Raw genomic sequence first — 57,671 nt, 5'->3', positions numbered from 1 at the left:
AGCTTGTTAATCTGCGCCTGCAACTGCTGATTCCGCTGCTCGGAGGCCGCCAAGTTATCCTCGGCCGTCCGCAACCGCGTCCGCGTCTGGCTGTGGGCGTTGCGCTCGCTCTTCAAATCGGACAGGGCCTGATCCCGCTCCTTCTCGCCCTTCTCCGCCCGCTTGGTCTGCTTGATGCGCTCGGTGGTTTCCTCCACCAGGTTCTGCTGCAAACCTTCAATCTTGGGTTTCACCTGCGTGAAGCCAAGGATGACCGCCGCGATGCCGGCGAGGATCGCCAGGATTAAGAAAATTTTGACTAACATGCTGTAAAGCGTCTAGTTCGGCAAAAACTTAAGGGAGCGCCTGCCCCCTGTCAATCTTCCCGTGCGCCTTTTTTCCCCCAGGGCAACTCCTGCTACTGCCCCGTCAGCCCAAACCGCCCACCGCCCACCGCCCGCCGCCCCCCCGTGCCGCCACAACGGCCCCCCGCGGCCAGTCTCAGGGCATGACCGCCGGTTTCGGCTTCATTTGCCGGGGCGGTTAATGGCATCATGCGGGGGATGTTTGAATTGCTAAAAACCGATCCCGCCTCCAAGGCGCGGCTGGGGCGGCTGCATACCCCGCATGGCGTGGTGGATACCCCCGTCTTCATGCCGGTGGGCACCCAGGCCAGTGTCAAGGCCATTGACCCGCGTGAACTGGAGGAAATGGGCGCGCAAATCATCCTGGGCAACACCTATCATCTGTTCATCCGCCCCGGACTGGAAATCCTCGAGCAGGCCGGCGGCCTGCATCGGTTCATGAGCTGGGACAAACCCATTCTGACCGACAGCGGCGGTTTTCAGGGGTTCAGCCTGGCCAGCATCCGCAAAATCAAGGCGCACGGCGTGGAGTTTCGCTCCCATCTGGACGGCTCGCCGCTCTTCCTGGGGCCCAAAGAAGCCATGCACATCCAGCGGGTGCTCGGCTCGGACATCGCCATGGCCTTTGATGAATGCCCCCCTCACGACGCCCCCCCGCGCGAGCTGCGCGCCGCCGTGGACCGCACCCTCCGCTGGGCCTTGGAGTGCCGCGAGCAGCCCCGCGCGCCCGGCCAGCAGGTCTTTGGCATCGTTCAGGGCGGCTCCGTGGCCCATTTGCGCGAAGAATGCGCCAAAAAATTGGTGGCCATGGACTTCGACGGCTACGCCATCGGCGGCGTGAGCGTGGGCGAGCCGGAGCCGGAAATGATGAAGGCGGTGGAAATGACCGAGCCTTTTCTGCCGGCGCACAAAGCCCGCTACACCATGGGCCTCGGCACCCCCGCCCAAATGGTTGAGCTGGTGGCGCGGGGCGTGGACATGTTCGATTGCGTGCTGCCCACCCGCGTGGCCCGCAACGGCACCGCCTTCACCCGCCGCGGCACCTTCAGCATCAAAGGCGGGGCCTACAAGGCCGATTTCCGCCCCATCGAAGAGGGCTGTGATTGCTTTGCCTGCCGGCGATTCACCCGGGCCTACATCCGGCACCTGCTCAATGTGAACGAAATCCTGGGCCTGCGCCTGGTAAGCGTCCACAACAGCCACATGTACCTCCGCCTGATGCAGGACATCCGCGCCCACCTGCAGGCCGGCACCTTTGCCGAATTCCGGCGCGACTTTGTGGCCCACTACGTGCCCACCAGCCGCGTCCTGCAGGCCCGACGCCAGGGATTGGACGACGAGCGCTAGGCCGCCGCATCCTGCCACCACGGCACGAGCGCACGCCCTGAGTTTCAATCATGGGCCGGGGACAACAGGATTGCCCCCGCTCAAGAGCCTTTCTTCAACCGCTCCTCCAGCCGGTTCAGCAGGGGCACCTGCGTGATCTTGATCTTGCGCCGCGCCAGCTCAAACGGCATGAACTCAATCCGATCCACCTCCGGAAAAACCTGGATCTGCCCCGAGTCCGGCGGCCATTCCAATTCAAAGGTGGAGCTGGGCGGCGGATTCCGCGGCTCAATCTCCCCCAGCACCGCCCACGCATGCACCACCTTGCCGCCCTTCTGTTGAATCTGCCCCAGCGGCTCAAACTCCGCCGTGGCCGGCACGGCAATGCCCGTTTCCTCGTAAAACTCCCGGATCGCCGTGGCCAGCATGTCCTCCCCCTCCTCCACCTCCCCCTTGGGAATGCTCCAATAACCCCAGTCGCGCTGTTCAAAAAATGGCCCCCCCGGATGCGCCAGCAACACCTCCGGCCCGTCCGGCCGAAACCGGTACATCAACAGGCCGGCGCTGATGCGGGAACGTTTGGGCGGTTTGGGCATGGCAAATCCCGCAAACCCCGTCCCTACACCTGCTGCGGCTGCGGATGCACCCACGGCGCGCGGTAGGGACGCGCCAGCCGCCGGTTGGCCTCCTCATCGCCCACCACCTTGCCGGTGGCCGGGTCATAGACCAGGGCGCGGCCCAAGTCCATGGAAATGTTGGCCAGGATGCAGGCAATGGTGGAAGTCACGCCCTGCTCAATATCGGCCACGGGTTTCCCGCGGTTGGCGATGGCCTTGAGAAAGTCCTGCATGTGCCACCGGATGGCCGAGGCGCAATGCTGCTCCAAGTCTTTTTCCGTGCGGTCTTCGGGGTATTTCTCGTACTCGTACAACGGCTCCCCGCGCAGCTCCGGCTTGTCCTTGCCCTGCGGGAAAAACTCGTACTTGAACACACTGGCTTTGAGCGTGCCTTTCTCCCCATAGAAGGTGGCCGCCCAGGGATAATCCTTGTCCGGATTGTCCCCCCATGTCCGGTGATTCCACACCACCTGGAAGTCCCCATAGTCAAACACGGCGTGCTGGGTGTCGCTGATGTTGGCCTTGCTGGCCTTGTCCACCAAGATGCCGCCGCTCGAGTAAATCTTTTTGGGCCACCCCAAATCCAGCATCCAGCGCACCATGTCGAGCATGTGAATGCACATGTCGCCCACGATGCCGTTGCCATATTCCATAAACGCCCGCCAGCCCCGCGGATGCGTGAAGCGGCAGAAGGGCCGCATCGGCGCCGGGCCGGTCCACAGCTCGTAGTCCAGGTTTTCCGGCGGCGGCGTGTCCGGCGGATTGCCCCGGGCGCGCATGTGCCAGTAACAACAAATCTCCACGCGGCCAATCCTGCCCAGACGCCCCTCCTTGATGACCCGATCCCGGGCCTCGATGAGGTGCGGCGTGCTGCGGCGCTGCGTGCCCACCTGCACCACGCGCCCGTGTTTGCGCGCGGCGGCCAGCATGGCCTGGCTCTCCACCACGTCCACACTGGTGGGCTTTTGCACGTACACATCCGCCCCCGCCTGGATGGCCGCAATGGTTTGCAGCGCATGCCAGTGATCCGGCGTCCCAATTAGGACAATGTCCAGGTCCTTCTCCTTCAGCATCTCCCGGTAATCGGTGTACGTCCGCGGCCGCTTCTTGCTGAGCTGCCGCTGCGCCGCCATGTCGGCGGCCTCGGCGAGCATCTTCTGGTCCACATCGCACAGCGAGACAATCTCCACCGGCGCCACCTGCACCAGCCGCCACAAATCACATTTCCCATACCAGCCGGAGCCAATCAGCCCGACACGCTTTTTCATGTCGGCCAGCTCGGCGGCAAACAGGCGGTTGGCAGAAAGTACGGTGACAGCGGCTGTCGCGCCGCTGGCGGCGAGAAATTGACGGCGGTTCATGGCCGTGATGATGGCGAAAATCGCGAAAGTTTCAACCCCATTTGCAGCCGGGCCTCTCTTCGGCCCGGCAGTAACGATCCTCGGCAGGGGAAGGCGTGCGGCCCCGGCCCCGGCACGGGGGGCCGCTTACTTGGCCAGCTCCACGCAGCGGGTTTCCCGCAGCACCACCACCTTGATCTGGCCGGGATATTGCAGCTCCTCCTCGATCTGCCGGGCAATGTTGCGCGCCAGCACCAGCGCCTGCGCATCGTCCACCCGCTCCGGCTGCACCAGCACCCGCAGCTCGCGCCCGGCCTGCACCGCAAAACATTTGTCCACACCGGCAAACGAGCGCCCGATGCGCTCCAAATCCTCCACGCGCTTGAGGTAGGTGGTCATCGTCTCGATGCGCGCCCCGGGACGCGAGGCGCTGATGGCATCCGCCGCCGCCAGAATCGCGCTGATCGGCCCGTCCACCTCCACATCCCCATGATGCGCCGCCACCGCCTTCACCACCACCTCCGGCTCGCCATGACGCTTGATCAGCTCGGCCCCCACCAGCGCATGGGCCCCCTCCACTTCGTGGCTCACCGCCTTGCCGATGTCATGCAGCAATCCGGCGCGCTTGGACAACGCCACATCCACCCCCAGCTCGCCCGCCATCAACCCGGCCAGATGCGCCACTTCCACCGAATGCTCCAGGATGTTTTGCGAAAAACTGTGCCGGAAATGCAACCGCCCCAACACCTTGATGATCTCCGGATGCAGACTGTTCACCCCCGCCCGCAGGGCCGCCTGCTCGCCATAACGATAAATCGTTTCATCCATCTCCTGCGTGACCTTGGCCACCACCTCCTCGATGCGCGTGGGATGAATGCGCCCGTCCTGAATGAGCCGTTGCATCGCCTCCCGGGCTATCTCGCGCCGCACCGGATCAAAGCCGCTCAACACCACGGCGTTCGGCGTATCGTCAATCAACACCGTCACCCCCGTGGCGTTCTCAAAGGCGCGAATGTTGCGCCCCTCCCGCCCAATGATGCGCCCCTTGATTTCATCGCCCGGCAGGGCGATCGTGGCCGTCGTGGATTCAAAGGTCAAACTGCCGGAGTACCGCTGTATGGCCAGGCTCACGATGAAACGCGCCTTCTCATCCGCCGTGTGACGCGCCTCATCCAAAATGCGCCGCGCCAGGGCGGCGGCCTCCTGGGCCGACTCAGCCTCCACCTCCCGCAACAATTCCGCCCGGGCGGCCTCGGCGCTCAAGTGGGACAGGGACTCCAGCCGCTCCCGCTGCTGACGCATCAGGGCCGCCAAATCCTCCTGCTGCTGGGCCAGGGCCTCCGCCCGGCGTTGACATTCCAGTTTTTGGGTTTCCAGCGAAGCTTCGCGCTCAAGGGCGGCCTGGAGTTGCTGGGCCAGCAGGGCTTCGCGCTGGGTGAGCCGCTGCTCGGCCTCGGCCAGTTCACGGCGGCGGGCAGCGATCGCCTGCTCGTTCTCGGTGCGCAGCTTCATGGCCTCCTCGGCGGCGGCCAGGCGCGCTTCACGGGTGATGGCTTCGGCCTCCCGGCGGGCGTTTTGCAGGATTTGCTGCTCCTGCTGGGCCAGCGCCGTGCGGGCACATTTCTCCCGCCAGCGCGCCAGCAGCAAACCCAGCATCACACCCCCGGCCAGGGCTGCCAACCCGATCGGGGTTTCAATTCCGGCCAATAACATCATGTTGTACCCGCGGCCCCAAACATTTGGAGGCCCAACGGTGTGGCCACAGCCTCCATGGCCACGTCCTGCGGCTCGCCCGGAAATTCCAGGCCCACCTGCCAGGCATATCCCACGCCCCACTTGCGACCGGTAAAGCCTGCCAGCAACCGGTCATAATATCCAGCCCCGCGTCCCAAACGGACGCCATTCTGATTAAAACCTAGCGCAGGTACCATGGCCAAGTCCAGCAACTTTAACGAAATTTTTGGATTTTCCGGGCCTGGCTCCCGTATGCCATAACGGCCCGCCACCCAACCTTTCTCGAGATCCCACACCTCCCGCACCGCATACTGCCCGGCGCCGGCATCATACGCCGGCAGCCCCACCCGCTTGCCCTCGGCCAGGGCAGCCTGCAGCAGCGCGCTCAAGTCCAGCTCATCCGGCAGGGCCGAATACAGCAACACCCCCGCCGCCTGCCGCCAGCCCGCTTGCGCCCGCACCAGCTTCACCACCGCCGCCGAGGCCTCAAACCGCTCGGCCGCAGGCACTTGCCGCAATCGCTCCCGCATCTGCCGCCGCCATTGGGCTTTGATGTCCGCTGCGTTCATGTCATCCCATCCACCGCAAGCTGGCCCGCTCCCCTCCCGGCCCCCCGCCCAAGGCCGGCATTATGTCGGGGGCGGTTTGGACGGCGGGCCTGCCGCCGTGGTCCCGCCTTGCTTGGCCGCGTCCAACTGGGCCCGCCAATAATCCAGCCGTTCTTTGATCTTCTTCTCCGTCCCCAGCGTGCCGGGCTGGTAATAATGCCGCACCGCCCCCAAATAGTCCTGCGCCACAAAGTGCCCGGGATGATCATGGGCATACTCATAACCCTCGCCATGTCCCAGCCGGGCCGCCCCGGCGTAATGCGTGTCCTGCAACGCCTTCGGCACCGGCAGCGTGCGCCCGGAGCGCACATCCTCCAACGCCGCATCAATCGCCAGGTAGGCGCTGTTGCTTTTGTACGCCGTGGCCAGGTACACCGTGGCCTCGGCAATCGGAATGCGCGCCTCCGGCCACCCAATAAACTCCGCCGCCTGATGCGCCGCCACCGCCAGCACCAGCGCCATGGGATCGGCCAGCCCCACATCCTCCGCCGCCAGGATCATCAGCCGCCGCGTAATGAACCGCGGATCTTCCCCGGCATGGATCATCTTGGCCAGCCAGTACAAGGCCGCATCCGGATCGCTGCCCCGCACCGACTTGATGAACGCCGAAATCGTGTCGTAATGCGCGTCCCCGTCCCCGTCATAAACAATGGCCTTCTTCTGGATGCTCTGCTCGGCCACCGCCAGGGTGAGGTGGATGACACCATCGGGCCCGGCGGGGGTGGTCAGGGCGGCAATCTCCAGCGCATTCAACGCCTTGCGCGCATCGCCATCGGCCACCCGCGCCAGGTGGCGCAGCGCCTCCTCCTCCGCCCGCAACGGCATCCCCCCCAGCCCCCGCTCCCGATCCGCCAAAGCCCGCCGCAGCACCACCAGCAATTCCTCCTCGCTCAACGGCTGCAGCTCGAAAATCTGCGAGCGCGACACCAGCGGCGAATTCACAAAGAAAAACGGATTGTGCGTCGTGGCCCCAATGAGCCGGATCGCGCCGTTTTCCACCTCCGGCAGCAGCACATCCTGCTGCGCCTTGTTGAAGCGGTGAATCTCGTCCACAAACAGCACCGTCGGCTGGCCCGTCTGCTGCAGCCGGTAGGCCGCCGCCGCCAGCACCCGCCGCATGTCGGCCACATTCGACTCCACCCCGCTCAGGCGTTCAAAATGGCAGCGCGTGTGCCGGGCGATGATCCGCGCCAGCGTGGTTTTGCCCGTCCCCGGCGGCCCGTAGAAAATCAGCGATTGTATGCGATCCGACTCGATGGCCCGCCGCAACAATAGGCCGGGGGCCAGAAGGTGCTGCTGCCCAACAAATTCCTCCAGCGTCCTCGGCCGCATGCGCGCCGCCAGCGGGGCCGCGTGCATGGCGGCGCCCTCCCCGGCGGCCGACGCCGCCGGCGCACCCGATTCCGCCGCGGCAAACAAGTCGTCCTGCGCCATACCCTCAACTTACTCCCAAGCCGCCCGGCGCAAAAGCAAAACTCATCCCCCTCCCCCCCCGGGCCGGCCTCCCCGCCCGCCCGTGGTCTAAAAGTAACCGCTCTTGTGCAATTCCATCAGGGCGTTGAGCAGAAATTGGAAGGCAATGGCCGCCAGCAGCAGCCCCATGAGGCGGGTGGCAATTTTCATCGCAATCGGACTGATCCATTTCCCTCCCCGGGCCGCCACGCGCAAAATGACGTAACTGGCCACGCACACCACCACGATGCAGCCCAGCAGCGCAATCTTATGCGTGACCGTCGCGGCCTTGCTCTGCAGCAGCAACGTGGTGGAAATGGCCCCCGGCCCCGCCAGCAAAGGCACGGCCAGCGGCGTAATTGCAATATCCTCCTTGGCCGCCCCCGCCTCGGTTTCCTCCGGGCTTTCGCGGGTGGAGGTGGGTTTGGCCTGCAGCATGTCCAGCGCCACCAGCAGCAGCACCACACAGGCGGCCATCTGGAAGGCCGGCAGCGTGATGCCCAGAAACTTGAAAATCCACTGCCCCACCAGCGCAAAGGTGATCAGCACCCCCGCCGAAACCAGACAGGCCAGCCGCGCAAAATAAACGCGCCGCGCCGGTGAATCCTTCGGCGTCATGGCCAGAAACACCGGCACCAACGCAATGGGATCCATGATCACAAACAGCGAGCTGGTGGACAACAGGATGTATTCGCCCAAATTCATATCGCCCCCGGTGACAGCACGGCATCGGCCATGCCATGTATTATCTTTTTGTCCGCCGGACACAACGTCGCCAGAACACCCCCCAACCGGGCGCGCGCCTGCGGAAACTCGCCGCTGACAAAATAATAGGGACACAGCCGCACCCGGGCAGGCATCGTTACCGCACGCCGATGCCCAAAATCATAATACTCCGCCTCCACCCGCCGCGGAACCGTATAAACCTGCAGAATGTGGGGGGAGTGCGGAAACGCCGCCAGCGCCTCGTCCACCGCCCGGCTCCAGTCCGCCGCGGAAAGATCATGCCCCACATACACCCCCCGCGCCCCCCAGGCACGCTCCGAAAAGCCGGAAATCTTGATGACCAACTGCCGCTGGCGTTGCGAAAGGCGCTTAAGCTGCTCCCACGAGCTGAAGTCCAGGCGCGGGTAGGCCCCTTGCGGCGGCAGGGGCGTGGGATCCAACATCCACGTGTAGGGAAAATGCCGCTGCAGCCGCGTCTGAAAACCCTCCCCCAGCTCGCGCCGCCAATAGTCCTGCAAATGGGGATTCCAAAACAGCGCCAGCAGGCTCTTCTCCTCCAACGCCGGCTTGGGCGGCGGGGTGAGGGTGATTTCCCCCCCCGCCGCCAGCCCGAATACCCGCCGGGCACACGGCACGTTGGGCAAATCAAACAGCTCGAAAAACCGATACACGGCGTCGCCGGACTGGAATTGGGCAAACTCTGCGCCGTACACCTGGAAGCGCTCCGGCCCCAACATCCCCGCCAGCCATTCCATCTCAGGGCGGTAAGTCGCCGCCTCTTCCGACACCAGGATGCGCACCGGCGCGGAGGCCGGGAAAATGGTGGCAAACCCCTGGGCCATGCCCTGGGCGCCGCCCAGTATCTGAAACTCCTGCTGCCGGGCCAGGGGTGAGGCGGCATAGGTTTGCTGCAACCACGCCGTCAGCCCGATGCCGCCGGGCACACTGTCCAATTCCGTGATGCTGAAACCGTCCTCGGTGAGCAGCAAATCCGGCCGGATCACCCGCGGCACCTCCTTGCGGAAGGCGGGATGGTTTTGCCACTCCAACAATTCCGCCGGTTTGCCGGCGTCAAGCCATTGTGCAATCCAGGGCGGCATTTCACCCGCGCGGCTGCGCCGGTACAACAGATTGGCCGCCTGATAAAACTGCAGCAACACCCGCCCCAGCGTCTCCAGCTCGCGCGCCAGAGCCGGCCCCAGGGAAAACGGGCGCAGGGCCAGCCGCCAGCTCTGCCCCGCAAACAGGCCGCCCGGCGGCAGTTGGCGGCGCACAAACTCCGCCTGCGCCGCGCAGGCTTCTGCGTGTAGTTCCGAGGCCGGCGGGCTGGAGGAGGCGTGGCTCATGCCCGGCCAATCAGGTCCGCAACTGGCCGGAGCCGTAGCCCAGCCACTTGTAACTGGTCAGCTCCTCCAGCCCCATCGGGCCGCGCGCGCCCACCTTGTCCGTGCTGATGCCAATCTCCGCCCCCATGCCAAATTCGCCCCCGTCGGTAAAGCGGGTGGACGCATTCCAATACACCGCCGCGCTGTCCACCCCCGCCAGAAAGGCCTGCGCGGCCGCCTCGTCCTGCGTGACGATGGCATCGCTGTGCGCCGAGCCATATTGGGCGATGTGGGCGATGGCCTCCTGCACGCCGTTGACCACCCGCACGTTCAAAATCAAATCATTGTACTCGGTGTAAAAATCCTGCTCCGTGGCCGGGCGGATTTTCCACGCGCTGGTCTGCGCCGGGGGATGCTCCGAAAGAATCTGCCGGCTCTCGGCGTCGCAGCGCAGCTCCACCTTTTTGGCGGCCAGCACGGCGGCAATCCGCGGCAGAAACTTCTCCGCCAGCGGCCGGTCCACCAGCAGGGTCTCCATGGCGTTGCAGACGGCCGGACGCTGGCACTTGGCGTTGACGACAATCTTCTCCGCCATGTCCAAATCCGCCGCGCGCTCCACAAAGACATGGCACACGCCCTTGTAGTGTTTAATGACCGGCACTTTGCTGCACTCGGTCACGGCCCGGATGAGACCCTCGCCCCCGCGCGGCATGCACAAGTCCACGTATTGCGTGAGGGAAAGCAGCGCCGGGATGGCCTCGCGCTCGGGGGTGGCCACCACCTGAATGGCATGTTCGGGAAAAGCCGGCACCCGCGCCCGCGCCGCCTCCACCATGAGGCGGGCGATGAGTTGATTCGAGCGCATGGCCTCCTTGCCGCCGCGCAGAATGGTGGCGTTGCCGGACTTGAAGCAGAGTCCGGCGGCATCGGCGGTGACATTGGGGCGGGCCTCATAAATGATGACAATGACGCCGATGGGCGTGGAAACCTTGCGCAACCGCAGCCCGTTGGGCCGCACGCGCTCATCCAGCACCCGCCCCACCGGATCGGGCAGCGCGGCCACCTCGCGCAATCCCCGCGCCATCGCCGCTATGCGTTTCTCGTCCAGTTTCAAACGATCCAGCATCGCGGCGGACAAACCAGCCGCCTGCGCCGCCTGGCAATCTTCCGCATTAGCCGCCTGCAGCTCGCCGGCGTGCCGCTCCAGCGCCTCGGCCATGGCCAGCAGGCACTCGTTCTTCTGCGCCGTGCTCCATGTGGCCAGCTCCCGCGCGGCCGCCCGGGCCTGCCGCGCCAGTTGCGTCATCTGTTCCTGCAACGTCATCATATCCCAATAAATATCCTCATTTTAGTCCACCCCCGGAAAACTGTCATGAAAAATGACCGCCCGGCAAAACCCCGGCCTCCCCCCGGCCAGGGCGGCGGCCGCGCCTCCGGCCGCCACGGCGTCCCGGCTCAATGGGCTGCGGTTTCCCCGGCCGGCGGCTGTTCATCGGCCGGCTCGTGCAGGAATAAAGTGACGATCATCGGAGCCAGAAACAGCATCCCCACCGCCAGCAGCGTCACGCGAAAATCTGCCGTCGCGGTTTGCGCGCCAAATACAATGATGGCCCCCGCGCTGACCAGCCGGCCGATGTTGTAGCAAAAACCCGCCCCCGTGGTCCGCAGCAGGGTGGGAAACAACGGCGGCAAAAACATGGTGTACAACCCGAACAACCCGCTCCAAAAACCAATCGCCGGCAGCCAGAAACCCGTCAGCCAGCGGTAATCCCATTCCCGCCCAAAGGCCCCGATGAACGTGGCCACAAAGCCGGCGCTCATCAGCGCAATGGCCCGCCGGTAGCCCAGCCGCCGGGCCAGCGCGCCCGCCACAAAATTGCCCAGGATGGAAATGCCGATGATCCAGAAGAACGTTTGCGCCACCAGCCCGCGTTTGGCCTCCATCGTCCAGTCCCGCAACTGCGCCAGATTCATCACATGATGCTGCTGCCAGAACATGAAGGCCCACCACCCGGAAAGACCGGTGGCGCACACCACGATGGTCAGCAGCGTGACGCGCCGCACCCCGCCCCGAAACAAATCGCGCACCCCGGGCGTCCTTTCCTGCTGGGCCCGGGCGCTCTGGCGGGCAGATGCCCATTCCTCCGGCTCCGGCACATGGCGGCGTATCCACAACACAATAAACGCCGGCAACACCCCCACCAGAAACACCCACCGCGGATTCAGCCCCTTCATCAGAAAGGCCGTCAGGCACGCCAGCAACACCCCCAGATTCACCCCCGTCTGCAGCACCGCTGCAATCCACGGCCGCCAGCGTTTGGGCCATGTCTCCGCCAGCAGCGCCGAACCTACCGCCCATTCCCCCCCAATGCCCAGCGCCGAGATGAAGCGAAAAATCATCAGGTGCCACCACGTCTGCGCCACCGCCGAAAGGCCGGTGAACAGGGCATACGTCAGAATGGTCAGACACAGGGCGCGGCTGCGGCCCAGCAAATCGCCCACCCGCCCAAACAACCCCCCGCCCAGCGCCCAGCCCACCATGAAGGCCGCCTGAATGTACGAGCCTTTTTCCTTCACCTCCGGCACATCCGGCGTGGCAGCATGCACCAGGGCCATCACAAAGGGCGTGGCCACCAGCGTGAACAGGTGCATGTCCAGCCCGTCAAAAAACCACCCCAGCCATGCGGCAATGCCGCTCCGCCACTGCTGGGGCGAGAGATCCCGCAGCCGCCGCACTTCCCTGGAAGCCGGAGGATGCACCTGCGATTAATCGAGTTGCAGGGGCTTGAGGGTGATCTTCCGAAAGGCCACCGGGCCGTGATCCCCTTGCAGCATCAGCGGGCCTTTGGGCTGCTCCGGCACATGCTCAAACGTGGCCGCCCGCGTGGGGCCGGTCACCTCCACATTCTCATGCACCACCACCCCGTTGTGCACCACTTTGACAAAACGGGCGTTCTGCACCTTCTTGCCGGAGGCGTCAAAGCGCGGCGCCCGGAAAATCACCTCAAACGTCTGCCACTCCCCCGGCGGCTTGCTGGCGTTCACGCGTGGCGCATGGCCCTCGTAACCCCGGTTGTCCTTCCAACGCTCGTAAATGCCGCCGCAGTCCGAGTGCTTCGGCTCCTTCACGCCCCAACTGTCCAAAATCTGCACCTCGTACCGGCCCATGAAATAAACGCCGCTGTTGGAGTTCTTCGGCACGCAAAACTCAATGTGCGCCGCCACATCCCCATGCTCCATCACACTCAGCAGATCACTCGTGCGCTCGTTGCGGCCGTTGACCAGCACGTCCTCTCCTTCTTCAAAGACAAATTGTTTGGGATCCGTTGGCGACAGCTTGACCGCGCGCACCACCTGCCACCGCCCGCGCGGCTCGCGCCAGGTGGATAGATCGCGCCCGTTGAACACCTCCACCGCCTCCGGGCCGCAACCCATTAAAACCAGCAGGGCCGGCAGGCATAGCCAGCCGCCCCCCAGATGCCTCATGGCCGCCAGTAGCTTTTTCATCGTTGGATTCCGCGCTCTACCTTGCGTCAGCCCGGGCAACTTGGCAATCCTGCTTTTCGGCAGCCGGCCTGGATAAGGGCCATCCCAGACTCACAAGCCACCTCCCGCGCCTGCCCCGGCCCGGGAGCTTCACCCGCCGGCGGGCCGCAGGGCGATCCGCTTGGCAGGGGGCCGCGGAACCGCTAGACTCGCCGCCAGCCATGCAACATATATCCTTTGCAACGTTGGAGGATCGTTCGACCGGGCCTTCTCAAACTCCAGGCTGCCATGCCCGGCTGGCCCTCGCGTTCTGCGCCCTGATCGCCGCCGCGGTGTGCCTGCCCGGTTGCGGGCGCAGCTCCAGCGGTGAGGTGGTGGTCTATGCCGCCCAGGACCAGGTCTTTGCCGAACCCATCCTGCGGGACTTCACGCGGGAAACCGGCATCAAGGTGCGGACGGTCTTTGACAGCGAGGCCGTCAAAACCGTGGGACTGGCCAACCGGCTGCTCGCCGAGACCAACCGCCCGCAGGCCGATGTGTTCTGGGGCAACGAGGAGCTGCGCACGCGGCAACTGGCCGCGCGCGGCGTGTTTCGCGCCACCAACGGCTGGGCGGCCTTCGGCTTCCGCAGCCGCCGCCTGGTGGCCAACACCCGCCTGGCCCCGCAGCTCACCGTGACCAATGTGGTATTCTTGCGCGAGCTGACCAATCAGGTATGGCGCGGCAAAGTGGCGCTGGCCTATCCTCTCTTTGGCACCACCGCCACCCACTTCCACGCCCTCCGTCAGTACTGGGGCACCGCCGCCTGGGAGCAATGGTGCCGTGCGCTGCAGGCCAATAAACCCTTCCTGGTGGATGGCAACTCCGTGGTGGTGAATCTGGTGGGACGCGGCGAAGCCGCCCTCGGCCTCACCGACTCGGATGACATTGCCGCCGGCCAAAAACGTGGTTATCCCATCATCGCCCTGCCGCTCACCGAGGAAACCCTGCTCATTCCCAACACCGTGGCCGTGGTGAAAAACGGACCGCATCCCGCCGAGGCCGAAGCGTTGTTTCGTTATCTTCAAAGCCGGCCGGTGTTGGATGCCCTGTTGAATGCCGAAGCCCTGGAGGGTGCACAACCCGGCTTGCGCCCCCACCTGCGCGTCCGCTGGGATGAGCTGCTGCGGGACCTGGACGATACCAACGAGCGGTTGAAGCAAATCTTCCTCCGATGAACTGGCTTCTGCTGGCCCACAGTCTGGCGCTGGCTGCCCTGGTGACTGCGGGCGCCGTCCTGGCCGGCCTGCTGGCCGCGCTGGCCCTCCACGGCCTGCGCGGCGCCGCGCGCAACTTCGCCCTCGGCGGCACCATCATCGCACTGGCCCTGCCCTCGTTTGTGGTGGTGGATGGCTGGCTCGCCTGGCTGGGCGCCGGCGGCAGGCTGGCGCACCTCCTGCCCCCGGGATGCAAAATATATTCCCTCCCCGGCGCGGCGTGGGTGCTCACCCTGATGTATTGGCCCATCCCCTGCCTGGCGGCCTGGAGTGCTTGGCAGGCGTTGACCCGCGAGCATTACGAAGTCGAGCCGGCCCTGCAAAACTGGCTCTTGTGCCGCTGGCTGTTGTGGCCGGCCGCGCGGCAACGGCTCGCCCTGGCGGCCGGGCTGGTGGCCGTGCTGGCGCTCAATCAAATGGCGGTGCCGGCCATCTTGCAGGTGCGCGTGCTGCCGGCCGAGATGTGGGTGGCCTTCAACACCGAGTTGAATCCCCTGGCCGCGCTCCTGCGCGGACTGCCCTTGATGATCGCCGCGGCCGGCTTGTTGTGGGGGCTCAGCCGGCCGCGGGAATGGAGCTGGCCGCGCACAACCGGCGAGGCGCCCGCCGCCCTCTACCGCCAACGGCTGGGCAAAGCCGGCTATTATGGGGCGCTGACGGTGGGAGGCGTCCTGCTGGGCCTCTCGGTGCTGGCGCCGCTGGCCCGCCTGCTGCCAGCGGCCGGCTTGCAGACGCTGCTGCCGGTGGCCCTAAGTGACCAGGAGGCAATCCGCACTTCCCTGCTCAACGCCGTCATCACGGCCTCGACGGTGACAGCCGCCGGCCTCCTTGCCCATCGCACGGCGGCCGGTCAGCCCCGGCCCGTGCGCTGGTGGGAATGGGGGTTATGGGTGCCCTTTTTGGTGCCGGGGGTGTTGTTGGGGGTGCTCTGGATCACGTTGTTTAATCGGCCCGGCCTGCAAATAATCTACCAAAGCCACGCCATCATGTGGCTGGCCCTCACCGTGCGCTACCTGGCCGTGGGCTGGTTTGGCGCCCGCCTGGCCCTCGGCGCCCTGGACCGCACCCTGCTCGAAGCCGCACGCCTGGAGGGGGCGCATGGCTGGGCCTGGTTCCGCCACGCGGTGTGGCCGCAGGCCGGCCGGCCCCTGGTCGCCGTGTGGTACGTCGTTTATTTGCTGGCCCTGTGGGATGCCGAAACCATTTTGCTCGTGCAGCCGCCGGGCGGCGAGACCCTGGCCTTGCGCGTCTTCAACCTGCTGCATTACGGACATCATGGCCTGGTCAACACGCTCTGCCTCTGGCTCGTGCTGCTGGCCTTGCTGCCGCTGGCGCTCCATGGGCTGGCGCAACTACTCGCGCCCGTTGCCCGCCGGCGGAAAATGATCAGCGCCTGCCTGGGGCTGGCCCTGGCTTGCACGCCCGCCAACTCCCCCCGCTCCACCCCCCTCACCAGCCGGTTCTTTGAGCGCGTGGAAATCATCGGCGAGCGCGGCAGCGGCCTGGGCCAGTTCAGCAAGCCGCGCTCGGTGGCGGTGGATCGCGCCGGTAATGTCTATGCCGTGGACATGACCGGCCGGGTGCAAAAGTTCTCCCCCGACGGCAGGTTTCTGTTGTCGTGGCAAATGGAGGAAACCGCCCTGGGCAAGGCCAAGGGCATGAGCCTCGACGCCGAGGGCAACATCCTCGTCGTCGAGCCGCATTATCAACGGATCAATCATTTCTCCCCCGAAGGCCGCCTCCTGCGCCAATGGGGCCAGCGCGGCACCAATGCGGGCCAGCTCATCCTCCCCCGCGCCATCACCGTCAATGCCCAGGGCGACTTTTTCATTCCGGAATATACCGTCGTCGAGCGGGTGCAGGTATTTGCCGCGGCCGACCGCCGCCTGCTGGCCGCCTGGGGCCGCCCCGGCAGCGGTCCGGGCGAATTCAACCGCCCCGAAGGCGTGGCCGTGGACCGCCAGCATCGCGTGTACGTGGCCGACTCCTGCAATCACCGCATTCAAATCTTTGACGCCAACGGCCAATTCCTGCGGATGCACGGCAAGCCCGGCAAACAGCCCGGTGAGTTCAGTTATCCCTATGACATCAAAGTGGACGCCGAGGGCTATCAGTATGTTTGCGAGTTTGGCAACAGCCGCATCCAAATCCTCGATGCCCAGGATCGGCCGGTGGAAATCATCGGCGGTCCCGGCGCCCGCCCCGGCGAGTTCAACATTCCTGGGCCATCGCGCTGGATGCCGACGGCAACCTGTACGTGGCCGACGGCAACAACCACCGCCTGCAGAAATTGGTGCGCCGCAAGGGAACAGCGAAATAGGCCGGCCCCCTTCCGCCACCGCGGGTTTACTCCGCCCCCTCCTCCGGAATCAGCGGCTGCCAGCCAGGCAGCTCCTCGGCCAGCGCCTCCCGGCCGTCCATGGCCCGGGCGCGCCAGCCGGACGGGCTGAAGGTGATTTGCACCGCCCCACATTCGCGCGTGCACCACAAGGCCACCCGCTGGCGGGCCAGCCGTTGCCCCAGTGATCTCGGCGCGCGCCGATCCGCAGGAAACAGACTGTCGGCCACAATCACCAGCCGCGGTTGCACCAACCGCAGAAAACCATCGGCCAGCGGCTCCCCCTGCTCCGGCAAACCGCAAATCAATATGTCGGCCCGCAGTTGTCCGGCCCCGGCGCGCTGGGCCAGTTGGTGTTGGCCGGCACGGCTTAAATCGGACAGCAGCAGGCAGCCGCCGCCCGCCCTGGCGCGCCGCCACACCAGCACCGTGTCATCGGCGGCCCCGAGCGGCTCCTCCCCCGTGGGATGCAACAACTGCCAGCCTGCCAATTGAAAACCGGCCGATACCACCTGTCCCAGGCCGATGGCTTCAACGTGCTGCCGCCAGTCCCGATACGCCGCCGAACGATGCCACAGCGGCCCATACACAATGCGGCCGGGCCGAAACTCCGCGGCTAGGCTGGACGCGCCGCCCATCTGGCCCAAATCACCGTGGGTGATGACGAGCGCATCCAGGCGCGACACGCCCTGCGCGTGCAGAAAAGGAATCACCTGCCGCCGCGCCGGCTCGGCCCGGCCGGTATCCACCAGGGCCGCCCAGCCCCGCTCGCGCAGCAGCAGCGAGCAGCCGTCCTCCAGGGGCAGCACCGTCACCGACTCGGCCTGCTGCATGCGGGCCAACGGCGCCCAGGCCAGCACCATGGCCGCCATCAGCCCCCCCAGCCCGGCGCGCCATCGCGTCGCCAGCAACGGCAGGGACACCCCCACCCCCAGCGCCGCGTAGAGCATCAACCATCCCCAAGGCGGTTGGGCGGCGGGCCAGTGGCCCAACGGCATTTGCGCAAAACCCTGGCTGCACATGACCAGGGCCTGCATAAGCGCCCAGGCGCTGTGATTGAATATTTCACCCAGCGCCGGCCACCAGGCCACCGTCAACAGGCTGCCCGCCCCGGCCGCCACCGTCAGGCCGCCCAACGGCACCATGAGCAGATTGGCCAACAGACAAACCGGCGTAACCCAATGGAAATGCCACAGCACCAGCGGCGCCGAGGCCAGCCAGGCCACCACCGAAACCGCCAGCCCCTGGGCCAGCCAGCGCCACCCCGCCCGGAGCGCCAGGATCATTGGCGCGGTTTCGGGCGGCGCCAACGGATCAGGCTGCCCCCACGACTCCAGCCATCGCGCCAGCGGCGGCGCCCACAACACCAGCGCCAGCACCACCGCAAAACTGAGCTGAAAACCCGCTTGAAACAACTGGCGCGGCTCCCACAACAATATCAGCACCGCCGCGGCGCAGACGGTGTTCAGCGGTTGCGGCGGACGCCGCAGCAGCCCCCCGCCCCACCACACGCTGAGCATGATCCCCGCGCGCACGGCGGAAGCCGGCCCGCCCGTGGCGGCGATGTAAAACCACAACAACGGCAGCGCCACCAGGCGCGCGGACAACGGCGTCAAGCCCACCGCACGTGCCACAGCCACCAGCACCAACGCCAGCAATCCAATGTGCAGGCCGCTGATGGCAAACAAATGCATCGTGCCGGATTGCAGAAACGGCGCCGTCATCTCCTCGGTCAACCCGCCGCGCCAGCCCAACAGCATCCCCCAAAGCAGCCGCACCGCTTCCCCCTCCTCCTCCGGCAGGCCCCGCGCCAGCGCCGTCCGCGCCCACACTTGAAAGCGCGCCGGCAACGGCGGACGCGCCGCGCCGCCGCCCTCAAGCTGCCAGTCTGCCGCGCTGCGCGTGCGCACCACATAATCAATGCCGCGGTGCGCCAGATGCGCCCGGTAATCAAAGCCCCCCGGCAGCCGCGCCGCCGGCGGCCGTTGCAAGAGGCCCCGCAGCCGCACGCGCTGCCCGGCAAAAAAGGCATCGCCCAGCATTTCCGGCACGGTGACCATGACCCGCCCTGCCGCCGGCTCGGGCGCCTGACGCTCGCGCTGGAGCCATTCCACCTCCACCATCGCCGCACTATAAAGTTCCGTCCCCTGACCGCCCGCAAAAGGCTTCTGCAGCGGCGCTTCAAGCAGCCTGCCCGCCATCTCCACCTCCAGGATTTCGTCGCCCACCACCCGCCGCAAATCATGGGGACTCCACGGAAAACTCCAGCAAACCACGTGACACCACCCGGCCAGAAACACCATGAGCCAGAGCCAGGCCGGACCCCACCGCGCATGCGCCAGCGCGGCCAGCGCGGTGGCGGCCACGGCCGCCAAAAGGATCCCCGGCGGCGCTTCAAAATACCGTCCCGCCAGCACCCCCAGCGCCAGCAGGCCGCCCACGGCCAGCATGGGGCAGCGTCTCATGAGCGGGACAGCGCGGCTGGCAGCGCCGGGGACGCGGGCCGTTGCCGGGCGGCGGCGCGCCGCGTGCTCCACCAGGCCACGCCCAACCCCGCCGCCGCGCCCAAAGCGTCAATGGCTACATCCATCACCTGGCCCTGCCGGGAAGGCTCGAAGTACTGATGCACTTCATCCGTGATGGCGTAGGCCGTGGCAAAGCCCAAGGCAAAGGCGGCCTCCTTCCACTGCCAGTGGCCGGGCGGCACGTCCCGCCCCTGCCGCCGGGCGCGCCACACCAGCAGCGCCAGCACCCAATACTCCGCGGCATGCGCGGCCTTGCGAAATACCCATTGCGCCTGCGCGATGGTCCCGGGTTGAATGTCGGGAAAGAAAAAACGCAGCACCGGGCCGATGACCCGCGAGGTGTTGTCGGCCGACAACGCGCCGGTGGAAGCGATAAAGATGACCAGCATCCATAATCCCACCGGCAGCCAGCGGCGAAACCAGGTTGGCCGGGCGCGCATGGGGAGATGAAAGAGAAGGCCGTGGCCCGTGGCAAGTTTGAAGTGGCCCGGCGGCCCGGCCCCGCCTCATCCCTGGCGGAAACTCAGCCGCTGGATTTTCTCCCGCCCAAAACCATGCTGCAGTCGCTCCAATATCTCCTTCTGGCGGTACTGCACAATTTCCGCCAGCCACACCGAGCTGTCCACCGTCACAAACAAGGTGCCCCGCACCAGATTCACCGGCTGGGCGTGCGCGGTGATCTGGGGATCCAGCACCTGATTCCACACCTGCCGAATCTGGCTCTCCTGCACCCGCTGCTCAAACCGCCGCCGCTCCCACACCCGCGCCAGCACCTGCCCCAGCGGCTTGGCCACGTTGGCCCGCGCCTTTTCCAGCGGGCCGTAGTCCATGCCCCGCCACTGGGCCAGCACCTCCTCCTGCGCGCTCAGCGGCGGAGGTCCTTTGGCCGGGAGCTTTTGCCTGGGACGCCATGCCATGCCCTGATTCTGAACCTCTCCAGGCCGCCTGGGAAAGCGGAAAAAACTGCCCCGGCAACCGCCCGCCCCGCGCCGCTGGCCCGCCAATTTCTTTTGGCCCCCGGATGTAATCCGTGCTATCTCCTTAACCTATGAGAGTCGGCAAATTACTGCACACGCGCTACCGGGTGAATGACCTGGAAAAAACCGTGCGTTTTTACAAGGACATCCTCGGACTAGAGGAGGTGCGCCGCCACAAATCGCCGCGCGGCTCGGAGCTGGTCTTTCTCAAGGCCCCGGGCAGCGAGGAGCAGATTGAGATTTGTTATTACCCCGCCAGCGGGCCGGTGCAGGTGCAGCCGGATTTGACCCATCTGGCCTTCGAGGTGGACAGCCTGGAAGCCTTTGCGGAGCATCTGGCACGCCATGGCCTCAAGTATTCGGACGGCCCCATCCTCAAGCCCGACGGCGGCGGTTTTGCCTTCATTGACGCCCCGGAGGGTTACGAGATCGAGCTGATCCAACGTCCCAAATCCGGAGCCTCTGCCGGCTATTAATCGCCCGCCGCCCCCAGGATGAGTCCGGGCAGGCTGAACCGGGAAAAAGGCAGAAAAAACTGCGTGATTTTTCCGGCGCGGCTTCCTTAAATGGGGGCATGATCATCTGGATTCTGGCGTTGGTGCTGGTGCTGGCCTCCGCGGCCCTGGGCTACACCTGGGGGGCGGTGCGCACCGGCATAACCATGGTGGGTTTGCTGCTGGCCTCGGCGCTGGCCACGCCGCTGGCGCCGTTATTGTACCCCATTTTTGACAAACTGAACCTGGGCACCAAGTTTCACGGCTTCTTCATCGCGCCGCTCATCATCTTCCTGCTGGTCATGGTGGTCTTCAAGGTGGTGGCCACCAAGGTGCATCAAATGCTCGACACCCATTACAAATACCACGCCCCGGAATTCGTCCAGACGCTCTGGCTGCGCACCAATGAACGCTTCGGCGCCGCGCTCTCCGTGGTCAACGCCACCCTCTACCTCATTTTGATCGCCGTGTTCATCCAGGTGCTCGCCTACCCCGTAAGCCAGCTCGCCTCCGGCGACCAGGACTCCGCCGCCTGGCGCTACCTCCTCAAGGCGCATGAGGCCCTCGAATCCACCAAAATGAATCGCGTGGCCGCCGCCTTCAATCCCGCCCCCAAAAAATACTACGAGGTCTCCGACCTCATGGGCATGGTGTACCACAACCCCCTGCTGGTGGGGCGCCTGACCAGCTACCCGCCCATCATGGAGCTGGGCGAGCGCGATGAATACCGCGTCATGTACGATCGCATCGCCGGGGATGTGGAGTTCAAGAAAACCATTCTTTCCATGCCCAAGACGCCCTTTCAGCAGATCATGGGCGAGGAGTCCTTCCGCTTGATCGTCACCAACCGCCCCTACATGAACGAAATCCTCAAGCTCGATTTCAAAGACCTTTCCAATTACCTCGCCACGGGCAAATCCGCCAAATTTGACGAGCCCATCCTCGGCCGCTGGGTGTACAACTACCAGGCCTCCCTCGCCGAGCAGCGCCGCACCCGGGCCACCTGGAAACGGGCCGAGTACAACCAGCTCATGGCCAGTTACACCAATAATTTGCACGACGTCACCCTCCTGGGCCTGATCAACAACAAACTCGTCATCAAGTCCGGCGGTCATGGCCAGCCGGTCAACATCTTGCGCGGCACCTGGGCCAGGGAAAGCGGTGATCGCTACACCCTCAGCGTGGACGGACCTTGGGAAAAGGACATCCAGGTCCGCGGCTCCCGGCTCCTGGCCCGCTTCAAACTCGAACGCGAAACGCGTATCGTCGTGTTTGACAAAGAATAAGGGGCGGCATAACACCTGCCCGCCACCCCCGGGGGACGGCAGGCAGCCGGTTTTCCCCCCCTTCCGGCATTGACTTTCAGCAGGGAATCAGGTTGGCTGGCGTCATGCTAAAAGCCGGCATTGTCGGGTTGCCCAACGTGGGCAAGTCCACCCTGTTCAATGCGCTGATCCGCGCGCACAAGGCGCCGGCCGAAAACTACCCCTTTTGCACCATCGAACCCAACCTCGGCGTGGTGGCCGTGCCGGACGACCGCCTCGAGCAAATCGCCCGTGTCGTCCACGTCCCCCGCCGCGTGCCCGCCACCATCGAGTTCATTGACATCGCCGGCCTGGTCCGGGGCGCCTCCCGCGGCGAGGGCCTGGGCAACAAATTCCTCAGCCACATCCGCGAAGTGGACGCCCTGGTGCACGTCGTCAGGTGCTTTGAAGACCCCGACATCCACCACGTCACCGGCAGCATTGACCCCGTGCGCGACATTGACATCGTCACCACCGAGCTCATCCTGGCCGACCTGGAAACCCTCCACCGCCGCCAGGAGAAAATCGCCCGCGACGTAAAACGCGGCGACCCTCATGCCCTGCAGGAGGAGCAGTTGCTCAAAAAGCTCGAAGCCCACCTGCAAAGCGGCAAACCGGCAATCGCCCTGAATCTGTATCCGGAAGAGCGGGCCATCACGCGGCATTTCTTCCTCCTCACCGACAAGCCCACCCTGTTTGCCGCCAACCTCAAGGAAAACGAGCTCGCCGCCGCCCCGGAAAATCCCCACGTGCGCCGCGTGATGGAATATGCCCGCGCCCACCACGGCTGCGACACCGTGCCCATCGCCGCCCAGTTGGAAAGCGATCTGGTGGACCTGACCCCGGAAGAGGCCGCCGAATACCTGCAGGCCCTCGGCGTGACCGAGTCCGGCGTGGCCCGCCTGATCCGCCAGACCTACCAGCTCCTCGGCCTCCGCACCTTCTTCACCTTCAACCAGGAGGAGGCCCGCGCGTGGACGATCACCGCCGGCGACACCGCCCCCAAGGCCGCAGGCGTCATTCACAGCGATTTTGAAAAAGGCTTCATCAAGGCCGAAGTCGTGCCGTGGCAGGATTTGGTGCAATGCGGCTCCGTGGCCGCCGCCCGCGAAAAAGGCCACTACCGCATCGAGGGGCGGGAGTATGTCGTCAAGGATGGGGACGTGATTTTGTTCAAGTTCAACGCCTGAACGGCGGCCTTCGGATTTCCCACCCGCCGCCCGCCATGGGTGGACCCGCGCACCCCGCATTTGGGCTGGCCTCCCGCGCCTTGCCACGGCATAATTAGGCGCATGTCAACCGGCCAGGTCATGACCTTGCGCATCTGCCTTGTGGCCGCCGCAGGCGCCGCCCTGGTCCTCCTCATCCTCGGCGCCGGTCCGCTGGAGCGCGCCCTGGCCGCCCTCGGCCTGGCAGCCTGTGTGGCGGCCCTCTGGGGGTTGCGCGGCCGCCTGGTGGTGGCCGCGGAGGATTTCCACGCCTTGCAGGCGGAAAACGAACGCCTCCGCGAGACCCTGGAAACCCAGTCCGCCCGCCTCGTCGCCGCCGGCGAGACGCTCAAGGATGAAACCCTGGAAAATGTCTGGACCAGCCAGAGCTTGGAGCACCAGGTCCGCTACGCCAACACCCTCATCAACGCCCTGGGCGAGCCCCTGCTGGTCATCAGCAAGGCCGGCAACATCACCCGCGTCAACCCCGCCGTCCTCAAGGCCACCGGCTACACCGAGGCCGAGCTGATCAGCAGCCCGCTGCACAAAATCTTCCGCGCCGCTTTTGAGGACATGCAAACCAAAGTGGACCCCCTGCCGCCCGCCTTGAAAGAAGGCCGCGAGCTGCTCGAGCGCACCGGCTACCTCGTCAACAAACAGGGCGCCATCATCCCCATGCATTTCAGCCTGTTTCCCCTGCGCGACCAGGAAAAAGTCGTGGCCGGCATCCTGCTCCTGCGCCAGCCGCCCCCCAAACACGATCCGCGCGCCGCCGCCGCTTCACGCGCATGAAACACATCCTCATCATTGACGACGAAGCCCCCGTCCGGGAGGTGCTGGGCCGCGCCCTGACCCGCCAGACCTATCGCGTGACGCAGGCCGCCAACGCCGCAGAAGCCCGCCAGGCCGTGCAACAGCAACGCCCCGACCTCATCATCACCGATCTGCAAATGGAAGACACCGATGGCCTCGAGCTGGTGCGCGAGTTGAAAAACCTGGCCCCGGGCGTCCCCGTGCTCCTCCTCACCGGCGTGATTTTTGATCCCGAGGTGGTGGAAAAAACCATCCGCCATCGGGTCGAAGGTTATCTGGAAAAAACCGTGCCCCTCCAGCGCGTGCTCGAGGAGGTGCGCCGCCTGCTCACTCTGCCCCCCGCCGGCCTTATTCCCCCGGAATCATCTCCGCCCCGGTAATCTTGAAGGCAAACGCATGCTGGCAGGGCGCCTCGTCCGGCCCCAGCGCCGGCAAATCCACCACCAGCCGCCCGTTCTCCAACCGATGGCTCAACACGCCGGCGCGGCCCAGCATCGTCACCTGCGTGCCCGGCGCCACCCGGATGTCCCGCACCACCAGTTGCCGCCCCGGCCAGCCGGGCGTGATGGCATAAACGGTGTCGCCTTTTTTGGTGAACCAAATCTGTTTCACCGCCAGCTCGCCCTTCGGCTGCTGCCCCACCTGCTCCATCAGGTTGAACTTAACCATGTACTCGCCGTATTGCTGCCCCGGCCGTTTGCCCTCGCTCCACTGGCACGAGCGGCCCGCGTAGCGCGTGCCGTAGATCGCCTCCCCATTCACCCGCAGCCAGTCGCCGATCTCCAGCAGCCGCTGCTGCATGATCACCGGAATCCGCCCGTCGGCCGTCGGCCCGATGTTCAGCAGCAAATTGCCGCCCCGGCTCACCAGATCGCAGAGGATGTAAATGAACTCCCGCGCCGTCTTGTAATCATCAATCGTCTCGGCGCGGTTGAAACCGTAGCTGTAGCCCATCCCCCGGTTTTCCTCCCACGGATGGCTGGCGTCCTTCAGCCCCGCGGCATACTCGGTGGTGTAATAGTCGCCGTGTTTGTGGCGGCAATCCTTGCCCCACCGGTCATTCACCACCACCTCCTCGCGGCAGGGCGACTCATTGAACAGCCACGCCAGCAGCTCCTCGCTCTTCCAGTCCTTCGACGGCATGTCCCATTCGCCGTCCGCAAAAATCAGGGCGGGCCGATAGCGCGTCACCACGTCCTTGAATTGCGGGATCATGTGCTCCTCCACATACCGCTGGCGGTTGGTGAGCCACAGCGGATTGTACCACTCGTAGAGCGAATAATAAAAACCGTACTTCAATCCCCGCTTGCGCACCGCCTCCCCCAGCTCGCCCAGCAGATCGCGCTTCGGCCCCACCTCCACGCTGTTCCATGGCCGGCCCCACGTCTTGCTGGCGTGCTCGCTCGGCCACAGGCAATACCCCTCATGATGCTTCGAGGTCGGCACTACATACTTCGCCCCCGACCGCGCAAAAATATCCGCCCACTGCTCCGGGTTGAACAGCTCGCACCGAAACAGCGGCGCAAACTGGTGGTATTCAAACTCCGCGCCGTAGTTCTTCACGTGGAACTGCCACCACGGATTGTTGGGCTTCTTGTCGTAAATCCGGTTCCAATACCATTCGGCATATTGCTTCGGCGCGCCCCACGCCGGCACCGAGTACACCCCCCAATGAATGAAAATGCCAAATTTCGCGTCGAGGAACCACTCCGGCGTGGGCCGCCGATCCAGCGATTCCCACCTCGGCTCGTACCGCGTTTGCGCGCCGGCCGGCACCAGCCCGCCCAGCACCACGGCCAACGCCAGCCCGCCCCAAAGAATCTGTGGCTTGGTGGAATGTTTCATGGAAATGAATGGTGTGATGAATTGCAATCTTGGTGAACCGCCCCGGCGCTCGCCACCCCCGCCCCGCCCGCGCCTCCCGCCGCTCACGTGCCCTTGCCCTGGCTCCCCAGTTGCCGCGAATAAGGCGAGTACAAGTTGAAGTATATCCCGCACATCGGCCGGTCGGTGTCCGTCTGGCTGACCATCACGGTGATCTGGCGATCCAGCGCGATGCCATGCCGCAAACCGGCCGCCCGCGTCTCATAGGCCCGAATCGCCTTCTCCACCAGCCGCCGCAGCGCGCTCTCAAAATCCTCCGTCGGCTTTTCCAGGCACACAATATACCGATCATAGGCCTGCAAAGCCTCCTGTATCTCGCGCTCAAACAGGTCAACGGTCACACGTGTCACACCCTGAAGATGCCATGCCCCGCCTAAATGAAAAGCGCAAAATCCCCACCACCCCCCTCAAACCACTCCAGCTCCCACCCGCTCCTGCCTCCGCGCCGCGGCGGCCTCCCCGCCCGGCTCCGGCCCGGTGATTTTCGCTTGCCCTGCGTGCAGGAAACCGTAGGATGTAATTACTTAATACTATTAAATAATTCCTATGATGCCCACGCTGCCGCTCCCCTGCCGCCCCCTCCACCCGCTGGCCGCGGCGCTCGCCCTCGTGGCGGGCGCCCTGGGTTTGCCCGCCGCCGAGGTGAATCTCGCGCTGGTGGCCTCGCCCTCCACCTCCTACGTGTCGCCGCATGAAACCCTCGCCGCCCTCAACGACGGCTTCACCCCGGCGCATTCCGATGACAAACGCCACGGCGCCTATGGCAACTGGCCGCGCACCGGCACGCAATGGGTGCAATATGACTGGAGCCAGCCCATCGCCACCCGCCGCGTCGAGGTGTACTGGTTTGATGACCGCCGTGGCGTGCGCCTGCCGCGCGCCTGCCGCCTGCTCTACTGGAACGGCACGGAGTTTGTGCCCGTGCCCGGCGCCGAGGGTTTGGGCCTCCAGGCCAACCAGTTCAACGTCACCACCTTCCCGGAAATTAAAACCACCCGCCTGCGCCTGGAGATGGAGGGCCAGGAGCGCTTCTCCACCGGCCTGCTGGAATGGCGCGTGCTGGATTCCGGCAACTCCCCCAACTTCCCCCCGCGCGTCACCGCGGGGCCGGATCGCATCGTGGTCCTGCCCGGCCGCACCTATCTGGACGGCGTGGCGCGGGACGACGGCAAAGTGCTGCCCGCCCCCACCGTGCGCTGGAGCAAAATCTCCGGCCCAGGCCGCGTGACCCTGGAAGCTGCGGCGCAAGCCGCCACCACCGCACGCTTCTCCGCCCCCGGCCAGTACGTGCTCCAGTTCTCCGCCCACGACGGCGCCGCCGAGGGAGCGGACACCTTGCGCATCTGGGCCGAGCCGCCCCCGCCCGCCCGGGCGCTGGAATGGCTCCCGCCGCAACGTTACCAAATCACCAGTCCCTTCTGGCGGCCGCGCCTCAAGGCCCTCACCCTGAATTGGCTCCCCCACTGCATTGCCAAAATCGAAGACCCCGCCACCCGCGAGGGCGGGCTGGAAAACTTCGTGCAGGCCGCCCACAAACTGGCCGGCAAAACCGGCGCCCGTCACCTCGGCCCGGTGTTTGCCAATGCGTGGGTCTTTAATACCCTCGAATCCATCTGCCTCGCCCTCATGGTGGAGCCGGGCGACGATGCCGACTGGCGCGCCGGCCAGGCACGCCTCCAGCAAACCCTGGAGAAATGGATTCCCATCCTCCTCGCCGCCCAGGAGCCGGATGGCTATCTGCACACCCAATACACCATCGAAAACCGCCCCCGCTGGCGCAACAAGCACGATCATGAAGGCTACGTGGCCGGCTATTTCATCGCCGCCGCCCTCGCCCATCACCGCCTCACCGAAGGCCGGGACACGCGTCTGTACGACGCCGCCAAAAAACTGGCCGACTGTTGGGTGCGGCACATCGGCCCGCCACCCAAACGCCCCTGGTACGAAGGCCATCAGGAGTTGGAGCAAACCCTGGCCCGCCTGGCCTGGTATGTGGACTTCGTGGAAGGCCCCGGCAAAGGCCGGCCGTATTTCGAGCTGGCCAAATACCTGCTGGACGCCCGCAACGGCGGCGAGGAATACGATCAGAGCCACCTCCCGGTCACCCGCCAGTATGAAGCCGTGGGCCATGCCGTGCGCGCCGCCTATTCCTATTCCGCCATGGCCGATGTGGCCCTGGCCACCCATGACCCGGATTACCTCAGCGCCGTGCAATCGCTCTGGCACAATCTGGTGCACTGCAAATATTACGTCACCGGCGGCATCGGCAGCGGCGAGACCAGCGAAGGTTTCGGCAAAAATTATTCCCTCCCCAACGCCTCCTATTGCGAATCCTGCGCCGGCTGCGGCATGGTGTTTTTCCAGCACAAAATGCAGCGTCTCTGGCACCAGGCGCGCTATGCCGACCTCTACGAGGAAACCCTCTACAACGCCGTCCTCGGCAGTGTGGACCTGGAAGCCCAGAACTTCACCTACACCAATCCCCTCGACTCCTCCGCCCCGCGTTACAAATGGCACGCCTGCCCCTGCTGCGTGGGCAACATCCCCCGCACCCTCCTCATGCTGCCCACCTGGATGTACACCCTGGGCCAGGACGCCGTGTACGTGAATCTCTACGCCGGCAGCGTGGTCACGCTGCCCCACGTCGCCGGCGCCCCCCTGCGGCTGGAGCAAACCACCGAGTATCCCTGGCAGGGCCGGGTGACGCTCACCGTCCAACCCGCCGCCCGCCGCACCTTCTCCCTCCACCTGCGCGTGCCCAACCGCCAGACCAGCCTGCTCTACACCAACACCCCCGCCTGCGCGGAAGTGCTGAGCGTGGCGCTCAACGGCCGGCCCGTGAAAGCCGCCGTGCGCGACGGCTACGTCACCTTGAAACGCGCCTGGCAGCCGGGGGATCGCGTTGAACTGGAGCTGCCGCTGCCCGTGCAGCGCATCAAGGCCGATGACCGCATCACCGCCAACCGCGGCCGCGTGGCCTTGCGCCGCGGCCCGCTGATTTACAACGTGGAAAGCGTGGATCAAAACCTCGAATCCCACCTCCCCCCCACCACCCCGTTGAGCACAGAATGGCGGCCGGATTTGCTGGGCGGCGTGGTAATCATCAAAGGCGTCTGGGCCAATGGCGCCCCGCTGCTGGCCATCCCCAACTATGCGCGCCTCAACCGCGGCGGCCGCTCGATGGTGTGGATGAAGGATCAATGAGGCGGGCGCCTTGATCCCACCCCCTTTTGCACCAGGTGGGCCGCGTCTGGCAGCCGCCCGCGCCTACGGCTCGTTGTAGCGCACGCGGTAGAACCCGCGCGGCCCCGTGGTGGGCGCCAGAAATTGATTGGTGTTGGAAGTCACCGTAAACCACGGCCCGGTGGGATTCACCGAATACTCCAGCGTCCCCATCCGCCCCCAATTCAGGAACATGCCGTTGCGGTTGAGCGCCGCGCTGACCTTCGCTTCACACGTCACCGTCACCGTAAATGTGCAGACGGCCGTGTTCCCCGCCGTGCTGGTGGCCACATTGGTCACCACCGTGGTGCCCACCGGGAAGAAGCTCCCCGAAGGCGGCGTGGACACCACCGCCACATTCGTCTCATACGTGGTGAACGCCCGCACCTCGAAAGGCACCACCGCCCCCTGCCCATTCTGGCACGGCACCGTCAGGTTGGGCGGGCATTGAATCGTCACCGGCGAGGGATCAATCACCGCCACATTTACCGGCACCATCCCCACATTGCCGCTGTAATCGGCCACATACACATTCACCGTGTACACCCCCGGCCCCAGCAACGTCCCAGCCGGAATGGATTGCTCGGGCACCGGATACTCTTGCCCGCAATTATCCTTGCTGGTCGTCTGGCCCGCGATGTTGGGCACCGCCGCCATCCCCGGATTATTCGGATTCTGCGCCACATTGACCGTGTAGTTCACCGTCGGCGGCATCACCTGCGGCTCCAGCACATCCCCAAAGTACACGCACCCCGGATGCCCATAAGAATCATACGTGCCCCACCCATACACGGTGATGCCAAAACTGGTGTCCGCCGTGAGAATGTGCCGTCCCACCGCCACCGGCACATTGGCCACCGCCATGAAGGTGGAGCCAATGGGCTGAAACAGCGACGGGCTGACCGGCGCGCCATTCAACAGCACCGAATTGGTGGCGAAGGTGGGGATCATGATCTGCACATAGTTGACCGGAAAATCATTGGTGGGCGTCACAAAAATGTACGCGCTCGAATAATGCCGCGTCGCCTGCACCTGCACCATGAACGGATCCGCCTGCGGGTTGCCGTCAAAATCCGAGCTGGTGGCATATTGCGCCAGCAGCACCGGCTTGCTCGCGTAAATCTCCGAGCGCACGGTCAGCAGCCGCTGATGGTATTGCCCCCGATTCAGCGTGGCCGCCAGCAGGCCGTTCACATACACCTCCGTGCCATCCTGCGCCGCCAGGATGCGCAGGATGTCGCCGTTGCTGCGCGTGGCCAGCGGCGCCACGTAAAAGGTGTTGCCCCACGCATTCACCGGCAGCAGTTGCTCCACCACGTAATCACAGAACCACACCGCATCGGACGGCACATTCGCGCAATGATGCCCCGCAAACACCGCCACCGGCTTGTCCGACTTGATCACCGTGCCGGTCAAATCCGCCGGCGCGTCCCGCGTGGCGCGCAGTTGATAGACCTGCCCCGGTTGCAGGGTGATCTGGTACGGCACCCCCGCCAGCCGGCTGCCCACGGTCACCTTCGGCGTGATGGTGACCACCGTGTTGCTGTGCGCGGCAGCAATCGCAAACTGGCTGCCGTTCAAATACGGCACCCCGGCGTGCACATTGCCATACGCCATGACCAGGTATTCCGTCCCCAAAACCGAGGTGTTCAGCGCCTGGTAACTGTCCGTCGTGTACCGCGCATGATTAAACGCCGTCACCCGCACATCCCGGTTGGCCGTCACCCGGATGCCCAGGTTGGTGATCGCATCCTGCAAATTCCCCAAATCCGCCGCCGTGGGCAGGGTGATCCGCGCCACCAGCGTGGTGGGAATGGTGTAGTTCACCAAAATCCCCAGCGCCGGCGCGCTCACCGTGCCCGTCGTCCCCGCCGGCCCTTGAATGGCCAGCGACGGCCGCGTCGGATTGTCCGGGTCCGGCGCGTAGTTGCCGGGGAAGGTCAGCCAAAACTCGCGCCCTTCGCAGCCCAGATCACAACGCTCCCGATCCGGAATGATCTTGACTTTGTGGTCCTCCACCTCCCCATCCGGCGCCGACCCCGTAAAGGACAGGGCGCCGCCCTGCAGCGTGAAGCGCCACCGGCTGAACGTTTCCCCCAAAACGGCATTTTCCGGCACGTCAAAGGTGAGTATCTGCCACCCCGGGCTGAGCAGCTCCCCATTGAACACCTGCTCCCCCGGATCCGCCCAACTGCCATTGCGGTTGAAATCTATCCACGCATACAACCGCCCGCGCGTGCTGGCCACCACCTGCACCGTCGCCTGCCGCCCCGGCACCACCGCGCTGGTGAAAATCACCCCGTCCTCATCATAAGTGCTGGTGGGATTAAGATCATCCCCGTCGGCATTGGGGGTGGGCTGGCCATCCGTCTCGGCGTCAATTTGATAACCCAGATAAACGTCCGCGTTGACGGTGTGCCGCGCCCCGTTGTCGCGCAGCAGGGTGGGATACGGCGCCGGCGCGTCGCCAAAATCCACCTCCGACTGAATAATCACGGGGTAATCCTCCACCTCCCCATCCGGCGCCAACCCGTAGGGATTCAGCTTGCCGCCCTGGCTGACGCGGAAGCGCGCGTAGGTCAGTCCGTTCTCGGCCCGGGAAAACACCAGGAACGACAGCCGGTTGGTGCCCTGAAACACGGGCACATCGTTGAATATTTGATCCTCCGGATCCTCAAAAGAGCCGTTGCGATTGAAGTCCACCCACGCATCCAGCCGCGCCCGCTCGAAGTTCCCCGTCACCACCACCTCCACACTCGCCCCGCGTCCCGGCGCCAGCGTGCCCGGCAAAAACACCCCGTCCTCATCGTCTGGCGCCCCCTCCGGCCGTTGATCGTCAGTCTTGGCATCGCTGCCCGGCTGGCCATCCGTTTCCGTGTCCCTCACCCACCCCAGCATCGGCCCCACCGCCACATGGCGGGCGCCGTCCTTCTCCAACGTGGTGCGGTAACTGTCCGGCGCATCCCCAAAATCAAACTGTTGCGCCTCAATGAACACGCGGTAATCCTCCACCTCGCCCGTGCTGGACAGCCCCACATAGCTCAACTGCTCGTTCTCGGCGCTGATCCGGAAACGGGCAAACGTGGGCCCCTCTTTCGCCGACGCCGGCACCAAAAATTGCAGCACATTCGTCCCCCGGTTGACCAGTTGTTGGAAGAATATCCGCTCCTGCGTCTCCGCCCACGAGCCGTTCCTGCCAAAATCCACCCACGCATACAAATAACCCCGCTGCGACGTCCCCGCGACCACCACCTGCACCGTGGCCGTCTGTCCCGGAATCAAGGGCGTCAAAAACGTCACCCCGTCCTCGTCCGGCCGCTGCGGATCCGGCACCTTGTCATCGCCCAGCGCCTCCGGATCCGGCTGCCCATCCAGCTCGGTATCCACCACATTGCCCAGCGTCACCCCCCCCGGAACATGCCGCGCCCCGTTGGCCTCAAGCTTGGTGGGATAAGGATCAGGCGCATCGCCAAAGTCACGCGGGCTGGTCTGGCTCAACGCCAGCCACGGCCCACAGAGCACCAGCGCCAGTCCCGCCAACAGCCACGGGCTGGCACGGCCCTGGAGAATCGTTCTTGCTTTCATAAGCCAAATTAAATTGCGACCCCGGGCGCGCCTTCGTCGGCCGCCGGCCGCCCGAAGTCTTCGCTCCCCCCCGCACGCCGGGCCCCGGTTGTAGGGTTAGTAAGCATATTCCACCGTCGAGGCAAACATCAGCGTCAGCGTCAGATGGGCATGCACCACCTGCGTGGCCGTGGTGTGCAGATTCACCGCCAGCCCGCTCAGTCCCGCGCCCCAGAGCATGTCCGCAAAGCCTTCTCCCAACACCTCCCGCACCGTGTCAGAGCCTTGATTGAAGCTCAGGTCAAACCAGTACACGTCATTGCCCGCCCCGCCGGCCAGGTAATCATCGCCGCCGTTGCCCCGCAGCACATCATTGCCCGCCCCGCCAAACAATCGGTCATCGCCGCTGCCGCCGTACAAGGTGTCGTCGCCGTCCAACCCATACAACCACGCCATGCCGCTGAAGGCGGTGGCATTCAGGATGTTATTGCCGGCGCCGCCCGTGAGATAAACCCAGTTGATGCCCGTCATCAGATTGATCTCCGTCCCAATCCGCATTTGCGCGTCGGTCACTTCAAAATCCGCATCCCGCACCTCATACACCCCGTCCACCGAGCCGCCGTTGCCGATGAATTCATCCGCCCCCAGCCCGCCCCAGAAGATGTTGTCCAGCGCGTTGCCGATCAGCCGGTCATCACCGTCCCCGCCGCGCACGTATTCCACGGACAGCCCGCTCGTCAGCACCAGCGTCAAATTCGTCGCATGCACCAGTTGCGGCGTCGTCTGCGAAAGATTGACCCGCACGCCCGTCGTGGTGGTAGGCGAAAAGTCCAGCAAATCCAGCCCGCCCCCCGGACCGGGCAGCTCGTCCACCGTGTCCTGGCCCAGCACCTCGTCCACATCAAACACGTAGGTGTCGTCGCCGCCCCGGCCGCGCAGTAGATCATTGCCCGCCCCGCCAATCAACGTGTCCCGCCCGCTGCCGCCAATCAGAATGTCATCGCCCCCCAGCCCGATCAACGTGGCCGCGCCGCTGTAGGCCGAGGCGTCCAGCGTGTTGTTCCCCGCCCCGCCAATCAGCCGCGCCCGCGCAAACCCGCTGTGGCTGTCCACCGTCGTGCCGATGGTCAGAGTGCTGTTCGTCAACACCATGTCGGCATCCGCCGTCTCCACCAGCGTGTCAATCCCGCCCCCGCCCGCCAGCGTGTCCGCGCCGGGGCCGCCGGTGATTTCATTGTCCAGGGAATTGCCCGTCAGGGTGTCCGCCCCCGCGCCGCCAATGAGGTTTTCCAAATCCTGCGCCCGGAAGAACAGTTGCAGCTCGCCCGCCGCCACATTCTGGATCGCCATCAACAGCCCCAGATTCACCGTCACCGGCACATTGAAAGCGGAGAAATCCAGGGTGTCGGTCCCGCCGCCCCCAATCACCACATTGAAGTCATTGAGCACCGCCCCATTCGGGGTGAACACAAACCGATCATGGCCCTCGCCTCCCTCCAGCCAGTTCGGGCCGGGGCCGTCCAGGAAAACATCGTCACCGCCCAGCCCATACAGCCACGCAATGCCGCTGAAGGCCGTAACATTGAAGGTATCGTTGCGCTCCGTGCCGGTGATGGCGGCCTGCTCGACGGCAACAAAGTTGATCGTCGCCGTGCTGCCGGTGAAGCTCAGGCTGCTGTTGGTCAGGGTCACCGTCACGCCTTGCGGCGCGGGGAGTCCCGCCGGCAGCAGCGCCAGCACCTGGATGCGATCATCGCCCCAGCCGCCATCAATCAGCAACGGCCCCCGCAGCCAGCCGCTCACGTCAAACCGGTCATTCTGCGGGCTGCCCGTCAGATTCACCGCCTCAAGGTCCACCAGCGTATCCACCTCATAAATGCTGCGATCCACCGGCGACGGCGCGGGATCCACCTGCGTGATGAACAGCCGGTGATTCTGCACCACAAAGACCACCTCCCACACCGCCCCCGTGAGATCCTCGGTCAGAATGTCCGTGCCCTCGCCCCCGTCCAGCACATCGTTGCCGCGCCCGCCGGTCAGCAGGTCATTGCCCGGCCCGCCCAGCAGCGTGTTCACCCCGCTGCCCCCACGCAGGATGTCGTTGCCCTCCTTGCCCGACAGCGTGGCCGCGCCGGAGAAATTGGTGGCATCCAGCAGGTTGTTGCCCGGCCCGCCAATCAGTTGGGCGCGCTCCACCGAATTCAACAGCATCGGGCCGGAGGCCAGCGACATCGTCAACGAGGCATCGCTGAGCGTGAAGTTGGCGTCCGCCGCCCATACCACCGTGTCCAACCCGTCGCCGCCGCTGAGGCTGCCGCGCCCGGTCCAGCCGGTGAGCGTGAAAGTGTTGGCCCCCGCCCCGCCCGTCAGGTGCGCCACTTCAATGCTGCGCAGGAGGTCCACCTCGCCCGTGCCGCGGATCAGGCGGTAATCGGTCAGTGTGAAATGCGTATTGGCCGTTTCCTGGATGGTGTCCTGGCCTTCGCCGCCATCCAATTCGTCATTGCCGGGGCCGCCGTCCAACAGGTCATCCCCGCCCTTGCCGTCCAGCAAATCATTCCCCGGCCCGCCCCGCAGAATATTGGCATTGCCATTGCCGCGGATCACGTCGTCCAGCGCGCCGCCCCGCACCTCTTCCAGGCCTTCGTTGAAGAAGCGAATTTGCAGATGGTCATTGACAGTCTGGTACACCCCCAGCAACCCCAGATTCACCTCGATGCGCCGCGTCGTCGTGCCGGAGAAGTCCAAAATGTCGTGCCCCGGCGCGCCCAGCGCTTCCACGATGGTTTCCATCCCCCACGGCTCATCGGTGTCGAAGACATACGTCTCGCTCCCGTCGCGGCCCTCCAGCCAGTCATTCCCCGGCCCGCCCAGCAGCACATTGTCCAGCGCATTGCCCCGCAGGAAGTCATCGCCCTGGCCGCCGGTGACATTTTCCAGATCATCCTGCAAGCTCAGGCCCAGGTTGCCATTAACCGTCTGCGCCGCGCCCACGATGGCCAGATCCACCGTCACCCCCGCCACCGTGCCGCTGAAATCCAGCGTGTCCCGCCCGCCGTTGCCGCGGACGGTCACCGTCCCCAGCGGCGCGTCGGCGACAAACAGGAAAGTATCCCCCGCCGCGCCGCCCAGATAGGTGTCATTGCCCGGCGTCGCCACAAACGTGACCGGCCGCGAGTACCCGGAGGCGTCGAACGTGTTGGCCAGCGAGCCGCCCGTCAGCGTCACCTGCTCCAGGCTGGCCAGATGATACGTCTGCCCGTTGGGCAGGCTGAGCGAGGCATCCTTGGCAAAACCCGCCACCAGCAGCCAGTACAGACGCTCGGCCGGCGTGGCGTCCTTCAACACCATGTCCATGTCATGTTGCACGAACACGCTGTCCGTCCCTCCGCCGCCCGACACGAAGGCCGTCTGCGCCCAGTTCACCATCTGGAACCGGTTCGGCTCGGCGTCGCCCCACAACTGCGCCACCTCAAACACATCCAGCATCGTGTGCACGTTCAACGGCACATAACTGCCCAGCTCCAGCCGCTCATGCGTCAGCGTCCCGGGCGTCAGCGTCAGGCCCGCCACTGACCGCGTCGAAATCACCGTGTCGCGCCCGTGGTCCCCGCGGAGGGTGTCATCCCCCTGGCCCACCGTGATCTGATCGTTGCCCAGCCCGCCCAGCACAATGTCCACCCCGTCCCCGCCCGCCAAAAGGTCATGGCCCAACTGGCCGTTCAAATAATCAGCCCCCATGCCGCCCTCCAGACGGTCATGCCCCGGCCCGCCGGTGAACAGCAGATTGCCGAGGTATTGCGGCAGGTGAATGTTGGCATACGCATGCACCACCGCATAGCCGGGGATGTTGCCCGAGTCGCCCAGCAAAATGTCCCAATCATCGCCGCCCAACACCACGTCATCATCCGTCACCGTCGGACTGCCATCCCCCACGATATAAACCGTGGCCGTGTCATACGGCCGGCCCGTCGCGTCATTCACCGCCACGGAGAACCACCGGAACTCGTTGAAGCCCAGATTGCGGTTGTGGATGGGGATGCGCACCGTGCGCTCCGTCTCGCCCACGTTGAACACCAGAATTGCCGAAGTCGCCGTGTAGTTGCGCGTGGCCGCCGGCTGTGCCAGCGCCCCCTTGGCGCCCGTGCCGTCCATCGTCTCCACCACCACCACCCCCGGCCTGAAGGAGGTCGAGCGGATCACCGTAACATCAATATACCCCGGCACGCGCTCCGACACGCTGAACGTGTTCTGCACAAATTGATACGTGCCGCCCGCCGCGTACTGGTTGGCCGGCGCCAGCCCGGCGTCCACCGTGGTCTTGGTGGGGTTGATGCCCGTGATGGTAAAGGCCCGCGTCCGGCTCACGTATTCCGCATCGCTGTCGGTGGCCGTGCCATCCTGCGCCGGGTTGGCATCGCCCACATTGGGATCCACAAACCGGTAACCGTCCGGCAGCTCAAACTCCACCACATACGTGCTGGAGGACAGCGGATCACCGGCCCGCAAATACAGGTTGGTGAAGCTGTAACTGCCGGTGGTGGTATAGATGGCGTTCACCGGGTTGCCCGCCGCGTCGTACAACGTCACCACCACCCCGCCGGTGTACAACGTGTCGCCCGCGTCCTGAATGTTGTTCAGGTTGTTGTCCAGCCAGATTTGCCCGCTGATCACCCCCGGATAACTCTCCGGCGTGACCGAGAAGATCGGGCCGCCGTCATATATCGGATGCAGGGTCACCCCCGCCGGCAGGCCGTACACCGTCTGCAAATTCGTGCTGCCCGTCACCACCACCACCGTGGCGTTGTACACCCCCTGGTTCACCGGCATGTTGGTGTCCGTCGCCGTCTGCCAGTGCCCGCCCACCACATGATCATCCCCCGCGCCCGCATCCAAGGTGTCATTGCCCGGCCCGCCAAAGAGCGTGTCGTCCGTCCCGCCGCGGCCCACTTCCTTGGCCTGCTCCGGCAGCGTGAGGCTGAAGCTGTTCTTGTAACCCACCGGCGCAAATGGCGACAGGCCCACCACCCCTTCAAACGCCGCCGTCTGCACCTCGTTCTCCGTCGTGCTGTAATATTCGCCCGACCACAACAACAGCGACAGCGGCCCCAGCCCCTTCTGGAACGGCGACTTCACCGTCGTGCCGTCCACCGCAATCGTCACCGGCCCCAGCGCCACCGGCAGGCTGTATTCCCCGGCGGCGTTGGTCTTCACTGTTTGCTGCTGATGAATCCCGTTTTGCAGCCAGGTCAGGGTGACGCTCACATTTTCAATCCCACCCTCGCCCAAATCCATGAAGCCGTTGCCATTCCGATCGTAGAACACCCTCCCCGTCACCGTCTGCAGATCATCGTCATATATCGGGCACGCCGTGATGTACGTGCGCTCCGCCAGCGTCGCCCGCACCGGGTTGCTCAGCCGCACCCCAAACCGCTCCGTCAGCTCCGGCGTGGCATCCCGCGTAATGATCACATTCACCGTCGTCTGCGTCCCGCCCGCCGGGATGAACGCCGTCCCGCTGGCCGCCGTGAAGTCCTGTCCCGCCCGCGCCGTGCTGCTCACCGTCGTCCAATCCACATACACCCCGCCCGGCGGCGCCGGTTTGTCCAGCGCGATCGTGAACGTCGCCGTCGTGCTTCCCGCCCCCGTCCCCTCCTGCACGCCCCGCACCACCGTGAACAGCCCCGTCACCGGATCCATGAAAATGCCCAGCACCGGCGCCAGCACCGAGGCCTGCGGCAAATCCGCATCCCGAATCGTCAACACCGCCGTGTCCGGCGCCGCATGGACCGGCCCGCCCGTCGGGTTGTTCAGCGAGAGCAGCACCGTTTCATCGCCTTCGCTCAGGCCGTCGCTGTAAATGGGGATGTAAATCGTGCGCGTCACCTCATTGCCGCGGAAATACACCAGATACCGGCGCGCCGCGCTGTAATCCACCCCTGCCGTGGCCGTGCCGGGCGTGGTGCTGAGCACCGCCAACGCCTGCGGGCTGCCCGGCAGCCGGTGCAACGTGATGGCCGCATAAGTGATCCCGCTTCCCGGCTCCTGCACCGTGTAGGCGGTGTCCGAGAAGAAGATGCTCCACGGCGGCAGCCCCACCGGCGCCGCCAGATCATCATCCTTGATGACGATGGTAAAATGATTGCTCTCCCCCAGCGGGTTGGCCGCCACCTCGGCGTTCTCCGCGTTGAGCAGATTCAGGAAAAAGTACTCGTCCCCCTCCGGCCGCAAATCCCCAAAAATGCGCACCGTGATCAGCTTGCTCGTCTCCCCCGGCGCAAACACCAGCGCCCGCTGCTCCGGCGGCAGGCTCTCCAGCGGCAGCGCCTGATAGTCGGCCGACTCCCCGGCGTCGGCCGTGTACACCGCCTCCACCGCCGTGCCCGGCGCCGTGGCGTAATTCACCTTCACCGTGTGCCCGCTCATCGCCGAGAGGGAGACCTGCACCGTGACGGTGACGTAGCCCGAGTTGCCCTCAAACACACTCGCCAGATGCGAGCCGGGCACCCCCACCTCATGGATGGACACGCTCACCGGCCCGTCATCATCCGGGATGATGCCATACGCCCGCCCGTCGCCAATCCGGGCGTAGGTGGGGTTGAACAAATCAACGTAGAAGGACTCATCCGGCTCATCCAGCGCGTCCTGCCGCAGTGTCACTGTGATCTTCTTCTGCGTCTCGCCCGGCTGGAAGGTGATCAGCCCCGGCGCCGGCTGCACGTAGTCGCCATCCGGATACAACGGCCACGGCCTGGCCGGATTGGGATCGCAGCCGCAGTCGTACGCCGAATCCACCAGGTATTGCACCGTCACCGCGTACGTGCTCGGGTTGGACAGCGACACGATGAACTCCGCGGTGACATTCTCCGGCACGGTGTAAACGCGGGTGCCATTGAGCAGCAGCGTGGACGGCGGCACATAATCGGCTATCGAAATCTGCGGCACCGGATCATCATTGGCAATCGTCACCAGCACCGTCGTCTCCGGCAACGTCGGCAGTTTGATGCCCGCGCTGGGGTTGCTCAATATCACCCGGAATTGCTCGTGCTCCTCGTACATCAAATCCCCCCCCACCGCAATCGTGATGGCCTGCTGCGTCTGCCCCGCCGCAAACGTCAGCGTCCCCGACACCGGCACATAATCCCCCGACGCCGCCGTGGCGTTGCGCTCCGGATACAGCGCATCGTTGCCGTCCGCCGTCCGGTAGTTCACCGTCACCGCCGTGCGCTGCGGGCCGGACAACGTCACCAGCAACGTCACCAGCGTCTGCCCGTTGTTGCCCTCCGTCACTGTCACCGGCGCCACGCTCACCAGCGGATCCCCCTCATATCCCGCCGCAATGGCCCGCTCCGTCTCGTCAAACGTCAGTTGGAAATCCGGCGTGCGCCCCACCAGCGGGCCGCTCGGATACACATCGCTGTCATTGCTGGCGGCCTCCGCCTGGGCCGCGCCCCCGCCAAATTGCGTGATAAAGTTCAACCCGCTCACCGCGCTGAAGGTGAGGTAGTACCGATCCGGATCCAGGCCCGTGAAGGCAAACGTCCCGTCCACCTCCGTCACCTCCGTCCCGATCAGCAGCCCGTCATTCCGGTACAGCGTCACCGTCACCCCCCCAAACCCCGTCTCGCCCGCGTCGCGCACGCCGTTCTTGTTCAAGTCGAAGAAAATGGCCGAGCGTATCGCAATGCCCGTGTCCCGATCCCCCGTCCGGCCCATCGCGTCATCGCCAAAAATCGTGTCATCCCCCGGCCCGCCGTCGAAAAAGTCATTGTGATCCTCCTCGATAATGGTGGTCTCGCCCTGATTCATGAAGTTGCCGCCGTACAGGAAGTCATTGCCCGGCCCGCCAAAGAGCACGTCCACGTTGCCCCCGCCTATCAAGATGTCATTCCCCTTCACCGTGCTCCCGCCGCCCGGCAGGTTGCGCACCACCACCCCCGCCGTGGGGATGGCCGCAACGGCCGCGCGAATCCCCGCCAGATTCGCCGCCGTCACCGGCAGGCCGTTGATGGTGATCGGGTTGGCCGGATCATCATCGCCAATCAACAAATCAATGCCGCCGTGGCCGTTGGCCCAGTCGCTGCCCGGCCCGCCCAGCAGCAGATCGTTGCCGTCCCCGCCATACAGCTTGTCATCGCCCCCGCCGCCGTCCAGCACGTCATGCCCAATGCCGCCGTACAAGGTGTCATTGCCGTCATCCCCCCGCAGCCAGTCATCGCCCTCCCCGCCCCGCAGAATGTCATTGCCGCGCCCGCCGCGGATCAAATCGTTGCCCGCCAGCCCCTCAATCACATCATTGCCGTCACTGGAAGTGCCCGTGCCGTCATCCCCGTACAGCTCGTCATCCTCCGGGCTGCCCGTGATGGTGTCATTGCCCGCGCCGCCATAAATGCGAATCGCCGTCGGCCCCGCCACCAGCAGGTCGTTGCCGTCCCCGCCGTAAATCACCACGCCCGTCACGCCCGCGTTGGTGCTGGCGTAAATCTTGTCATTCCCGCCGTCGCCGTAGGCCCGGGAATTGGCGCCGTCGCCCAGGTAAATCGTGTCATGGCCCGGCCCGCCGTGCACCTCCACCGGGGAGAGCACGCCGCGGAAGTCCAGATAATCATCCCCCTGGCCGGCGTCCGGCACCACCACCCGCGCCACATTGTTGAACGTCTGCCGCCAGTTGCCCCACTGCACTTCCACCGACTCGCTGCCCGCCGCCCCGCCCACATGCTTCACGATGAACGTCTCGGCGTTGTCGGTGGTGTCCACCTCCAGCCGGCGCGCGGCGCGGCTGCCAAGGTTCAGGTACAAATCATTGCCCGACAGCTCGGCCAGCACCGGCTCGGGGCAGGTGATCTTGATTTCAAAGAGGGTGATCTCGGCAAACCGCCACGTCTTATCAATGCTGAAGAAGAACAAATCCACCTTCAAAAACGCCTCCAAAAACAGATAGATCCGGCCGGTGATGTCAAAGATGCAGCGCGGATCCTGCTGCGCGTTGGCCACCAGCTCGCTCACCCGGATCTTCCCGTCGTCATTGATGTCATTCAAATCAAACGTCACCTCAAAGCCCAGCCCGCCGTTGACCCCCGCCTTCACAATCGCCAGATCGATCGTGGCCCCCGCAAACAGCTCCCCATACAACCGCACCTCCGGCTGCTCCCGCCCCTGCGCGTCAAAGTCCAGCACGTAAAACCCGTCCAGAATATCCAGGAAATTCTTGTCCTCCGCGCTGATGAACTTCTGGATGCCGTAGGTGTCGTACCCGAAGCCAATGTTGAAATCCGCCCCAATGGTCCCGCCAAACTGCGCGTACAAGGGCGGGTAGATCGGAATCTTCTGCGTGTAGGTGAACTTGAACCGGAAGGTTGGCATCCGCCACTCGATCAGCCGCACCGGCTGCCCCGTGAACAGATTGAACAGCTCCGCCGGATTATCAAACACCGGAATCTTGAAGTTGCTCAGGCTGCCCACGTCGCCGGCAAACTCCGACACTTTCTGCGTGTACGTGCTGCTGGCCCCCGGCCCGGTGGCGGCGGCGGCCATCGTCGCAATGTCCTCCATCGCCCGCGCCGCCAGCGGCTCCAGCGCCTGGATCGCCGAACGCCGCCCGTCATTCCCCTCCAGCAACCGGAAGCTGCCGAACGGAATCAAAATCGTCCCGCTGCCCAGCCCGTCCAGCTTGTTGATCATCTCCACCACCGTGATCACATCACGGATGAAATCCATCGTGGACGGCTCCAGCAGCCCGAACGCCTCGGCCAAATCCAGCAGCGTCAACTTGCGCCCCGCCAGATCCGACAGCACCGGCAGCCGCGCGGTCACAATGTCAATGATCGGCTGGATCGGCTCGGTCACCCGCCGGATCTCCTTCAAAATCGGCCCCAGGAAATCCGACAGGAACGTCCCCAGATCCAGGCGGATGTTGGTGAACTCAATCTCCGGATCCTGCGCCCCCTGATTCGTATCCGCCCGCCAGCCCAGATGGAAGTCCGCCAGCACCCGCGGGAAGGCCGTGTTGCCGCCAAAGCTCGCCACCAAGTCCAGATTGACATCCGCCACCGCCCCCAGCTTGGCGCTCAGAATGTCACTGAATTTCGTCCCGCTCGAGAACAGCTCCGCCACCGTCAGCTTGCCGTCCCGGTTCGGATCCCGCAAATCCACCTCAAACGCCCCCTCGAAATAGCTGGGCCGGTCCGCATCATCCATCACCTCCAGTTGCAGGAACAACAACTGGCCCGCCGCCCGCAGGCCGGGAATCTCGGCCCGGAAGAAGACCCGCAGCTCGGGATTGGTCGCCGGCGCCGACGTATTGAAATAGAAACCGTTGGTCAAATCCACCCCGAACCCAAACTTCCAGTCAAACCCCAGCGAGAGCACCACGTTGCCATCCACCTCCAGCCCGAAGCCCGGCACGCCAATGTTGAAATCTATCGGGTTGCCCGTGGTGTCCAGCAGCGCAATCGTCCTGGCCAGCCGCAGGTTGACCACCAGCCCCGTGTCGCAATCCAGCCGCACGTCCAACTGGCTGAACCCCGCCGCCACGTCCAGCGGCTGGCCCGTCTGGTAATTGACCAGCCAGTTCAAGCCGCCCGGCCCCAGCGAATTCCAGAACGCCTTCTTGATGGCGTTTTCCAGCGCCGTGATGCCGTTGCCGCCCGCCGCCTCCACCTCCTCGCGCAGCTCGCGCAACAAGCCGTTGCGGAAGTCCCCGATGAAATTGGCCGCGCCCTTAAGCCCCTTGCCCACCAGCGGCAAATCCACATTGTACACCACGCTGCTCAGCCCGTCCTGCACCCAGCCCAGGAACTTGTCCAGGCCGTCCAGGATCGGGCCGATGCTGTTGGCAATGACATCACACAACTCCAGCCCGTCAAACAGCTTGCTGAAGTCCGGCGTGACGATGAACACCTTCTCCAGCGTGCCCGCCCCCGTGTTGCCCGTGGTATTCGCCTGCCCGTCATCGTCCGCCGTGAGGGAGGTCGGCGCAAACGCCCCGCCCGCCCCGCTGGCGCTCTGGATGGCGTTGCGCGCCGTCAACGCCGTGGTCACCCCCGCGTCAATCTGCACCGTCAGCGTATTGGTGGCCGCGCTATAGGCCGCGGTGGCATTGTTGCCGCTCAACGTGTCAGTGAACACGATGCGGTAGTTGCTGATCGAGCCGTTGCTGCGGATCCGCAAATCATTGTGCAGCCCCGCAAACTTCACCACCTTCTCCGCCCCCACCGCCTCCGTGGACACCGCCTCGCTCAGGAAAAACCGCACCAAATCCGGCGCCTCCACCACCAGGTAATGATCCGGATACCCATCCCCATTCGTATCATTGCTGCCGCTCAACGGCGTGGACTCCAGCGGCGCAAAAATCGGCAACTGCGCGCTCGCCCCGCCCTCCAACTGCAGCCGGATGAAGTCCGCGCTCAGCCAGTTTTCATCCAGATACAGCCGCCCGTCCCCGTTGCTGTCCTTCAACCCCACCTTGAAGATCGCCCCGCGATCCCCCTGGGCCGCCCCGGTATCCGGATCCCCATCCTGATCCAGCGTCACCCGCCCCCCCTTGATGAAAATGCCAAACACCGACCCCAGCGACGCCTCCAGGCTGATGTTCGTCCCCGCCACCTTCGCCAGCATCTCGATCCGTGTGCTCTCGTAGAAGAACGGCCGCGCCGTCCCCGGCGTGGAGACATCCAGCCCAAACTCCAACACCAGCGACGCGCTGGCGCTCACCGTCAACTGCCCCGATCCTTTGATCTGCACCAGCGTGGTGGCCAGCTCCAGAAACGCCCGCACCGTCGGATGATTCCCCGCCAGTTGCGACACCAGTTGCTGCAAATCCAACTGGAACGGCAGGCTGTTGGCGTAACCGGTCGAAAAGTTGAACGCGAACTTCAGCGCCGTCAGCGTGATCGTCCCCGCCCCCGTGTTCGTCCCGGCCGGATTGTCATTGCTCGTCAACTGCGCCAGCCACGGCGAGCCGCTCCCGCTGGCGGTGGTGATGGCCTGCACGATCGCGTTGGCCGTCGTCTTCCCCGGCTGAATCTTCAGCGTCAGCACCTTGCTGCCCGCATTCCATTCCGCCCGGGCCGCACCGTTGGTGATCGTGCTGTCGCCCACCACCACCACCCGGCTGTTGTTCAACGCCGCCCCGTGGGTGTTCGCGTAGATCCGGAAGCCGTTGTTGAAACCGTTGAAATCCACCACCACCGCGCTGGCCGCGCTGCCCGAGCCGCCGCTGGTCACCAGGCTGCCCGGCGCCACGCCGTTGTGATCCAGCGAGAGCGTCAGCACGTTCGGGTTCAGATGGAACAGCGTGTCAATCTGCCGCTTCAGCTCCGCCAGGGTGTTCTGCAGGGTGTCCCGCGCACTGCTCGCCGACAGCCCGTCAATCAAATCCGCAAACTTCTGCGCGTAATCGAGCATGTCGTTCACGCTCAAATTCACAAACGGCAGCGGCTGGTCCAGAAACGAAAACGCGCTCAACTGGCTCAACTGCGCCGCAATCCCGTTCAGCGCCCGCACGATCGTCGTAAAGTTCAGGCTGGTGAAATTCGTCAGCGTGGACAAATCCGGATACGTCACGAAGATGCCCCGGTTGTTCGTGGCCGGATCGTACGGATGGGCGTTGTAATTCAGATGCTTGATGTCCGGTATCCACACCGCCACCTGCGGATTGCTCCCCAGCGGCAGCGAGAAGCCCAGCCCCCCCACGCTGATGTTGTTCAGCCGCGCCAGGAAGCTGCCATTGAAACTGAACGCCGGCGCCAGATTGCTGATGTTGTTCGACGACGTGCTGTTCATCAGCTCCTGGAGGTAAAACCGCCGCTCGCCCGTCGTCTGATTTTCCAGCCGGAGGGTCGCCGTGATGGGCGCGGGCGTCACCCCGTCGTAGGCCAGCGTCCCAAACGCCCCGCCGCTGGTCGTGATCTCGACAAAACCGAACTTCAACGCCCCCGCAATCCCCGCCGCCGTGGTGTTCACCGCCAGGCTGGCGCTCAACTGCGCGTTCTCAATGAACAACCCCTTGATGGGCGCCGTGGCCGCCGCCACCAAAATCTGGTCATGCGTCGTCGCCGCGCTGCCGTCCAAATCCTGCACGTCCGCCCCAAAGCCAATCTCGGTGCCAAACGGATCATTGCGCGGCGTGATCACCACCACCCGGTTGATGATCCCCAACTGATTGTCCCGCGCGCTCAACGCCAGCCCGTTGCCCGCCTTCTGGAAAACCAGCACATCGCCCAGCGTCCCGCTCCCGTACGCCGCCCCGGCCAGCACCAGGTTCAAATCCTCCGCCAGGTGCTCGATGCTGTTGTTGCCCGTCGTCTCCGTCTGCCTGAGGATCAGCGGAAACCATTGCGCAAATGTCCCGCTGCCGCTTGGCAGCACGTCATTCAGGTAAATCCCAAAGTGCGCGTCCGCCGTGATCCGCCCGTGGCTCGGCGTCGGCACCGTGCTCGAGGTGAACACCCGCGGCACCTCCGCCGCGCCCAGGTCAAACCCCAGCGTCAGCGTAAAGCCCACCTGCACATTGAATTGCAGCGCCCCCGTCAGCGACGCCCCCGCAATCGGCCCCAGCGCCAGGTTGAAATTGAACGGCAGCGTCGGCGTGCCAAACAACTGCTGCGTGTTGTACGCAAGCTGCCGGCTCACCGTGTAGGTGTACATCCGCTGCATCGGGTTGTAGAGAATGCCGCTGTTGCCGTTCAACAACCCGTCATTGAACAAATCCGCCAGCGCCACGAAAAACTCCTCCGTGCGGAACCGCTCCGTCAACACCCCCGTCTGATCATTCGTCGCCGTATTCCCATCCCCCGGCCCGAAGCCCAGGCTCGCCACCGCCGCATCCGCATCCACCAGATTCAGCGTGGTGTTCTTCGCCACTTCCTCCTCCCGCAGCGCGATGACCACCTTCCTGTCCCGGTTCAGCCGCGCCTCCAGCCGCCCCGCCAGCCCCTGCGCCGCAATCGCATTCTGCAGCAGCGTCACCAGCTCCGTCCCCGTCCGCGTGTTGGGATCCCCCACCGTGTCCGTCACCGTCAGCGTCACCACCGGCTCCGTCCCCAACTGCAGCTTCATCACCGCCCCCGCCAGCGCGCCCGTGTGAGTGCTGGTCTCCGTCAGGCTGCGCGATTGCAGCTCCACGCTCACGAAGTATTTGTAAATGGTGTCCACATAAAGCTGCGCCCAGTTGAACGCATCCCCCAGCGTCTTCCCGCCCGTGAACGGTATCTCCACCTGGAAAAGCGAGCTGCCCGCAAACGACTCAAACCAGTCCCCCAACTGATTCAGCAGCATCACCCACTCAAACGGACTGGCCTTGGCAAAGTCAAAATTCGCCAGCGACGTCAGCGCCGGCCCGGGGAGGATCGTCCCGTTGTCAAGCGTCAGCAACAGCTCGTTGTTGCTCAGCCGCCGGAACTCCACCGTGCTCCCCACCACCCGCACGCTCAACTGGAACGGCAGCGCAAAACTTCCCACATGCAGATGCCCGTCCACGTTCACCTGCACATTCGTGCCCCCCGGCACGTTCACCACCCGGCTGCCGTCCGGCGTCGTCACCGTGGTGTTCACCGCCGCGCCCGTGGTGTTGAGCTTCAACCCGATCGTCCCGCTCAACCCCACCAGCCCCGACTCAAACTGCAAATCCGCCTCCGCCGCCAGACCCGCCCCGTTCAAAATCATCGCCCCGGCCCCCCGGTCAAACGACAGCACATTCACCGACCCCATCTGCACCCGCAGTTGCAAATTCGTGGCCCCCAGCTTGAACACGTCCTCCAGCACCGTGTCCCCGTTGGTGTCCACCCGCGCCTTCTCGATCACGAAATTGCCGCCCAATGTGATGCCCCCCATCAACCCGGTGATCTCCGCCGCGCCGGACACCGCCAGGAAGTTGTGATAATACGGCCCAATAAACTGCAGGCTCACATTCTCCGCCGGGTTGTCCGATATCGGCACCACCACCGGATTCGGATCCCCCACATTCCCGCCGGTGTTGTTCAGGCGCAGTTTCAAATTCTGCGCGTTGATCCCCAGCCCGCCCGCATTCGCCAGCGTGGCGCTGGTCACCCGCACCTCGCCCGCCAACCCTCCCGCTGCATTCAGATAAAACGCCCCCCGCCCGCCGCTCACCTGCAGGCTCACCGGCCCCGCCCCCAGCGTCGCGCTCACATTCGACGCCGCAATCGTCACGTAACCCGGACTCCCCTGCACCAGCGTCAAAATGAACCGCCCGCTCAAGGATTGCGTGCTGCTCCCAATGGGAACGTTGAGGGTGATGGGCACCGGCCCGGAGTCCAGTTTGTTGAACGGCCCCGCCGGCAGATTCAACGCCGTGGGATTGCCCACCGCCTGGTTGAACGCCGAGCTGGTGTTGTTGAAGCTCCATTGGAAGGTGTGCGAGAACCCCGTCCCAAACGCATTGATGCCCACCGTGATCTGCCCCTCGCCCATCAGCCCCGCATCGGTCATCATGAACAAACCCGCACCATTGCTGGCCGTCAGCAGGCTCGTCCCAAAATTGAAACTCACATTGGCCGCCGTCACCGTGATGACCCGGCTGCCGCTCAGCGTGTTCTTTTGTTCAAAGCTGAAGTCCCCGTTCAACCCCACCCCCAGCACCGTCAACGTCACCCCCTGGCCCCGCACCTGCACATACGGGCCGGCCGGCAGATTCACTGTCACCGGCGCCCCGCCCACGTCCACCGTCTCGCTCACCGCCGCATTCCGGTCATTGATCCGCACCGTGAACGTCCCCCCCACCGACACCCCCGCCGCGTTCACCCCCACCGTCGCCGTCGCCGTCCCCGCCAGCCCGCCCTGGCTCAAAATAAACGCCCCGCTGCCATTGCTCACCGTTAATATGTTGGAGGCCGACGCCCCAAAGTTCAGCGCCATCCCGCTCCCCGCCACCGTCACCACCAGCGCCCCCCCGGAGGTCTGCTTGCGCTCAAACACAAAACTGCCCGTAACGCCAAACCCCTGCACTGTCAGCGTGGCGCCACTGGCCGTCACCCGCAGGTACGGCCCCGCCGGCACATTCACCGTCACCGGGCTGCCATTGACATTAAACGTCTGGTTGAAGGCGGACGCCGTGTTGTTCAAGCTCACGCTGTACGTCCCGCTCAAACTCACCGCCGGCACGTTCAAGCTCACCTGCGCCGACAGGCTCCCCGCCACCCCCGCGCTCGTGAACACCAGCGCCCCCTGCCCCTGCGTCACCGTCAGCAACGGATTCGTGCCGTCCGAAAAGTGGAAGCCCAGATTCGCCACCGCCGCCACCGTCTGCTCGTAACCATTGGCCGGATTCCCATCCGCATCCCGCGGTTCAAACAGAAAATTCCCGCTCAGACTGGCCGCCGGATTGGTCAGCGTCAACGTCCCCTGGCCTGTCACCCGGAAATACGGCCCCGCCGGCAGGTTCACCGCCACCCCATTGATGTCCGGCACCGCCCCGGTGGTGGTATTGAACGCCACTTGCAGACCCGTCGCGCTCAAACCAAGATTCGGAATGGCCGGGCCAGTCGCAAAATCCAGCGTCAGCGTCCCCGCCAGCCCGGAATTGAGCACCACCAGATTCCCCGCCCCATTCTGCACGCTCAACACCCGGCTGCTCCCCGAACCCACCTGAAAACTCACGTTGCTCGCCTGGAGAATTGTCTCTGTGCCCACATTCTTGAGCGTGAAGCTGCCGCTCAAGTTTTGTCCCATCACCGTCAAAGTGCTGTTGACATCCACGCTCAGCTCCGGTGCCTGATTATATATATCAGCGCTTTGCACCCGCACCACATACGCCCCCGTCAGACTGAAACCCAAAAAGCTCAACGTCCCCGTCAGCGGAAACGCCGCATTCAACGTCCCCGTGGTGGAGACGTTGAACGCATTGCCCACCGGCGTCGTGCCGTTGGCCAGATTGGTCAAGGTGGCCATCGTAATCCGGCCCCCGGTCAGCACACTGGCATCCGGCGCCGCCGTCACTCCCGTCGCCAGGGCCACCGTCCCCCCGCTCGCGCTCAACGTCTGCGTCCCCACCGGCGTGTTAAACGCAAAACCAAATCCCCCCAGCCCGCTCGCATTCACCGACGCCCGCGCCCCCACGCCCTTCACCCCCACAAAAACCCCGCCGTCCCGCCCAAAGGAAAAATTCAGAAACGCGCTGCTGTTCACCGTCACCGTGGGAGCTGACCCGCTGAACACCGCCCCAAACACCCCGCCCAGGATGTTTTGCAGCGTCGCATTAACCGCCGTCGGCTCCAGCTCCACATTCACATCCCACCACACCGGGTCACTGCTGCTCACCCCGTAATGGCCCAGAACACCCCGCACCCGGAAGGTGAATCCCGCAAAGCTGGTGTTATCCCACCCTTGAATCGCCGCCGTCACCTGCGCCACAGTGGGGATGCCGCTCAATACCGACAGCATCCGCGCCCGCAAGCCGTTCAGGAAGGCCGTCCCCATGTTGGCCAGATTCCCCAGATTGGAGCCAATGAATGGCAGGCTCTGGGCAAACTGCCCAAACGTGTCCAGACGGTCGGCCACCTCCCCCAACCGTTGCAACGCATTCAGTAATTGAGTGTCCAGCCCCGCGGAAAGATTCGGCGTCTGCACCATCGTCAGCCGCAAACCCGTCGGGGTGTACTCCGGCTTCAACGCCCAATCCGGATGCCCCGCGATGCCCACCGTACCCAGCCAGTTGGCAAACTCGCCCTCCCGCGTGCCCCAGGTGATGACATCGAACGTCTGGCCCAGCGCCGGAACATAACCGCCTTGCGGATTGAAAATAATCTTGATCGTCCCATTGAGGCGGGCCGTCCCCGTCACTTGAATCCAATCATAGCCCGTCCCTTGCCCCAAACCCTCAATCTCAATCTCCGTAATCGTCTCCGGCCCCGGATTAAACTCCCCCATGGTAATGTGACCCGGGGAGTTGCCCGGCCGGATGACACCCGCCCCGCCAATACCACCAAGAATCGTACCACTGCCACTAACCACCTGCCCTGCAGCCAGTTCCAAAGTTTTTCCGCCCAAATCCAGCACCGCCTCTGGCGTCAAATGCAGGTCCCCACTCCATCTCATCGGAGGGCCATTGCCCGCGTGCAACGTCTCCACCATCTGCGCGGCATACCACGAAATGGCTGCGTCCGTCCCCACGCCGGGACTCTCCTCCTGGCTTCCAGTGGTGTGGATTGCCGGCCGGAGCGGCTCAGAAATTTGGACGCCAAGGATCTCCCCGCTGCTCCCCGCGCCCGCCTCGCCTTGACTGTCTCCCGCCGCCTCCCCGTCTGCGGCCGGCGCAAACAATTCACCCTGGCCGGAATCAAACAGGGGAGATGAGGAGTTCTGCTGATGTGTGCCGCCGGGTTGCTCCCAAGTCATTTCCTCCGCCACATCCTGCCCCGGCAATGAAGGCAACAGGCACGGGACGCCGGCACACAAACCATCCCCGGAAAGCAGAACTCGGGGTTCTAGTGCCTCCAAACTAAACGACACCGCATTTCGCTGCCTGTGCAAACAATCCTCGCTGGCCCCCCAAACGAAGAAAACAAGCTTCTCTCTTACTTGTCTATTTGAGCGCTACGTTTGGTTGTCTGTCGGCAACCTTAACCCGCTCCCGGCGGATGTCAAGAAATTCTTAAATTAATTTTTAACTTAACTTGCTCATCTGGCGGACCGGCCCGCGCCCTGCGCCGCCATGCCGCCACGCAGAAGGAAAAACAATCGGCGTTATCCCGGGAAAATGACTCCCCCCTCCTCACCGCGCCTCCTGCAGCGCCTGCCGCACCTCCGCCGCCGTCCTCAGCTCCGGCCCGCAGCTTTGGCCCGTGCACAGATGCGCCGTTGCCCTTCCCTCGCCCGCCTGCCCCGTAATCGTCAGCCACGGCACCCACACCTCATGCGCCGCCCGCAAAAGCTCCTGCGTCGCCTCCGCCCCCGGCGGGCCCACAATCTCCAGCCGCCGGGCCGGACGTATCAACCACGCCGCCGCCCGCCACGCCGCCGCATGCGCCGAGGGAATCTTCTGCATCCGCGCATATTGCAGCCGCAACACCCCCGCCGCCGCGTCGTGGTAACGTTGCTGCCCCGTAATCTGGGCCAATTTCAACAAAACCGCCGCCGCCATCGCATTCCCGCTCGGCTCCGCGCCATCAAAACTGTCCTTCACCCGCAAAATCAGCTCCGGCGACGCCTCGCTTTCCCAGAACCCCCCCTGCTCCGCGTCCAGAAAACGCTCCAGCATCACGTCCGCCAGCGTCATCGCGAAGGCCAGCGCCTCCGGCTCCAGCGTGGCCTCATGCCACGCCAGATGCCCCCACGCCTGAAACGCATACGCCTTGAGCAACTGCACCTCGTCCCGCTCCCCCTCCCGCCAGCGGTGATGCAGCCGCCGCCGCCCTTCATCCCACAAATGCCGCCGCACAAACGCCGCATTCCGCCGCGCCGCCGCCAGCGCCTCGGGCATCCCCAGCGCCACGCCCGCCCGCGCCAGCGCCCCCAGCATCAACCCATTCCACGACGCCAGCACCTTGTCATCCCGCTGCGGCCGCACCCGTTGCGCCCGCACCGCCAGCAACCGGGCTTTGGCCTGCGCCAGCAGGCGCGCCTCCTCCGCGCTCAACTGGTCCTCCACCACCCGCAACACATTCAACCCCCGCAACGGCTGCGGATGGCTGTGATCCACGAAATTGCCCGCCTCCGTCACCCCATAATGCTTCACCACCACCGCCAGCTCCTCCGGCGGCAGCACCTGCCGGCACTCCGCCAGCGTCCAACAATAAAACTTCCCCTCATGCCCCTCGCTGTCCGCGTCCTCGGCGCTGAAAAACCCCCCCTCCGGATGCGTCATGTCGCGCAGCACATACTCCACAATGCCCCGCGCCACCCCCGCCAGCCCCTCCTCCCGGCTCACCCGCCAGGCGTCCACATACAAATCCAGCAGTTGCGCGTTGTCATAAAGCATCTTCTCGAAGTGCGGCACCGTCCACTCCCCGTCCACCGCATACCGCGCAAAACCGCCCCCCAACTGATCATGGATGCCCCCCCGCGCCATGGCCCGGCAGGTGTGCAACACCATCTCCACCGCCGGCCCGTCCCCATACGCCACCCCGTACTCCAGCAAAAAATGCGGCACCGCCGGCTGCGGAAACTTCGGCGCCCCACCAAACCCGCCGTGCTCCGCGTCGTATTCCCCCTTCAACGCCTGCGCCGCGCCGCCCAGCAGGCTCTCCTGCCAGACCGGCGCCTCCGCCGGCCGCTGCGCCAGCCAGGCCGCCAGTTGCTGGTACAACGACGCCGCCGAATTCTCCACCTCCGGCCGCCACTCCCGCCACGCCCGCGCAATCTCCTCCAGCAGCTCCTTGAACCCCAGCCGCCCCTGCTGCGTGTGCGGCGGAAAATACGTCCCCCCAAAAAACGGCTTCAACTTCGGCGTCAAAAACACGCTCAACGGCCAGCCCCCCTGCCCCATCAACGCCTGCACCGCGCTCATGTACAAATGATCCACCTCCGGCCGCTCCTCCCGATCCACCTTGATGCTCACAAAATGCCGGTTCAACACCGCCGCAATCTCCGGATTCTCAAACGACTCCCGCTCCATCACATGGCACCAATGACACGTGGAATACCCGATGCTCAGAAAAATCGGCTTGTCCTCCGCCCGCGCCCGCGCAAACGCCTCCTCCCCCCACGGATACCAGTCCACCGGATTATATTGATGCTGCCGCAGATACGGCGATGCCTCACGCCCCAGCCGGTTCGCCACCCGCGGCCCCGCCCCGCTTTGCGATGCTGCTTGATCCATGCCCCAACATAACCCGCTTTGCCCGCCCGGCCAAAGCCCAAAAAACCGCCCGCCCCCCTGCGCCTCAAATAATCGTCCCGTCCGGCACCACCCCGTTCTTCGGAATGATCACGATCCCATCCCGGATGTAATACAACGGATGATCCACCTTGTCCGGCTTGCCCGCCGGGCTGATCACCACATTGTCCCCAATCCGCGCATTCTTATCAATGATGCAATTCTCAATCCGCGTGTTCTTCCCAATCCCCATCGGCGGCTGCCCCCGCGCCTGATGCTCCGCAATCGACTCCGCCGACTCATAAAAATCGCACCCCATCAACACCGTCCGATGCAAATAACTCCCCGAGCCAATGATGCTCCGCAGCCCGATCACCGAGTACGCAATCGCCGCCCGGTTGATGATGCACCCATCCGCAATGATCGCGTGATCAATGGACGCCCCGTTGATCTTGCTCGGCGGCAGATACCGCGGCCGGCTGTAAATCACCGCCTGCATGTCAAAAAAGTTGAACCGCGGCAGCTCGCTCGTGCAATCCAGATTCGCCTCAAAAAAATTCCGGATCGTCCCAATATCCTCCCAATACCCCAGAAACACATCCGCATACACCCGGTGCGTGCTGATCAGCGACGGGATGATGTGCTTCCCAAAATCCGTGTGCGGCGTGTCCATCGCCTCCCGCAACGTCGCCCGGTTGAACACATAAATCCCCATCGACGCCAGAAACAGCTCCTCCCCGCTCTTGATCCCATACCGCCCGTAACTCCCCGGATCCAGCCGCAACCCATCCTGCACCGCCGGCTCCTTCGGCTTCTCCACAAAATTCACTATCCGCGCGTCCGCATCAATCTGCATGATCCCCAGCCCGCTGATGTCCCGCCGCGGCACCGGCGTCGTCGCCACCGTCACATCCGCCTTGTGCTCCACATGCCGCCGCAAAATCTCCTGAAAATTCATCCGGTACAACTGATCCCCGCCCAAAATCAGCATGTAATCCCACGGATGATTGTCAAAATGCGTCCAGTTCTTCCGAATCGCATCCGCCGTCCCCTGATACCACGACGTATTGGTCAGCGTCTGCTCCGCCGCCAGAATCTCCACAAACCCCCCGCTGAAATGATCAAACTTGTAACTCCCGTTGATGTGCCGGTGCAGCGACGCCGTGTTGAACTGCGTCAGCACATAAATCCGCCACAAACCCGAATTGATGCAATTCGATATCGGAATATCCACCAGCCGGTACTTCCCCGCCAGCGGCACCGCCGGCTTCGACCGATCCCGCGTCAACGGGAACAGGCGGGTCCCCTGTCCCCCGCCCAGGACAACCGCCAGCACGTTTCGGGTTCCGATGGGCAAATGTATTGGCGCTTCTGGCATATCGTGTTGCAACCGTTTCTGAGTGGCGCCCCCACTCTAAAACACCCCCGCCTCCCTTTCAAGGACATTAGCGCAAAAAAACCGCCACAATCCAGTTGACCACCCGCCCCCAACCCGCTAAATTGCCCTGCCTGTAGCGCACGCTACGTGCTCCAGAGTAGCTCAATGGTAGAGCAGCCGGCTGTTAACCGGCGGGTTACAGGTTCGAGTCCTGTCTCTGGAGCCAAATTATCTCGGCCAAAACCCCTGGCCCGCCCGTGCGCCGCCCCAAAAATGCGCCCAAGGTAGAGTCCCGAACCCTCGGGATGAACCGGCGGGTTACAGGTTCGAGTCCTGTCTCTGGAGCCAATTTATCTCGGCCAAAACCCCTGGCCCGCCCGTGCGCCGCTCCAAAAATGTGCCCAAGGTAGAGTCCCGAACCCTCGGGATCAACCGGCGGGTTACAGGTTCGAGTCCTGTCTCTGGAGCCAGTTTGTCTGCCGGATCGTCTCAAAGACCAGCCCCGTGTTTCACGTTTATATCCTCCAAAACCCTGCCGGCCAGTTTTACATCGGCCACACCCAAAACCTGGCCCAACGCCTGGCCTCGCACAACGACCCAGGCCCGGCCCATGGCAAATACACCCGCAAAAACGGCCCCTGGCACCTCCTCTGGTCCGAGCCCCACCCCTCCCGCGCCGCGGCCCTGGCCCGCGAACGCCAAATCAAAGCCATGAAATCCGCCGCTTGGATCCGCCAGCACCTGCTGCATGATAGAGTCCCGAACCCTCGGGATGAACCGGCGGGTGGCCAGCTCGCGTCCTCTCTAAAACCAGTTTGTCTGTGAAAAAATACGTTAAGCTCCGGTGCACCCCCCCAAGCCTCGTTCACCTCAATCCATATCCCCTCCGTTCTTGTTCGTCCGCGTGCGTTCCTCCACCTTCGCCCTTGCCTCTCCCCCGCCTCCTCTGCGGTCCCCTCCGCTTCCTCAGTTTTCGCCCGCAGCTTGCCATTAACTGTAACCTTCTGACCACCGTAAACCTTGAGGCCGACCCACCCAGGCGTGCCAAAGAAAAATAGATTAGCCTGTCTCTAAATAGGCTCGAAGCAGTGCTTTAAATAATTTGCCATGGTTGGGCAGTTTCAAGTGCAGCAGCTCGTGGACGATGACCTGGCGGCGGAAATCGGCCGACTGATTCAGTAGCTCCGTACTAAAGGTAAGGCGGCCCCGCGAAGAACAACTCGCCCATTTGCGTCTCATCGGTTGAATCCATATTTCCTTGGGGACAACACCAAGACGCTCCGCCCACACCCGCACCTCACCACGAAACAAATCCACAGGAACGGCCTGTTCCAACGGTTGCCACACCGGTGCCTCAGCTTTTTTCATTCAACAGCCCTCCGCAATTGGTTCAAGATGGAATCAACCCAACATACGACATCGCCGTTAGAAACGTGAATGTCCATCAGCGCTTTGTAGAAAAAAACCCGCAGATTGCGCTCCTGCTCCTGGCTGGTCATCCAATGCGGGTAGTTGGCAAAGGCGACTTCCATTCCTTGCGCCACCTGCTGTGCCTTTTCGGGAGCAACCTGATGCACGCGCAGCCACCATTCCACTGCAAAGGCCGGCGGGGAAAGACTACTTTTTGTGCGCTGGTTGTAGGCTTCACTGAATTGCTGCACAAGCTGGTTGATTTCCGCTAAGGCCTCCTGTGCCTCGATCTGCCGCTCCTCGAAACGGCGGCGGATCTCATCGGCACGCTCGCCGATGGAAAACAGATACGGCGCAGCGCGGGCGCCCTCTTCCACCAGGCGGTGCAGCTCCTTGAGCAGATTGAAGACCTTGACGGTCTCGGGCTTTTCCTCCTTGGACAAGGCGATCAGCGCCGCTGGTCCAATCTCATAGGTCGTTGTCGGCTCACCCAATACGGTTGTGCGGCTGTGTTGCTGGACAATTTCAGCGGTCTTGCGCAGGAACGATTTGGCCACCGGCACATGCGGCTCGTAGGCAGCTCGGAGCAAGCGGTACATCTCGACCAGGCGCTGATAGTCGTCCAGGTAAGGGCGCAGGAACGGGTCGGGGGATAGAATCTCGTACACCTCTTCCAACTCCCGGAAAAAGCGATAAAATGCCTCGCGCGAGTTCCTGTCGCGGAAGCGCTCGAGCGCTGCCTCGGCCGCCTTATCACCATCCTTGCCAGCCATAATCGGAAGATAAGAGCTTCGGCCTTTTTCCATGAGCTGCTTGAAGCGCGCTTGCAGCACGTCAATCCCCTGCACCACGCCGCTGACGTCCCGCGAGTCGAAAGCCAGCGCCCGCTCCAGGTTCTCAAACACGCCCACGAAGTCCACGATCAAGCCGGTGGTCTTGCGCTGCCCTTGCTCGCTCTCATAGGGACGGTTCACGCGCGCAATGGCCTGGAGCAACACATGGTCGCGCATGGGCTTGTCCAGGTACATGCAGTAGAGTATGGGCGCGTCGTAACCCGTCAGGAGTTTTTCGGTCACGATGAACATCTGCGGGTTCTCGTCGGGCTTGCGGAAAACCTGGCGCAGACGGCGCTCCTCATCCTCGCTCAGGTGATGACGCTTGAGGTGAGGCGGATCGTTGTGCCCGGCACTGATGATTACAGCGCTCCATTCGGCCGGCAGGTAACGATCCAGCGCTTCCTTGTAAAAGGCACACGCTTCGCGGTCGGCGGCGACGAGAAACGCTTTGTAGCCCATCGGCTGCACGGTTTGACGGAAATGCTCGGCCACGAACGCGGCAATCTTTTCCACCCGCTCGCGGTTCTTGAGCATGTTGGTGAGCGTCACCGCGCGGTCGAGCACGCGGTTGATCTCCTCGATGTCCGCCACGCCCTCCAGTTCTGCTGCTGCCCAGAACTTCCGCTCCATCGCCTCGCGGTCGGCAAGCAGATCGTTGGGCGCGAGCTGGTAATGCAGCGGGACCGTGGTGCCGTCCTCGATGGACTCCCGGATGGAGTACTTGTCGAGAT

General features: G+C 64.4%; 32 protein-coding genes, 1 tRNA gene and 4 pseudogenes (1 of these 37 running past the window's edge). 12 read left to right on the top strand and 25 right to left on the bottom strand.

The window, feature by feature from the left end; translation table 11 throughout:
- Positions 1-305, bottom strand: the 5' portion of a protein-coding gene (locus N3J91_04045; GenBank protein MCX8155611.1) for a hypothetical protein. Its footprint begins 493 nt before the window's first position; only the first 305 of its 798 coding nucleotides appear in the window; it begins with the start codon at positions 303-305; the stop codon falls past the left edge of the window.
- A 92-nt stretch (positions 306-397) separates the two neighbouring features.
- Positions 398-535 (bottom strand): hypothetical protein, encoded by a 138-nt coding sequence (locus N3J91_04040; protein ID MCX8155610.1) that lies wholly within the window; start codon positions 533-535, stop codon positions 398-400.
- 7 nt (positions 536-542) lie between these two features.
- Between N3J91_04040 and tgt the strand changes: the two genes are divergently transcribed.
- On the top strand, positions 543-1,691 hold the full coding sequence (gene tgt / locus N3J91_04035) for a tRNA guanosine(34) transglycosylase Tgt (protein ID MCX8155609.1): 1,149 nt from the start codon (positions 543-545) through the stop codon (positions 1,689-1,691).
- A gap of 80 nt (positions 1,692-1,771) precedes the next feature.
- Here the strand turns inward: tgt and N3J91_04030 are convergent, their stop codons facing one another.
- The 10 genes from N3J91_04030 to N3J91_03985 all read right to left on the bottom strand — a co-directional run bounded on the left by N3J91_04030 (position 1,772) and on the right by N3J91_03985 (position 12,979).
- Complete coding sequence (locus tag N3J91_04030; GenBank protein MCX8155608.1) at positions 1,772-2,266, bottom strand: NUDIX domain-containing protein; 495 nt, start codon at positions 2,264-2,266, stop codon at positions 1,772-1,774.
- Between the two features lie 23 nt (positions 2,267-2,289).
- Positions 2,290-3,648: a Gfo/Idh/MocA family oxidoreductase gene (locus N3J91_04025; protein ID MCX8155607.1), complete on the bottom strand. Its 1,359-nt coding sequence runs from the start codon at positions 3,646-3,648 to the stop codon at positions 2,290-2,292.
- 126 nt (positions 3,649-3,774) lie between these two features.
- Positions 3,775-5,343: a ribonuclease Y gene (gene rny, locus N3J91_04020; GenBank protein ID MCX8155606.1), complete on the bottom strand. Its 1,569-nt coding sequence runs from the start codon at positions 5,341-5,343 to the stop codon at positions 3,775-3,777.
- Positions 5,340-5,930, bottom strand: a complete 591-nt coding sequence (locus N3J91_04015) for a 5-formyltetrahydrofolate cyclo-ligase (protein ID MCX8155605.1) — start codon at positions 5,928-5,930, stop codon at positions 5,340-5,342. The genes rny and N3J91_04015 overlap by 4 nt, the downstream gene beginning before the upstream one ends.
- A 60-nt stretch (positions 5,931-5,990) precedes the next feature.
- Positions 5,991-7,403, bottom strand: a complete 1,413-nt coding sequence (locus tag N3J91_04010; GenBank protein ID MCX8155604.1) for a replication-associated recombination protein A — start codon at positions 7,401-7,403, stop codon at positions 5,991-5,993.
- A gap of 87 nt (positions 7,404-7,490) precedes the next feature.
- Positions 7,491-8,126 (bottom strand): MarC family protein, encoded by a 636-nt coding sequence (locus tag N3J91_04005; protein ID MCX8155603.1) that lies wholly within the window; start codon positions 8,124-8,126, stop codon positions 7,491-7,493.
- Positions 8,123-9,493, bottom strand: a complete 1,371-nt coding sequence (locus N3J91_04000) for a hypothetical protein (protein ID MCX8155602.1) — start codon at positions 9,491-9,493, stop codon at positions 8,123-8,125. Before N3J91_04000 ends, N3J91_04005 begins: the two co-directional genes overlap by 4 nt.
- A gap of 10 nt (positions 9,494-9,503) precedes the next feature.
- Positions 9,504-10,796, bottom strand: coding sequence for a glutamate-5-semialdehyde dehydrogenase (locus tag N3J91_03995; GenBank protein MCX8155601.1), 1,293 nt, complete (start codon positions 10,794-10,796; stop codon positions 9,504-9,506).
- A 131-nt stretch (positions 10,797-10,927) separates the two neighbouring features.
- Positions 10,928-12,232: an MFS transporter gene (locus N3J91_03990; GenBank protein ID MCX8155600.1), complete on the bottom strand. Its 1,305-nt coding sequence runs from the start codon at positions 12,230-12,232 to the stop codon at positions 10,928-10,930.
- A 6-nt stretch (positions 12,233-12,238) separates the two neighbouring features.
- Positions 12,239-12,979, bottom strand: a complete 741-nt coding sequence (locus N3J91_03985) for a DUF1080 domain-containing protein (protein MCX8155599.1) — start codon at positions 12,977-12,979, stop codon at positions 12,239-12,241.
- Positions 12,980-13,179: 200 nt separating this feature from the next.
- On the opposite strand from N3J91_03985, the gene N3J91_03980 reads away from it, so the two are divergent.
- The 3 genes and pseudogenes from N3J91_03980 (at position 13,180) to N3J91_03970 (ending at position 16,473) form a co-directional block, all read left to right on the top strand.
- Positions 13,180-14,175: an extracellular solute-binding protein gene (locus tag N3J91_03980; GenBank protein ID MCX8155598.1), complete on the top strand. Its 996-nt coding sequence runs from the start codon at positions 13,180-13,182 to the stop codon at positions 14,173-14,175.
- Between the two features lie 1,697 nt (positions 14,176-15,872).
- A pseudogene (locus N3J91_03975) lies at positions 15,873-16,358 on the top strand (6-bladed beta-propeller).
- 10 nt (positions 16,359-16,368) lie between these two features.
- Positions 16,369-16,473, top strand: a pseudogene (locus tag N3J91_03970) (hypothetical protein).
- Positions 16,474-16,560: 87 nt separating this feature from the next.
- Here N3J91_03970 and N3J91_03965 read toward each other — a convergent pair.
- The 3 genes from N3J91_03965 to N3J91_03955 form a co-directional block, all read right to left on the bottom strand.
- On the bottom strand, positions 16,561-19,017 hold the full coding sequence (locus tag N3J91_03965; protein MCX8155597.1) for a ComEC/Rec2 family competence protein: 2,457 nt from the start codon (positions 19,015-19,017) through the stop codon (positions 16,561-16,563).
- Positions 19,014-19,517: a VanZ family protein gene (locus N3J91_03960; protein ID MCX8155596.1), complete on the bottom strand. Its 504-nt coding sequence runs from the start codon at positions 19,515-19,517 to the stop codon at positions 19,014-19,016. The genes N3J91_03965 and N3J91_03960 overlap by 4 nt, the downstream gene beginning before the upstream one ends.
- A 66-nt stretch (positions 19,518-19,583) precedes the next feature.
- A complete protein-coding gene (locus N3J91_03955; protein MCX8155595.1) occupies positions 19,584-19,994 on the bottom strand; it encodes a DUF721 domain-containing protein in 411 nt (136 codons plus the stop codon).
- Positions 19,995-20,125: 131 nt separating this feature from the next.
- Between N3J91_03955 and N3J91_03950 the strand changes: the two genes are divergently transcribed.
- The 5 genes from N3J91_03950 to N3J91_03930 all read left to right on the top strand — a co-directional run bounded on the left by N3J91_03950 (position 20,126) and on the right by N3J91_03930 (position 24,253).
- Positions 20,126-20,530, top strand: a complete 405-nt coding sequence (locus N3J91_03950) for a VOC family protein (protein ID MCX8155594.1) — start codon at positions 20,126-20,128, stop codon at positions 20,528-20,530.
- 98 nt (positions 20,531-20,628) lie between these two features.
- Positions 20,629-21,834, top strand: a complete 1,206-nt coding sequence (locus tag N3J91_03945; GenBank protein MCX8155593.1) for a CvpA family protein — start codon at positions 20,629-20,631, stop codon at positions 21,832-21,834.
- Positions 21,835-21,938: 104 nt separating this feature from the next.
- Positions 21,939-23,042, top strand: a complete 1,104-nt coding sequence (gene ychF / locus N3J91_03940; GenBank protein MCX8155592.1) for a redox-regulated ATPase YchF — start codon at positions 21,939-21,941, stop codon at positions 23,040-23,042.
- A 102-nt stretch (positions 23,043-23,144) separates the two neighbouring features.
- Positions 23,145-23,852, top strand: coding sequence for a PAS domain-containing protein (locus N3J91_03935; GenBank protein ID MCX8155591.1), 708 nt, complete (start codon positions 23,145-23,147; stop codon positions 23,850-23,852).
- A complete protein-coding gene (locus N3J91_03930) occupies positions 23,849-24,253 on the top strand; it encodes a response regulator (GenBank protein MCX8155590.1) in 405 nt (134 codons plus the stop codon). The genes N3J91_03935 and N3J91_03930 overlap by 4 nt, the downstream gene beginning before the upstream one ends.
- On the opposite strand, the gene N3J91_03925 is transcribed toward N3J91_03930, so the two are convergent.
- The 4 genes and pseudogenes from N3J91_03925 to N3J91_03910 all read right to left on the bottom strand — a co-directional run bounded on the left by N3J91_03925 (position 24,222) and on the right by N3J91_03910 (position 26,107).
- The gene (locus tag N3J91_03925) at positions 24,222-24,440 is read right to left on the bottom strand and encodes a hypothetical protein (GenBank protein ID MCX8155589.1); all 219 of its coding nucleotides are present in this window, start codon (positions 24,438-24,440) and stop codon (positions 24,222-24,224) included. The genes N3J91_03930 and N3J91_03925 overlap by 32 nt on opposite strands.
- Positions 24,361-24,522, bottom strand: a pseudogene (locus N3J91_03920) (PE-PGRS family protein). The gene N3J91_03925 and the pseudogene N3J91_03920 overlap by 80 nt, the downstream one beginning before the upstream one ends.
- 113 nt (positions 24,523-24,635) lie before the next feature.
- Positions 24,636-25,718: pseudogene (locus tag N3J91_03915) on the bottom strand (alpha-L-fucosidase).
- Positions 25,719-25,801: 83 nt separating this feature from the next.
- Complete coding sequence (locus tag N3J91_03910; protein MCX8155588.1) at positions 25,802-26,107, bottom strand: hypothetical protein; 306 nt, start codon at positions 26,105-26,107, stop codon at positions 25,802-25,804.
- 196 nt (positions 26,108-26,303) lie between these two features.
- On the opposite strand from N3J91_03910, the gene N3J91_03905 reads away from it, so the two are divergent.
- On the top strand, positions 26,304-28,961 hold the full coding sequence (locus tag N3J91_03905) for a glycoside hydrolase family 127 protein (protein MCX8155587.1): 2,658 nt from the start codon (positions 26,304-26,306) through the stop codon (positions 28,959-28,961).
- 63 nt (positions 28,962-29,024) lie between these two features.
- Here N3J91_03905 and N3J91_03900 read toward each other — a convergent pair whose 3' ends face one another.
- From N3J91_03900 to N3J91_03885, 4 genes are all read right to left on the bottom strand, one after another.
- Positions 29,025-32,564: a GEVED domain-containing protein gene (locus N3J91_03900; protein ID MCX8155586.1), complete on the bottom strand. Its 3,540-nt coding sequence runs from the start codon at positions 32,562-32,564 to the stop codon at positions 29,025-29,027.
- Positions 32,565-32,660: 96 nt separating this feature from the next.
- Positions 32,661-50,909, bottom strand: coding sequence for a hypothetical protein (locus N3J91_03895; protein ID MCX8155585.1), 18,249 nt, complete (start codon positions 50,907-50,909; stop codon positions 32,661-32,663).
- A gap of 364 nt (positions 50,910-51,273) precedes the next feature.
- Positions 51,274-53,319 carry a thioredoxin domain-containing protein gene (locus N3J91_03890; protein MCX8155584.1) on the bottom strand — a complete coding sequence of 682 codons (2,046 nt, stop codon included), beginning with the start codon at positions 53,317-53,319 and terminating at the stop codon, positions 51,274-51,276.
- A 64-nt stretch (positions 53,320-53,383) separates the two neighbouring features.
- A complete protein-coding gene (locus tag N3J91_03885; GenBank protein MCX8155583.1) occupies positions 53,384-54,694 on the bottom strand; it encodes a glucose-1-phosphate adenylyltransferase in 1,311 nt (436 codons plus the stop codon).
- Positions 54,695-54,845: 151 nt separating this feature from the next.
- On the opposite strand from N3J91_03885, the gene N3J91_03880 reads away from it, so the two are divergent.
- Together N3J91_03880 and N3J91_03875 are read left to right on the top strand one after the other, a co-directional pair.
- Positions 54,846-54,920 (top strand) — tRNA-Asn (locus N3J91_03880).
- A gap of 278 nt (positions 54,921-55,198) precedes the next feature.
- A complete protein-coding gene (locus N3J91_03875) occupies positions 55,199-55,519 on the top strand; it encodes a GIY-YIG nuclease family protein (GenBank protein ID MCX8155582.1) in 321 nt (106 codons plus the stop codon).
- Between the two features lie 234 nt (positions 55,520-55,753).
- Here the strand turns inward: N3J91_03875 and N3J91_03870 are convergent, their stop codons facing one another.
- Positions 55,754-56,062, bottom strand: coding sequence for a M48 family metallopeptidase (locus tag N3J91_03870; GenBank protein MCX8155581.1), 309 nt, complete (start codon positions 56,060-56,062; stop codon positions 55,754-55,756).
- Positions 56,059-57,671, bottom strand: a 1,613-nt coding sequence (locus tag N3J91_03865; GenBank protein ID MCX8155580.1) for a type I restriction endonuclease subunit R, incomplete at its 5' end; no start/stop codon positions are given. The genes N3J91_03865 and N3J91_03870, both read right to left, overlap by 4 nt.

The sequence above is a fragment of the Verrucomicrobiia bacterium genome, assembly GCA_026414565.1.
Lineage (GTDB): Bacteria > Verrucomicrobiota > Verrucomicrobiia > Limisphaerales > Fontisphaeraceae > Fontisphaera.
Note: the sequence above shows the minus strand (reverse complement) of the source record. Positions and strands in the feature narration are given on the sequence as shown.

Bases quoted from the DNA above. Each gene is read 5' to 3' on its own strand.
- N3J91_04040 (MCX8155610.1), bottom strand. From the start codon at position 535: ATGATGCCATTAACCGCCCCGGCAAATGAAGCCGAAACCGGCGGTCAT.
- tgt (MCX8155609.1), top strand. From the start codon at position 543: ATGTTTGAATTGCTAAAAACCGATCCCGCCTCCAAGGCGCGGCTGGGG.
- N3J91_04030 (MCX8155608.1), bottom strand. From the start codon at position 2,266: ATGCCCAAACCGCCCAAACGTTCCCGCATCAGCGCCGGCCTGTTGATG.
- N3J91_04025 (MCX8155607.1), bottom strand. From the start codon at position 3,648: ATGAACCGCCGTCAATTTCTCGCCGCCAGCGGCGCGACAGCCGCTGTC.
- rny (MCX8155606.1), bottom strand. From the start codon at position 5,343: ATGATGTTATTGGCCGGAATTGAAACCCCGATCGGGTTGGCAGCCCTG.
- N3J91_04015 (MCX8155605.1), bottom strand. From the start codon at position 5,930: ATGAACGCAGCGGACATCAAAGCCCAATGGCGGCGGCAGATGCGGGAG.
- N3J91_04010 (MCX8155604.1), bottom strand. From the start codon at position 7,403: ATGGCGCAGGACGACTTGTTTGCCGCGGCGGAATCGGGTGCGCCGGCG.
- N3J91_04005 (MCX8155603.1), bottom strand. From the start codon at position 8,126: ATGAATTTGGGCGAATACATCCTGTTGTCCACCAGCTCGCTGTTTGTG.
- N3J91_04000 (MCX8155602.1), bottom strand. From the start codon at position 9,493: ATGAGCCACGCCTCCTCCAGCCCGCCGGCCTCGGAACTACACGCAGAA.
- N3J91_03995 (MCX8155601.1), bottom strand. From the start codon at position 10,796: ATGACGTTGCAGGAACAGATGACGCAACTGGCGCGGCAGGCCCGGGCG.
- N3J91_03985 (MCX8155599.1), bottom strand. From the start codon at position 12,979: ATGAAAAAGCTACTGGCGGCCATGAGGCATCTGGGGGGCGGCTGGCTA.
- N3J91_03980 (MCX8155598.1), top strand. From the start codon at position 13,180: ATGCAACATATATCCTTTGCAACGTTGGAGGATCGTTCGACCGGGCCT.
- N3J91_03965 (MCX8155597.1), bottom strand. From the start codon at position 19,017: ATGAGACGCTGCCCCATGCTGGCCGTGGGCGGCCTGCTGGCGCTGGGG.
- N3J91_03960 (MCX8155596.1), bottom strand. From the start codon at position 19,517: ATGCGCGCCCGGCCAACCTGGTTTCGCCGCTGGCTGCCGGTGGGATTA.
- N3J91_03955 (MCX8155595.1), bottom strand. From the start codon at position 19,994: ATGGCATGGCGTCCCAGGCAAAAGCTCCCGGCCAAAGGACCTCCGCCG.
- N3J91_03950 (MCX8155594.1), top strand. From the start codon at position 20,126: ATGAGAGTCGGCAAATTACTGCACACGCGCTACCGGGTGAATGACCTG.
- N3J91_03945 (MCX8155593.1), top strand. From the start codon at position 20,629: ATGATCATCTGGATTCTGGCGTTGGTGCTGGTGCTGGCCTCCGCGGCC.
- ychF (MCX8155592.1), top strand. From the start codon at position 21,939: ATGCTAAAAGCCGGCATTGTCGGGTTGCCCAACGTGGGCAAGTCCACC.
- N3J91_03935 (MCX8155591.1), top strand. From the start codon at position 23,145: ATGTCAACCGGCCAGGTCATGACCTTGCGCATCTGCCTTGTGGCCGCC.
- N3J91_03930 (MCX8155590.1), top strand. From the start codon at position 23,849: ATGAAACACATCCTCATCATTGACGACGAAGCCCCCGTCCGGGAGGTG.
- N3J91_03905 (MCX8155587.1), top strand. From the start codon at position 26,304: ATGATGCCCACGCTGCCGCTCCCCTGCCGCCCCCTCCACCCGCTGGCC.
- N3J91_03900 (MCX8155586.1), bottom strand. From the start codon at position 32,564: ATGAAAGCAAGAACGATTCTCCAGGGCCGTGCCAGCCCGTGGCTGTTG.
- N3J91_03890 (MCX8155584.1), bottom strand. From the start codon at position 53,319: ATGGATCAAGCAGCATCGCAAAGCGGGGCGGGGCCGCGGGTGGCGAAC.
- N3J91_03885 (MCX8155583.1), bottom strand. From the start codon at position 54,694: ATGCCAGAAGCGCCAATACATTTGCCCATCGGAACCCGAAACGTGCTG.
- N3J91_03870 (MCX8155581.1), bottom strand. From the start codon at position 56,062: ATGAAAAAAGCTGAGGCACCGGTGTGGCAACCGTTGGAACAGGCCGTT.